The organism is Bartonella bacilliformis Ver097 (assembly GCF_000709795.1).
Taxonomy (GTDB): Bacteria; Pseudomonadota; Alphaproteobacteria; order Rhizobiales; family Rhizobiaceae; genus Bartonella; species Bartonella bacilliformis_A.
In genome coordinates this window covers 1-57,671 of sequence record NZ_KL503804.1, presented here as the reverse complement: position 1 = coordinate 57,671, position 57,671 = coordinate 1, and the positions used below count along the sequence as shown (strand labels likewise).

General features: G+C 38.0%; 57 protein-coding genes, 2 tRNA genes and 1 pseudogene. 12 read left to right on the top strand and 48 right to left on the bottom strand.

Annotation, left to right across the window (positions count from 1 at the left end):
- Window positions 1–780: 780 nt before the first annotated feature.
- From tgt to ssb, 6 genes are all read right to left on the bottom strand, one after another.
- Entirely contained in the window at window positions 781–1,914 is a 1,134-nt protein-coding gene (gene tgt / locus H710_RS04020; RefSeq protein ID WP_041849680.1) for a tRNA guanosine(34) transglycosylase Tgt, read from the bottom strand.
- A gap of 307 nt (window positions 1,915–2,221) precedes the next feature.
- The gene (locus H710_RS04015) at window positions 2,222–2,734 is read right to left on the bottom strand and encodes a peptidylprolyl isomerase (RefSeq protein WP_041849555.1); all 513 of its coding nucleotides are present in this window, start codon (window positions 2,732–2,734) and stop codon (window positions 2,222–2,224) included.
- Between the two features lie 15 nt (window positions 2,735–2,749).
- Complete coding sequence (locus tag H710_RS04010) at window positions 2,750–3,325, bottom strand: peptidylprolyl isomerase (RefSeq protein ID WP_041849554.1); 576 nt, start codon at window positions 3,323–3,325, stop codon at window positions 2,750–2,752.
- A gap of 14 nt (window positions 3,326–3,339) precedes the next feature.
- Entirely contained in the window at window positions 3,340–3,834 is a 495-nt protein-coding gene (gene coaD, locus H710_RS04005) for a pantetheine-phosphate adenylyltransferase (RefSeq protein WP_041849679.1), read from the bottom strand.
- Between the two features lie 17 nt (window positions 3,835–3,851).
- Entirely contained in the window at window positions 3,852–6,653 is a 2,802-nt protein-coding gene (gyrA, locus tag H710_RS04000) for a DNA gyrase subunit A (protein ID WP_041849553.1), read from the bottom strand.
- A gap of 445 nt (window positions 6,654–7,098) precedes the next feature.
- Window positions 7,099–7,623, bottom strand: a complete 525-nt coding sequence (ssb, locus tag H710_RS03995; protein WP_041849552.1) for a single-stranded DNA-binding protein — start codon at window positions 7,621–7,623, stop codon at window positions 7,099–7,101.
- 221 nt (window positions 7,624–7,844) lie between these two features.
- On the opposite strand from ssb, the gene uvrA reads away from it, so the two are divergent.
- The 4 genes and pseudogenes from uvrA (at window position 7,845) to H710_RS06365 (ending at window position 13,515) form a co-directional block, all read left to right on the top strand.
- The gene (gene uvrA / locus H710_RS03990; protein ID WP_041849551.1) at window positions 7,845–10,748 is read left to right on the top strand and encodes an excinuclease ABC subunit UvrA; all 2,904 of its coding nucleotides are present in this window, start codon (window positions 7,845–7,847) and stop codon (window positions 10,746–10,748) included.
- Window positions 10,749–11,022: 274 nt separating this feature from the next.
- Window positions 11,023–11,337 (top strand): P-II family nitrogen regulator, encoded by a 315-nt coding sequence (locus tag H710_RS03985; protein WP_414946252.1) that lies wholly within the window; start codon window positions 11,023–11,025, stop codon window positions 11,335–11,337.
- Between the two features lie 85 nt (window positions 11,338–11,422).
- Window positions 11,423–12,832 (top strand): type I glutamate--ammonia ligase, encoded by a 1,410-nt coding sequence (gene glnA / locus H710_RS03980; RefSeq protein WP_041849678.1) that lies wholly within the window; start codon window positions 11,423–11,425, stop codon window positions 12,830–12,832.
- Between the two features lie 174 nt (window positions 12,833–13,006).
- Window positions 13,007–13,515, top strand: a pseudogene (locus H710_RS06365) (hypothetical protein).
- 19 nt (window positions 13,516–13,534) lie between these two features.
- On the opposite strand, the gene H710_RS03970 reads toward H710_RS06365, so the two are convergent.
- Window positions 13,535–14,320 (bottom strand): ATP12 family chaperone protein, encoded by a 786-nt coding sequence (locus tag H710_RS03970; RefSeq protein ID WP_041849550.1) that lies wholly within the window; start codon window positions 14,318–14,320, stop codon window positions 13,535–13,537.
- A gap of 370 nt (window positions 14,321–14,690) precedes the next feature.
- On the bottom strand, window positions 14,691–15,674 hold the full coding sequence (locus tag H710_RS03965) for an RluA family pseudouridine synthase (RefSeq protein ID WP_041849549.1): 984 nt from the start codon (window positions 15,672–15,674) through the stop codon (window positions 14,691–14,693).
- 198 nt (window positions 15,675–15,872) lie between these two features.
- Between H710_RS03965 and H710_RS03960 the strand changes: the two genes are divergently transcribed.
- The gene (locus H710_RS03960) at window positions 15,873–17,660 is read left to right on the top strand and encodes a glucan ABC transporter ATP-binding protein/ permease (protein WP_041849548.1); all 1,788 of its coding nucleotides are present in this window, start codon (window positions 15,873–15,875) and stop codon (window positions 17,658–17,660) included.
- 97 nt (window positions 17,661–17,757) lie between these two features.
- Here H710_RS03960 and alaS read toward each other — a convergent pair whose 3' ends face one another.
- The 35 genes from alaS to rpsL form a co-directional block, all read right to left on the bottom strand.
- Window positions 17,758–20,421, bottom strand: coding sequence for an alanine--tRNA ligase (gene alaS, locus H710_RS03955; RefSeq protein WP_041849547.1), 2,664 nt, complete (start codon window positions 20,419–20,421; stop codon window positions 17,758–17,760).
- Between the two features lie 204 nt (window positions 20,422–20,625).
- Entirely contained in the window at window positions 20,626–21,669 is a 1,044-nt protein-coding gene (gene recA, locus H710_RS03950; RefSeq protein ID WP_005766971.1) for a recombinase RecA, read from the bottom strand.
- A 428-nt stretch (window positions 21,670–22,097) separates the two neighbouring features.
- Window positions 22,098–23,417: a replication-associated recombination protein A gene (locus H710_RS03945; RefSeq protein WP_041849546.1), complete on the bottom strand. Its 1,320-nt coding sequence runs from the start codon at window positions 23,415–23,417 to the stop codon at window positions 22,098–22,100.
- Between the two features lie 9 nt (window positions 23,418–23,426).
- A complete protein-coding gene (locus H710_RS03940; RefSeq protein WP_041849545.1) occupies window positions 23,427–24,821 on the bottom strand; it encodes a DegQ family serine endoprotease in 1,395 nt (464 codons plus the stop codon).
- Window positions 24,822–25,001: 180 nt separating this feature from the next.
- A complete protein-coding gene (gene rplQ, locus H710_RS03935; RefSeq protein WP_041849544.1) occupies window positions 25,002–25,427 on the bottom strand; it encodes a 50S ribosomal protein L17 in 426 nt (141 codons plus the stop codon).
- A 24-nt stretch (window positions 25,428–25,451) separates the two neighbouring features.
- Window positions 25,452–26,465, bottom strand: coding sequence for a DNA-directed RNA polymerase subunit alpha (locus tag H710_RS03930; protein ID WP_041849543.1), 1,014 nt, complete (start codon window positions 26,463–26,465; stop codon window positions 25,452–25,454).
- A 75-nt stretch (window positions 26,466–26,540) separates the two neighbouring features.
- Window positions 26,541–26,930: a 30S ribosomal protein S11 gene (rpsK, locus tag H710_RS03925; RefSeq protein WP_041849542.1), complete on the bottom strand. Its 390-nt coding sequence runs from the start codon at window positions 26,928–26,930 to the stop codon at window positions 26,541–26,543.
- Between the two features lie 122 nt (window positions 26,931–27,052).
- Entirely contained in the window at window positions 27,053–27,418 is a 366-nt protein-coding gene (gene rpsM, locus H710_RS03920; RefSeq protein WP_041849541.1) for a 30S ribosomal protein S13, read from the bottom strand.
- A 186-nt stretch (window positions 27,419–27,604) separates the two neighbouring features.
- Window positions 27,605–28,183: an adenylate kinase gene (locus H710_RS03915; RefSeq protein ID WP_041849540.1), complete on the bottom strand. Its 579-nt coding sequence runs from the start codon at window positions 28,181–28,183 to the stop codon at window positions 27,605–27,607.
- Window positions 28,180–29,526: a preprotein translocase subunit SecY gene (gene secY, locus H710_RS03910; RefSeq protein ID WP_041849539.1), complete on the bottom strand. Its 1,347-nt coding sequence runs from the start codon at window positions 29,524–29,526 to the stop codon at window positions 28,180–28,182. The genes H710_RS03915 and secY overlap by 4 nt, the downstream gene beginning before the upstream one ends.
- A 123-nt stretch (window positions 29,527–29,649) precedes the next feature.
- Window positions 29,650–30,117, bottom strand: a complete 468-nt coding sequence (rplO, locus tag H710_RS03905) for a 50S ribosomal protein L15 (protein ID WP_041849538.1) — start codon at window positions 30,115–30,117, stop codon at window positions 29,650–29,652.
- 20 nt (window positions 30,118–30,137) lie between these two features.
- Window positions 30,138–30,344 carry a 50S ribosomal protein L30 gene (rpmD, locus tag H710_RS03900; protein WP_041849537.1) on the bottom strand — a complete coding sequence of 69 codons (207 nt, stop codon included), beginning with the start codon at window positions 30,342–30,344 and terminating at the stop codon, window positions 30,138–30,140.
- A 32-nt stretch (window positions 30,345–30,376) separates the two neighbouring features.
- Window positions 30,377–30,946, bottom strand: coding sequence for a 30S ribosomal protein S5 (gene rpsE, locus H710_RS03895; RefSeq protein ID WP_041849536.1), 570 nt, complete (start codon window positions 30,944–30,946; stop codon window positions 30,377–30,379).
- Between the two features lie 107 nt (window positions 30,947–31,053).
- Window positions 31,054–31,416, bottom strand: a complete 363-nt coding sequence (gene rplR, locus H710_RS03890) for a 50S ribosomal protein L18 (RefSeq protein WP_041849535.1) — start codon at window positions 31,414–31,416, stop codon at window positions 31,054–31,056.
- Between the two features lie 12 nt (window positions 31,417–31,428).
- The gene (gene rplF, locus H710_RS03885; RefSeq protein WP_041849534.1) at window positions 31,429–31,962 is read right to left on the bottom strand and encodes a 50S ribosomal protein L6; all 534 of its coding nucleotides are present in this window, start codon (window positions 31,960–31,962) and stop codon (window positions 31,429–31,431) included.
- 39 nt (window positions 31,963–32,001) lie between these two features.
- Window positions 32,002–32,400, bottom strand: coding sequence for a 30S ribosomal protein S8 (gene rpsH / locus H710_RS03880; RefSeq protein ID WP_041849533.1), 399 nt, complete (start codon window positions 32,398–32,400; stop codon window positions 32,002–32,004).
- Window positions 32,401–32,414: 14 nt separating this feature from the next.
- Window positions 32,415–32,720 (bottom strand): 30S ribosomal protein S14, encoded by a 306-nt coding sequence (gene rpsN / locus H710_RS03875; protein WP_041849532.1) that lies wholly within the window; start codon window positions 32,718–32,720, stop codon window positions 32,415–32,417.
- A gap of 24 nt (window positions 32,721–32,744) precedes the next feature.
- A complete protein-coding gene (gene rplE / locus H710_RS03870; RefSeq protein ID WP_041849531.1) occupies window positions 32,745–33,302 on the bottom strand; it encodes a 50S ribosomal protein L5 in 558 nt (185 codons plus the stop codon).
- Complete coding sequence (rplX, locus tag H710_RS03865) at window positions 33,295–33,609, bottom strand: 50S ribosomal protein L24 (RefSeq protein ID WP_041849530.1); 315 nt, start codon at window positions 33,607–33,609, stop codon at window positions 33,295–33,297. The genes rplE and rplX overlap by 8 nt, the downstream gene beginning before the upstream one ends.
- 13 nt (window positions 33,610–33,622) lie before the next feature.
- Entirely contained in the window at window positions 33,623–33,991 is a 369-nt protein-coding gene (rplN, locus tag H710_RS03860; RefSeq protein WP_041849529.1) for a 50S ribosomal protein L14, read from the bottom strand.
- Window positions 33,992–34,131: 140 nt separating this feature from the next.
- The gene (rpsQ, locus tag H710_RS03855; protein ID WP_041849528.1) at window positions 34,132–34,374 is read right to left on the bottom strand and encodes a 30S ribosomal protein S17; all 243 of its coding nucleotides are present in this window, start codon (window positions 34,372–34,374) and stop codon (window positions 34,132–34,134) included.
- 11 nt (window positions 34,375–34,385) lie between these two features.
- Window positions 34,386–34,586 carry a 50S ribosomal protein L29 gene (gene rpmC, locus H710_RS03850; protein WP_041849527.1) on the bottom strand — a complete coding sequence of 67 codons (201 nt, stop codon included), beginning with the start codon at window positions 34,584–34,586 and terminating at the stop codon, window positions 34,386–34,388.
- 20 nt (window positions 34,587–34,606) lie between these two features.
- A complete protein-coding gene (rplP, locus tag H710_RS03845) occupies window positions 34,607–35,020 on the bottom strand; it encodes a 50S ribosomal protein L16 (RefSeq protein ID WP_041849526.1) in 414 nt (137 codons plus the stop codon).
- 36 nt (window positions 35,021–35,056) lie between these two features.
- Window positions 35,057–35,767: a 30S ribosomal protein S3 gene (rpsC, locus tag H710_RS03840; RefSeq protein WP_041849525.1), complete on the bottom strand. Its 711-nt coding sequence runs from the start codon at window positions 35,765–35,767 to the stop codon at window positions 35,057–35,059.
- Window positions 35,767–36,156 (bottom strand): 50S ribosomal protein L22, encoded by a 390-nt coding sequence (gene rplV, locus H710_RS03835; protein ID WP_041849524.1) that lies wholly within the window; start codon window positions 36,154–36,156, stop codon window positions 35,767–35,769. The genes rpsC and rplV overlap by 1 nt, the downstream gene beginning before the upstream one ends.
- 2 nt (window positions 36,157–36,158) lie before the next feature.
- Entirely contained in the window at window positions 36,159–36,437 is a 279-nt protein-coding gene (gene rpsS / locus H710_RS03830) for a 30S ribosomal protein S19 (protein ID WP_011180910.1), read from the bottom strand.
- A 15-nt stretch (window positions 36,438–36,452) separates the two neighbouring features.
- Complete coding sequence (rplB, locus tag H710_RS03825; RefSeq protein ID WP_041849523.1) at window positions 36,453–37,286, bottom strand: 50S ribosomal protein L2; 834 nt, start codon at window positions 37,284–37,286, stop codon at window positions 36,453–36,455.
- A gap of 14 nt (window positions 37,287–37,300) precedes the next feature.
- Window positions 37,301–37,594 (bottom strand): 50S ribosomal protein L23, encoded by a 294-nt coding sequence (locus H710_RS03820; protein WP_041849522.1) that lies wholly within the window; start codon window positions 37,592–37,594, stop codon window positions 37,301–37,303.
- Window positions 37,591–38,211, bottom strand: a complete 621-nt coding sequence (gene rplD, locus H710_RS03815) for a 50S ribosomal protein L4 (RefSeq protein ID WP_041849521.1) — start codon at window positions 38,209–38,211, stop codon at window positions 37,591–37,593. The genes H710_RS03820 and rplD overlap by 4 nt, the downstream gene beginning before the upstream one ends.
- Window positions 38,211–38,951, bottom strand: a complete 741-nt coding sequence (rplC, locus tag H710_RS03810; RefSeq protein ID WP_041849520.1) for a 50S ribosomal protein L3 — start codon at window positions 38,949–38,951, stop codon at window positions 38,211–38,213. Before rplC ends, rplD begins: the two co-directional genes overlap by 1 nt.
- Before the next feature lie 27 nt (window positions 38,952–38,978).
- Window positions 38,979–39,287: a 30S ribosomal protein S10 gene (rpsJ, locus tag H710_RS03805; RefSeq protein ID WP_015398171.1), complete on the bottom strand. Its 309-nt coding sequence runs from the start codon at window positions 39,285–39,287 to the stop codon at window positions 38,979–38,981.
- A gap of 68 nt (window positions 39,288–39,355) precedes the next feature.
- Window positions 39,356–40,531, bottom strand: coding sequence for an elongation factor Tu (gene tuf / locus H710_RS03800; RefSeq protein ID WP_041849419.1), 1,176 nt, complete (start codon window positions 40,529–40,531; stop codon window positions 39,356–39,358).
- Window positions 40,532–40,594: 63 nt separating this feature from the next.
- Entirely contained in the window at window positions 40,595–42,679 is a 2,085-nt protein-coding gene (gene fusA, locus H710_RS03795) for an elongation factor G (protein WP_041849519.1), read from the bottom strand.
- Window positions 42,680–42,708: 29 nt separating this feature from the next.
- On the bottom strand, window positions 42,709–43,179 hold the full coding sequence (gene rpsG / locus H710_RS03790) for a 30S ribosomal protein S7 (protein WP_041849518.1): 471 nt from the start codon (window positions 43,177–43,179) through the stop codon (window positions 42,709–42,711).
- A gap of 33 nt (window positions 43,180–43,212) precedes the next feature.
- Window positions 43,213–43,584 carry a 30S ribosomal protein S12 gene (rpsL, locus tag H710_RS03785; RefSeq protein ID WP_005766884.1) on the bottom strand — a complete coding sequence of 124 codons (372 nt, stop codon included), beginning with the start codon at window positions 43,582–43,584 and terminating at the stop codon, window positions 43,213–43,215.
- Window positions 43,585–44,065: 481 nt separating this feature from the next.
- On the opposite strand from rpsL, the gene xth reads away from it, so the two are divergent.
- From xth to H710_RS03760, 5 genes are all read left to right on the top strand, one after another.
- Window positions 44,066–44,857, top strand: a complete 792-nt coding sequence (xth, locus tag H710_RS03780; RefSeq protein WP_041849517.1) for an exodeoxyribonuclease III — start codon at window positions 44,066–44,068, stop codon at window positions 44,855–44,857.
- A gap of 116 nt (window positions 44,858–44,973) precedes the next feature.
- The gene (locus H710_RS03775) at window positions 44,974–45,882 is read left to right on the top strand and encodes a transporter substrate-binding domain-containing protein (RefSeq protein WP_041849516.1); all 909 of its coding nucleotides are present in this window, start codon (window positions 44,974–44,976) and stop codon (window positions 45,880–45,882) included.
- Between the two features lie 145 nt (window positions 45,883–46,027).
- A complete protein-coding gene (locus tag H710_RS03770; RefSeq protein ID WP_041849490.1) occupies window positions 46,028–46,780 on the top strand; it encodes an amino acid ABC transporter permease in 753 nt (250 codons plus the stop codon).
- Window position 46,781: 1 nt separating this feature from the next.
- The gene (locus H710_RS03765; protein ID WP_041849489.1) at window positions 46,782–47,498 is read left to right on the top strand and encodes an amino acid ABC transporter permease; all 717 of its coding nucleotides are present in this window, start codon (window positions 46,782–46,784) and stop codon (window positions 47,496–47,498) included.
- A gap of 11 nt (window positions 47,499–47,509) precedes the next feature.
- Complete coding sequence (locus H710_RS03760; protein WP_041849488.1) at window positions 47,510–48,256, top strand: amino acid ABC transporter ATP-binding protein; 747 nt, start codon at window positions 47,510–47,512, stop codon at window positions 48,254–48,256.
- Between the two features lie 554 nt (window positions 48,257–48,810).
- Here H710_RS03760 and H710_RS03755 read toward each other — a convergent pair.
- The 5 genes from H710_RS03755 to H710_RS03735 all read right to left on the bottom strand — a co-directional run bounded on the left by H710_RS03755 (window position 48,811) and on the right by H710_RS03735 (window position 54,765).
- Window positions 48,811–51,537, bottom strand: coding sequence for a valine--tRNA ligase (locus H710_RS03755; RefSeq protein WP_041849487.1), 2,727 nt, complete (start codon window positions 51,535–51,537; stop codon window positions 48,811–48,813).
- Between the two features lie 165 nt (window positions 51,538–51,702).
- Window positions 51,703–52,266 (bottom strand): DUF2497 domain-containing protein, encoded by a 564-nt coding sequence (locus H710_RS03750; RefSeq protein WP_041849486.1) that lies wholly within the window; start codon window positions 52,264–52,266, stop codon window positions 51,703–51,705.
- 182 nt (window positions 52,267–52,448) lie between these two features.
- Window positions 52,449–53,702: a TolC family outer membrane protein gene (locus H710_RS03745; protein ID WP_244875589.1), complete on the bottom strand. Its 1,254-nt coding sequence runs from the start codon at window positions 53,700–53,702 to the stop codon at window positions 52,449–52,451.
- A gap of 85 nt (window positions 53,703–53,787) precedes the next feature.
- The gene (locus H710_RS03740; RefSeq protein WP_041849484.1) at window positions 53,788–54,462 is read right to left on the bottom strand and encodes a protein-L-isoaspartate O-methyltransferase family protein; all 675 of its coding nucleotides are present in this window, start codon (window positions 54,460–54,462) and stop codon (window positions 53,788–53,790) included.
- Between the two features lie 229 nt (window positions 54,463–54,691).
- Window positions 54,692–54,765 (bottom strand) — tRNA-Cys (locus H710_RS03735).
- Window positions 54,766–54,954: 189 nt separating this feature from the next.
- On the opposite strand from H710_RS03735, the gene H710_RS03730 reads away from it, so the two are divergent.
- Both H710_RS03730 and H710_RS03725 read left to right on the top strand, forming a co-directional pair.
- A tRNA-Asn gene (locus H710_RS03730) sits at window positions 54,955–55,029 on the top strand.
- 715 nt (window positions 55,030–55,744) lie between these two features.
- Window positions 55,745–57,664, top strand: a complete 1,920-nt coding sequence (locus H710_RS03725; RefSeq protein WP_041849483.1) for a DUF1561 family protein — start codon at window positions 55,745–55,747, stop codon at window positions 57,662–57,664.
- Window positions 57,665–57,671 lie beyond the last annotated feature (7 nt).

Here is a 57,671-nt window from a genome sequence, read left to right as displayed (position 1 = left end):
CATCATCATTTCTATCAATACTCAAGAATAAAAGTCAATTCACTGAACGATAAAAATTACTCAGAATAACTTATGATATGTCTCCATCACTGTCTGGAGAAATTTAACAAGCTCCACCTTATAAGCTCTGCAGAATTTACCAATAAAAATTCAAGTGCATCAATAATTTAGATTTTTTAAACCAGCTAATTAGAAAAATCATAAAATTTTTTCTACTGATAATAATTTATATAAAACCAGAAACTCCTTATAAAGGAAATGCTACAATAATCATTACAAAATGAATAATAAAATATTCATTTTGTAATGATATCAAAACACGTTGCTATATTATGAAAACCTCTAGAATAATTTTTTACGTTTTACAAAGTTAAAATAGATATCATCATACTATATCGAGCTATTTTTTTTCTATGTATTACATACAGTTGGTATGGTCCTCTTATCTAAATTTCTATGATTAATTCTTACAAAATTTGATAAAAAATGCAATTTTTATACTTATTTAAGAAATCACTAACCTGTAATTAACATTATTGACCTAAATAGTTTTTTCCGGATCATGTATTGCGTACCGGAGAACAGTTGTCTCTGCTAGATATTCTATATATCACAGAGAAAACATTTATCAATAAAACTGCGCTATTCTAGAAATGGATGCGCAGTTTTATCTTTTTTAAGAGAAATACTCCAGCAGTTTATAGTGTTAAAAAAAACAAAAAAATCTTTTCTACAAAACAATGAATTCAATCATATGAGCAATACTCAAAAAATCAGACACTAATTTGTCAATATCTTATCACCTTGCATCCATGCAGAAGTTGTTTCAGCACAAAAGTCTGCATAACATCCTGCTTCAATAGCATCACGAATACCCTGCATAAGTTGTTGATAATAAGAAAGATTATTCCAAGTTAACAACATACCACCAAGAGATTCACCAGATTTTATTAAATGATGCAAATAAGCACAGCTATAATCACGTGCAGCAGGACATGGTGATTGTGGATCCAGAGGACGCAAATCTTCTGCATAACGAGCATTACGTAAATTGATCCTGCCAAAACGAGTAAAAGCTAAACCATGACGCCCTGCACGGGTTGGCATCACACAATCAAACATATCAATACCTCGAGCAACACTTTTTAAAATATCATCCGGCGTCCCGACCCCCATGAGATAACGTGGCTTATCCTCTGGCAAAAGCGGACAAGTAGCATCTAATACAGTTATCATAACATCCTGGGGTTCTCCAACTGCGAGCCCTCCAATAGCATAGCCTTTCAAATCCATTTCTTTCAATGCTAAAACAGAGCGTTCACGTAATTTCATATTATCCCCACCCTGAACAATACCAAACATAGCTTTCTCAGGTTGATGACCAAACGCTGTTTTACAACGCTGTGCCCAACGTAATGAAAGTTCCATAGCCGCTTCTATTTCTCTTTCCTTCGCAGGCAATGCAATACATTGATCAAGCTGCATTTGAATATCAGAATCAAGTAGCCCTTGGATTTCAATAGAACGCTCTGGACTCATCTCATATTGAGCTCCATTAAGATAAGAGCGAAAAATTACACCTTGCTCTGTAACTTTACAAATTCCTGCAAGCGACATAACCTGAAAACCACCTGAATCCGTTAAAATAGGCTCAGGCCAATGTGCAAATTCATGTAAGCCGCCCAAACGCGCAACACGTTCAGCTCCTGGACGCAACATCAAATGATACGTATTACCCAAAATGATATCCGTACCAAGATCACGTAGCTGATCCATATACATAGCCTTAACAGTTGCTGCTGTTCCAACTGGCATGAATGCAGGTGTACGAATACACCCTCGGCCTGTTATAATCTCGCCCCGGCGTGCACACCCATCTTGAGCAATTTTTTTATAGTTAAATGTCTTTATCATCATTCTTGCTTTTGCAATTTAATATATTCTATCGCCTGTATTTCTGTGAGCGATAACTCTTTCTAATTGAATGATCATAAAAGTTACAAACATTATAATGATTTTTAATCATCTCAACACTGAGACGACGTAAAAATACAATGAGATGAAGAAAATATAAATTGCTATAGCAAATAAACAACTTCAGTAAAGCTATTTACTGCAAATGAAAAAAGTTAAAAATTAATTGCATAGTAAAAAATAGCCCACTCAAAATCTAATAAAATTCACAATAAATCATAATAATAGCTATATGCAACGTTCTTGATCATTTTGCATTTTCAGAAATTGTAGCCTTGATAATAAAATCAGGATCCATAGCAGGCTCACCACGCTTAATCTTATCAACATTCTCTATACCTTCAATAACCTGTCCCCACACAGAATATTGACGATCAAGCCAAGGAGCATCTACAAAACAAATGAAAAACTGTGAATTACCAGAATTTGGATTCTGGCTGCGTGCCATAGAAACTGTACCACGTTTATGAGCAATATTTGAAAACTCCGCAGTTAAATTAGGCTTATTTGATCCTCCTATACCTGCACGTGATAAATCGAATGTTTCACTATCCTTTTTTCCAAACTGCACATCACCAGTTTGTGCCATAAAACCATCGATAACACGATGGAAAACAACATTATCATAGGCTCCTTCATTCACCAGCTCTTTGATACGTGCAACATGACTAGGTGCTAAATCGATGAATAATTCAATAATAACTTTTCCTTTTGTTGTTTCAAGAATTAAGATATTTTCCGGATCTTTAATATCAACCACGGGATCCCCTTTCACTTATTTACTAGCTTGCAAATGAACAGACTTAATGACATCAGGATCTGCTACAGATCCATTATTGGCTATAGTGCCTTTTTTAATTCTATCGACAACATCCATGCCTTCTATAACTTCTCCAACAATAGTATATTGGCCATTTAAAAAAGCAGCATCAGCAAAACAAATAAAAAATTGAGAATTTGCCGAATTAGGATCTTGTGAACGCGCCATACCAACGGTACCACGCTTAAATGGCTGCTTTGAAAACTCTGCCGGAAGATCAGGATAACTTGAACCACCCATTCCAACGCGTTTAAGATCAAAATCAGCACTACCCTTTTTCCCAAATTTTACATCGCCAGTTTGAGCCATAAAACCAGGAATAACGCGGTGAAACACGACATAATCATATGCCCCTTCTTTTGCTAACTTTTTGATTTGAATAACATGCTTTGGTGCCAGGTCAGAACGAAGGCGTATGATTACATCACCATTTTTCAGAGATAAAACAAGGATATTATGATCATCTGCTGCTACACTAAATGAAAAAAGGCAAAGAATGCACATCAAAATATAAAAAAATCTAGAATACACACTCTTTCTCCTTTTTAAAATTTAAACTTTAAGCGCAAAGCTTGTGCAACATTTTGAGGGACAAAATGTGTAACATCTCCTCCCATAGCAGCAACTTGACGGACCAATGTAGAAGTTATCACACGACCAGAAATACTCGCTGGCAAAAACACAGTCTGCAACTCAGGAGCCATCATCCCATTCATTCCTGCCATTTGCATTTCATAATCAAGATCTGTACCATCACGCAACCCACGAACAAGAAATGACGCACCAATTTCACGTGCTTTATCAATCAAAAGATTATCAAATGAAATAACCTGTAATCGATCAGGACCTATATTCAATAAATCCCTTCCCACTTGCGTGATTAAATCAACACGCTCTTCAAAACTAAAGAGAGACTGTTTTTGAGCCTGCACACCTATAGCTACAACAACTTTATTAGCCAGCAGTAAACTGCCTCGCAAAACATCAAGATGACCGTTTGTAATAGGATCAAAGGAGCCTGCATAAAAAGCAATTGTCATAGCTAATTCTGACATTTTCAGAGTTTTTTTTCTTCACTCATGCTAACTGCGCCAGAATGTTCCTCACTTTCAATATCTAATTGATCAACATCTAACTGATTAGTATCATTTTCAGATTCAGAAATACGCTCAACCGATACAACTTTTTCACCTTTTGCTGTATTAAAGATTGTGACTCCTTTAGTTGAACGACCCGCTATACGAATACAATTGACGGGAACACGAATAAGCTGTCCTCCATCCGAAACTAACATAATTTGATCTCGTTCTTCTACCGGAAAGGCTGCTACTAACTTACCAATTTCAGCCGCCTTTGATGGATCAGTTGCGCGTATTCCTTTTCCACCGCGTCCTGAAATACGGAAATCATAAGAAGAAGAACGTTTTCCATAACCAAATTCACTAACTGTTAAAAGCATTTGCTCATGAGCACTAAGTTCTGCATAACGTTCATCTGTTAATTCAACCTCAATTTCCTCTCCATCTTCATCAACAATTAAAATATCTTCATCATCTGAACCTGCAACACGACGCTCACTGATTGCACGTTTAATATAAGCAGAACGCTCGACTGATGTTGCTTCAACATGCTCTAAAATAGTCATTGAAATGACCTTATCACCCTCAAGCATATTGATACCACGTACCCCCATCGAATTACGACCAGAAAATACACGAATATCAGTAACTGGAAAACGAATACACTGCCCGTTTGCTGTAATAAGAACAACATCATCACGTTCTGTACAGGTCTCTACAGAAAGGATCTCATCTCTCTCTTCATCAAGTTTCATTGCTATTTTACCATTGCGATTAACTTGAATAAAGTCTGATAATTTATTACGGCGTACAGTCCCACGCGTTGTTGCAAACATAATATCTAGTTTACCCCAACTTTCTTCATCCTCTGGCAATGGCATAATTGTTGTAATGCGCTCACCTTGTTGCAAAGGCAACATATTAATTAAAGCTCTGCCACGTGATTGCGGCGTACCAACAGGTAAACGCCAAACCTTCTCTTTATAAACAATCCCACGTGATGAGAAGAAAAGAACCGGTGTATGTGTATTGGCCACGAATAAGCGAGTAACAAAATCCTCATCCTTTGTTGCCATACCAGAACGCCCCTTACCACCACGACGCTGTGCACGGTATGTATTTAGAGGCACACGTTTAATATAGCCACTATGGCTCACTGTCACCACCATATCTTCTGGCACGATTAGATCTTCGCAGTCCATCTCGGCACTACCAAAACCAAATACAGTACGCCGTGGTGTTGCAAATGTCTTATGCAAAGCGCTGAGTTCACTTTTAACAATGTTCATGATCCGTGAGCGTGATGCTAAAATACTAAGATAGTCAGCAATATCTTCTCCAATTGCGTTGAGTTCATCAGCAATTTCATTACGACCAAGTGCTGTTAATCTTTGCAAACGCAATTCTAAAATAGCACGTGCTTGTTCCTCAGACAAATTGTACGTATTATCCTCATGAATAATATGACGAGGATCATCTATAAGCTTAATCAAAGGTGCTACATCAGAAGCCAGCCAACACCGTTCCATTAACTGTGTACGCGCTGTCTGTGGATCATGAGCTTTGCGAATTAATTCTATAATCTCATCAATATTAGCAACAGCGATAGCAAGACCAACTAAAACATGCGCACGCTCACGTGCTTTACGCAAAAGATATTTTGTACGCCGGCTTACCACTTCTTCGCGGAAGGAAACAAATGCACGAAGCATATCAAGCAACGTCATTTGTTCAGGCTTTCCTCCATTCAATGCAACCATATTGCAACCAAAGGAGGCTTGTAACGGTGTATAACGATAAAGTTGATTCAAAACAACATCTGCAACAGCTTCTCTCTTCAATTCAATGACAACCCGATACCCATCACGATCAGATTCATCACGCAAATCAGAGATTCCTTCGATACGTTTATCACGCACCAATTCGGCTATCTTCTCAACCATTGTTGCTTTATTAACTTGATAAGGTATTTCGCTTACGATAATTGCCTGCCGCTGATTGCGAATTTCCTCGATCTCAACCTTAGCACGCATAATAATTGAACCACGCCCTGTTTCATAAGCGGAACGAACACCAAAATGGCCAAGAATAATACCACCTGTAGGAAAATCAGGCCCCGGGATAATTGCCAACATATCATCTATAGTTATGTTAGGATTATCGATCAAAGCGATACATCCATCAATAACCTCACCCAGATTATGTGGAGGAATATTGGTTGCCATACCTACAGCAATACCACCCGATCCATTTACTAACAGGTTAGGAAAACGTGCAGGTAAAACTATAGGTTCACGCTCACGCCCATCATAATTATCTTGAAAATCAACAGTATCTTTATCAATATCAGCTAAAAGTTCTTCTGCAACTTTTTCTAAACGACATTCCGTGTAACGCATCGCTGCAGGTGGATCACCATCAACAGAGCCAAAGTTTCCCTGTCCATCAATCAGAGGATTTCGTAAAGAAAAATCCTGTGCCATACGCACCAAAGCATCATAAATTGAAGCATCACCATGAGGATGAAACTTTCCCATCACTTCACCAACAACACCCGCTGACTTACGATAAGGCTTATTAAACAAAAGTCCCATTTCATTCATCGCATGAAGAATACGCCGATGGACAGGCTTAAGTCCATCACGGACATCAGGCAGTGCACGCGACACAATTACGCTCATCGCATAATCAAGATAAGAGCGCTGCATTTCTTCAATGATACTGACTGGTTCAATACCGGTCGACACATCATGTTCTGGTAGTCGAGTAAGATCGGTCACAGTTCCAATACTTTCAAAAAAGGAATCACCATTGATATTTTATATCGAAAAATACCTTAAAATACTAATTTTCCTCTCGACAATTAAGGAGGAATTTAACAAAAATTTGCAACATTGCATTCCTTTGTATCAAAATTATGTATGAAATAAACAATCGTAAAAGCGCACTAATTATCTTTTGCAGTGCTATTTAAGTAATAATCTGAATGAAAATTCATAAAGACTTTCAGGAAAATAATTTCTCCCTCTTTCTAAATAAGAAAAGTGTATCTCATACACCATACTTTAAGTATACTCGAGTCTTATTAAACCTTTATGTACACTTCACCTTATTGTTTAACTATGCAATTTTAAAATTACCTCTATTACTTTTAGTATCCAAACTAAAAACTCCACTTTTCTTTTCTAAGATGAAAGTAATCATTACAGAATCTGCTATAGATCATCAAAAAGGCACATCATCATCTAATTGGTGTGAAAAACTTTTTCCTAATTGATTATTATTATTTTGGCCAAAAATGCCTTGCTTATTTGAATTACTGTTATCGAAGGAATCGGCATTACTATAACCCTTACCTAACTGACTTGCATCTTGTATTTTCTCTCCACTATCTGCTCCACGACTGTCAAGCATTTGTAATTCACCACGATATTTCTGTAGAACGATCTCTGTTGTAAAACGGTCATTGCCATTTTGATCTTGCCATTTACGTGTTTGTAATTGACCTTCAATATAAATTTTGCTGCCTTTTTTTAAATATTGCTCCGCAACTTTGATAAGATTTTCATTAAAAATAACAACAATGTGCCACTCAGTACGCTCTTTACGCTCATTCGTATTCCGATCACGCCAATTTTCTGAGGTAGCAATACGTAAATTTGCTACTTGATCACCAGAATTCAAACGGCGAATCTCAGGATCTGCACCAAGATTACCAATCAAAATAACTTTATTAAGACTTCCAGCCATTGCATACACTCCGAAATTAAACTATCCCATTATAACAAAAAATAACAACAATTTGTAACTTACTAAGCTATATTAAAGTAAAAAGATTCTCTTTTTCCCCTCTTTTCGTAACACCTATCTCCTCTTTCCATGTTAGAGTGGCTGAATAGATTGTAATTTCAAAAAAATAACTTTATCCACACTTAATAAAAATTTTTGTCACATATGCGAAGGATAAATTCATGCCTCATCAAAAATATATTTCTATTCGCGGTGCATGTGAACACAACCTTAAAAACGTTGATCTTGACCTTCCCCGCGACAAATTGATCGTCATAACAGGACCTTCTGGCTCAGGTAAATCATCCTTAGCTTTTGATACAATTTATGCCGAAGGTCAACGCCGTTATGTCGAAAGCCTCTCTGCTTACGCACGTCAATTCCTGGAAATGATGCAAAAACCAAATGTGGATCGAATAGACGGCCTTTCTCCTGCTATCTCAATTGAGCAAAAAACTACCAGCCGCAATCCCCGTTCAACAGTTGGTACTATAACTGAAATTTATGATTATATGCGCCTCCTTTTTGCTCGTATCGGTATTCCCCACTCACCTGTTACAGGCCTTCCCATTGAAAGCCAGACAGTTAGCCAAATGGTTGATCAAATTATGGCCTTACCAGAAGGGACACGCATTTTTATTATGGCACCTTTAGTGCAAGGGAGAAAAGGTGAATACAAAAAAGAGCTAACAGAACTTCTAAAAAAGGGGTTTCAACGAGCCAAAATTGATGGTCAATTTTATGAAATCCATGATACTCCCCCTCTTAATAAAAAATATAAACATGACATAGATATCGTGGTAGATCGCATTGTTATACACAATGACATTGCCTCTCGCTTAACAGATAGTATAGAAACATGCCTACAGCTGGCCAATGGACTTGCGATTGCTGAAATAGCAGATCAACCTTTGACGACAAAAGAATCTGCCTATAAATCAAAAAATGAAACCCACAAACGACTTATTTTTTCAGAAAAGTTTGCTTGCCCTATATCCGGTTTCTCAATTCCTGAAATTGAACCACGCCTTTTTTCATTTAATAATCCTTTTGGTGCTTGTCCTACTTGCGATGGACTTGGAACTCAAAAAGCAATCGACCCCAAAAGAATTGTTCCCAATGAAAATCTTACTTTAAAAGCTGGAGCCATTGCCCCTTGGTCAAAATCCTCTTCACTTTATTATACCCAAATTTTAGAAGCATTAGGAAATGTCTATGAATTTAAACTCACCAATAAATGGTGCACACTTTCAGATGAAGCACGAGAAGCTATTTTATATGGTACAAAAACAAAAGAAATTTCCTTTACTGATAAGAATGGTGAGCGCTTTTATGACACCACTCAATGCTTTGAAGGTATCATCCCAAATATGGAACGGCAATGGAAACAAGCTGATTCAATTTGGTCACGTGAAGAAATTGAACGTTACATGTCCTCTTCTCTCTGCCCAACATGTCATGGTTATCGTTTAAAATCTGAAGCCCTTGCTGTCAAAATCCATGGAATGCATATTGGACAAATATCAGAATTTTCTATTTTAAAAGCAAATGATTGGTTCTCTAAGATTGACCAATATCTCAACGAAAAACAACGTAATATCGCAGCACGTATTTTAAAAGAAATTCGTAATCGCTTGACATTTTTAAATCACGTAGGACTTGAATATCTCACCTTATCTCGCAATTCAGGAACACTTTCAGGAGGAGAAAGTCAACGCATTCGATTAGCATCACAGATTGGTTCTGGCCTAACAGGAGTTCTTTATGTTTTAGATGAGCCCTCTATCGGCTTACATCAACGTGATAATGAACGCCTTCTAGAAATGTTGCACCATTTACGTGATCTCGGCAATACGGTTATTGTTGTTGAACACGATGAAGATGCTATCCTCACCGCAGATCATGTTGTTGATATTGGTCCTGCCGCAGGTATTCATGGTGGAAAAATCATAGCTCAAGGCACACCACAGGAAATTATGAGTAGCCCCTCTTCACTCACAGGACAGTATCTCTCAGGGACAATGGCAATTACCACTCCTCCCCAGCACCGTAAAATATCACAATCAAATATGCTGAAAGTGATTGGTGCTCAAGGAAATAATCTTAAAAATATTAATGTCGATATTCCTCTTGGAACCTTTGTTTGCATAACAGGTGTTTCAGGTGGAGGAAAATCAACATTCCTTATTGAAACCCTCTTTAAAGCTGCATCACGCCACATCATGAAAAGCCATCACAACCCAGCAAGCTATGATAAAATTGAAGGATTAGAGCTTATTGATAAGGTTATCAATATTAACCAATCACCCATTGGGCGCACTCCACGCTCCAATCCAGCAACCTATACTGGCGCTTTTACACCAATCCGCGATTGGTTTGCTGAACTTCCAGAATCAAAAGTCAGAGGGTACAAAGCAGGACGCTTTTCATTCAATGTGAAAGGAGGGCGTTGTGAAGCATGCCAAGGAGACGGTGTTATCAAAATTGAAATGCACTTTTTACCTGATGTCTATGTTACTTGCGATGTATGTCAAGGAAAGCGCTATAATCGAGAAACACTGGAAATAAAATTTAAAGGAAAATCCATTGCAGATATCCTTGATATGACTGTCGAAAAAGCAGAAGAATTTTTCCAAGCTGTTCCTGCAATCCACCATAAAATGGAAACCCTTGTACGAACAGGCCTTGGCTACATCAAAGTCGGACAGCAAGCCACAACGCTTTCTGGTGGAGAAGCTCAACGCGTAAAACTTGCTAAAGAACTTTCACGCAAAACAACAGGTCGCACGCTTTACATTTTAGATGAGCCAACAACTGGACTACATTTCCACGACATTTCTAAACTTCTTGAAGTTTTGCATGAACTCGTCGATCAAAACAACACAGTTGCGGTTATTGAACACAATCTTGAAGTCATTAAAACAGCCGATTGGATTATTGATTTAGGGCCAGAAGGCGGAGATGGTGGTGGTAAAATTGTTGCAGCTGGCCGCCCTGAAAACATTATTAATGTTCCTGCTTCCTATACTGGAAAATTTCTCAAAGAAATTTTACTGCGCCGTCCTTTGCACAGGAACGACTTTTAAAAAGCGAGAAAATAATTAAATCTACAATAAAAAAAATCGTGAAATCATTCTTATAATTTTTATTCTTATAAAATTTTATTGCCTTGTAACTCTATTAAGTAGCACTTAATTTTGTTTCATTATAGATTTTCTCTAAAAAATATAACATGTGCATTATATTTTGTATTACGCTTTGTGTTTTTCATGAAAAAAGTATTTGTCGACATATTTCATCGTTGTCCATATAATACGTAATAGACTGAAATAATAAAATGATGTTGGAGATGACTTCGATATGAAAACAATTGAAACCATTATAAAATCTTTCAAGCTTAATGAAATGAAAGAAATGCTTCAAAAAATTGTTTTATATAAAATCACTGTAACAAAAGAAAAAAATTTTAGTTGTCAAAAAAAGCATATGGAACTTTACCGCAGTGTCAGATGTATTGTTGATTTTTTGTTAAAAATAAAAATTAACGCTTTGGTTGCCGATAAAAATCTAAAGAAAACTATTGAGGTAATACTTAAAGCAGCTCCAATAAAATATATCCACGATGGAAAAGTATCTGTTTCATCCATTGATGATATTATCTATGTAAGGTACTAATGAATCTAGTATTGATGCTCTATTAACATTCAAAAAATTTCTCATCCTTTTTTCTATTCACCTCAGCCCAATAAGGAAATTGAATATGCCAACAGCATCAGATATTCTTAAACAGATTGCAGATGATAATATACGTTTCGTCGATTTACGCTTTACCGACCTACGAAGTAAATTACACCACGTCACAATGGATATTGCTGAAATCAAAGAAAATACATTCACTGATGGCATTATGTTTGATGGGTCTTCAATTGCCGGATGGAAAGCAATTAATGAATCCGACATGTTATTAATACCAGATCCAGAAACAGCTCATATTGATCCCTTTTTTGCTCAATCTACTTTGGTAATACTTTGTGATGTTCTTGATCCTATTTCTAGAGAAATGTACAATAGAGATCCGCGTTCTATCGCTAAAAAAGCTGAAGCTTATATGCAATCTTTAGGAATTGGCGATATAGTCAATATAGGTCCGGAAGCCGAATTTTTTATTTTTGATGATGTGCGCTATAAAACTGATCCTTACAATACAGGTTTTAAGCTTAATTCAAGTGAATTACCATCAAATGATGACACTGAGTATGAAATGGGTAATCTTGGTCACCGCCCACGTACGAAAGGTGGTTATTTTCCGGTTCCTCCTATAGATTCTTGCCAAGATATGCGCTCTGAGATGCTTGCTGCGTTAACAGATATGGGTGTACGCGTTGAAAAACACCATCATGAAGTTGCAGCAGCTCAGCATGAACTAGGTATTCGATTTGATACATTGGTTCGAGAAGCTGATAAAATGCAGATCTTTAAATATGTTGTGCATCAAACTGCTAACAGTTATGGAAAAACAGCAACTTTCATGCCTAAACCAGTTTTTGGTGATAATGGCTCAGGCATGCATGTTCATATATCAATTTGGAAAGATAACAAACCAATCTTCGCAGGAGATCAATATGCCGGCCTATCGGAAACTTGCTTATTTTTCATTGGTGGTATCATTAAACATGCAAAAGCAATTAATGCCTTCACAAATCCATCTACCAATTCCTATAAACGTTTAGTTCCTGGTTATGAAGCTCCTGTCCTGCTTGCTTATTCTGCACGAAACCGTTCTGCATCTTGTCGTATTCCTTTTGGCTCTTCACCTCATTCAAAACGTGTAGAAGTTCGTTTTCCAGATCTAACAGCAAACCCATACCTAGCATTCTCAGCAATTTTAATGGCAGGTCTTGATGGGATAAAAAACAAAATTCATCCTGGAGAAGCTATGGACAAAGATCTTTATAGCCTGTCTCAAAAAGAACTTAAAAAAATCCCTACAGTTTCAAGAAATTTACGTGAAGCACTTGAATCTCTTGATAAAGATCGTGGCTTCTTGAAAACCGGAGGTGTTTTTGATGATGACCAGATTAATTCTTTTATTGAATTAAAAATGCAAGAAGTTTTGCGCTATGAAATGACTCCACATCCTGTCGAATTTGATATGTATTATTCTGTTTAAGAAATAAATCATTTTATTCAAAATAAAAATGGAGATGAAAATCTCCATTTTTATATTTTATTCTTACATTTAAAAGTACACCTATATTTTTGGGTATGTTTTTCTTTTATAAATATAATTAATCTTGTTCAAATTAATTATTAAGGCTTTTAGTACTAAGAATTTTCTTATTTTTTGTTCTTTATCCTTATTATATCGACAATACCAGGATATACACTAACTAATGAAGCAACGATAAACCTAGCAACAGCTATCTCTCCCTACAGTAAAGCACTTCAAGAATTTGATGCAGATATTATTTAGTGCTATCCCTCCTCAAATTATCGACAGCTTAGCCACTACAAAAAATCTCAATAAACTGCAATTTCAAAGAATTATGAAAAGTCAAATAAAATATTTGGCCAGCAATTATAAAATTGAAAGCATTAATATTAATCAAACCAAGAAAGATGCAGGAAAACTTAACAATAACATTCCTTATTTTATCATCCCCATGAACTAAAACTAGTGAGGAAAAATTCTCTATCCAAACTGAGATTATTGCTCTCTTCGAAAATAATCAGTGGTACTCTATTTGTGGTAATGATAACGCAACCTTTAATATAATCAATAAAGCATTCCTTAGATTTGAAACAATAAAAATCAATCCAACAAAATTACAAAATACCATAGTCAATAGTTGAACACTTATGCATGAATAAATTAGCTATGTGCAGCGGTAATCATTGCGACTGCAGCATCAAATTCAACTTTTCTATAGGCTCGACGCATCATCGCCTCTTCATCAACCTTCCACTGTTCTATCGTCCAGTCTTCATCCAAATGTGCAATAGACCAAGCATGATCCAGATCGATTTTTTTCTCAGCGACAGCAAAAGCAATAAGAGCTGATCCCGTTAGTGTTGTCATTGTATGGAGTGCAGCCAGCACATAAGGGGATTCTATTTTGCGTAAATAATTGCTCACTGCTTGAATAGACACCCACGGTTGTTCAATATGCATCACTCCCTCAGCTATATTAAAACGTGCACCAATCTTCTCTTCTGCCCAATCAAGTAAAAAATCCCAATGCTCACATTGCCGTTTTGCTAACTCTTTCGGCGTTTGTGCACGATAAAAAATCATATCGCATGCAACAAACCGTAATAAATCTTCAAAAATAACCTGCATATCGTCAGCTATACCATCAATAACAGTATTAATAAGACGCATAATTGGCATTTTTGCTGGATCAATAACCTTTTCCTGGATTTTAAATTCTTGAGCCAATAATGCAGCAAGCGCTTCTGTTGGCACGAGGATATGACGTTTGGCAGGTGTTTGAATTGGACATCTATCCAATAATATAGAAACCCCTCCTTCTTCACTCACAATACTCACATCTTTATAAAATCGTTTTTTCAATAACTGATGTGAGGATTCTGAAACCTTAGCAGTAGGGTTATCTACATTTAATGATTGATCAAAATGATCTAAAATTTCACGCATATCATTCTATCTCTTATACTTTCAACAAATCTACCAAATTTTTTATAATAGAATCTACACTCACTTTTTGCATAATAAACATTATGACAGCCTTTAAGAAACTATCAATTGCCATCACATTAACTGATTACTCTGCTTATATATAACATATTAAATATTAATTATTTCAATAAGATAAAATATTCTTTTAAACTTTTATATTAATATTTTCATTATATTTAAACACCATATCAGAAGAAAATTTAGCCCTTGATCAAAGATAACTGAAAATTCTTTTTCTCTAAACAAAATTGATTGTTGAAATGTTTTTTCATGCCATAATGAAAGATTATTATTTTCACCATTAGATAAAATAATTACACAGATCCTATTATTCGGCGTCGCCATCGCTTTCATTAAAAGCTAAAAGATTAAAACTTTGTACCATGTGAGGCGGTAAAGGCGCAGTAATATCCAATATGCCTCCTGAAGGATGAGGAATACGAATACGACGTGCATGAAGATGAAGACGATTTTGAATTCCTCCTGGTAACTCCCAGTTATTATCAGAAAAAAAATATTTTGAATCGCCAATAATCGGATGTCCTATATGAGCAGCATGAACACGTAACTGGTGTGTCCTACCAGTATAGGGCTCCATTTCAAGCCAAGAAAGCGCACGTCCTCGTGTATCTAAAATACGATAATAGGAAACTGCATGATTAGAATCTGGTTCCCCATGTTCACAAATACCCATTTTATCGCCCTGTGCCGTTGTTTCTTTTGCCATCCATGTCGAAATTTTTTCCTGCTTTTTTCTGGGAACCCCTCTTACTAATGCCCAATAAATCTTCTTCATTTTTCGTGTTCTAAAAGCAGCAGTTAAAGCCTGCGCAGCACTTCTTGACCGAGCAACAACAAGTAAACCTGATGTTTCACGATCAAGACGATGAACCAGCCGCGGTTTTTCACCTTTTTTATTGCACCATGCCTCAAGCATACCGTCAACATGGCGCATTAAACCAGAACCACCTTGTACAGCTAAGCCAGCAGGTTTGTTGAAAACAAAAATTTTTGGATCTTCATAGAGAAGCATTTTTTTTAAAAGATCCCCATCATCTTGCTGACTAATAACCTTACTCGTTATAGGAACATTCCTCTTACTCTCAATAAACAAAGATGGTACACGAATAGATTGCCCAGTTACAAGACGCATATTAACTTTAACACGCCCACCATTAACCCGTACCTGACCAGAACGCAGAATCTTTTGTAGATATCCGAACCCAAGGCCTGGATAATGGACCTTAAACCAGCGATCTAAACGCATACCGTTTTCATCTTCTTCAACATTTTTTATTTCTATGTTCACCATAACGGTTATCGTATTACCAAAATCATTTATCTAACAGTTTCGTCTTATCGTCTTTAATAAATACAAACTACATTTCTTTAAATAAACATTATCACGTCACATTACAGTCAGTATTTAAAATTGCATTCCCTTATTGCATAAATTCCATTAGCTCAAATACATAATTCTACCTTTGTGCAATTTGGAGACTATTACCCCGTGTCGTTATTTAGAACTTATGTTCGCGTTCTTTCCTATCTGAATCAAGAAAAAAATGCATTTCTTCTCATTTGCACTGCTAATATTACATTAGCAATTATTACAATTGTAGAACCTATTTTGTTTGGACGCGTTATTGATACCATCGCAGATAAATCAGATATTCTTCTGACTCTCTCAGTCTGGATGTGTTTTGGTATTTTTAACATTATTGCTTACGTCCTTGTAGCTCGCGGTGCTGATCGCTTAGCACACAGATGCCGTTTAACTGTTTTAGAAAAGTCTTTTGCACGCATTATCAGTATGCCCCTTATTTGGCATCAACAACGTGGTACATCTCATGCCCTTCACACACTACTGCGCGCTACAGATTCTATGTCCTCTATATGGCTTGAATTTATGCGTCAACACCTCTCAACTTTCGTCGCACTCTTCGTTCTCGTTCCAGTAACCTTTAAAATGAACTGGCGTCTTTCAATCGTTTTAATGGTTCTTGCCATCCTCTATATCTTAATTGCACGTTTGGTAATGCAAAAAACAAAAAACGGACAAGCCGCTGTCGAACACTATCACCACAGCCTTTTTAAACATATTACTGATTCAATCTCTAACGTTTCCATTGTACAAAGTTATAACCGAATAACCGAAGAAACTTCAGCACTTCATCAGCATACCAACAACCTTCTTAGAGCACAAAACCCTGTCTTAAACTGGTGGGCACTTGCAAGTGGTTTAAACCGAATGGCTTCAACTATTTCAATAGTTTGTGTACTTCTTCTTGGTGCTTTTTTCGTGATAAAAGGCCAATTAAGTGTGGGAGAAGTTGTTACTTTTGTTGGATTTTCTCAATTAATGATTGGTCGTCTTGATCAAATTAGTGGCTTTATCAATTTAGCTGTATCTTCGCAAGCAAAACTACAAGAATTCTTTGATATGGAGGATTCAACTTTTCAAACCAATGAAACTGCAAATCTTGCTTCTCTTCTAAACGTTAAAGGCGCGATCCAATTTCATCATGTTACCTATGAATTTCCAAATTCTTCCCAAGGTGTCTTTGATATTTCATTTGAGGTTAAAGTAGGACAAACTGTTGCTATTGTAGGACCAACAGGTGCTGGAAAAACAACATTAATTAATTTATTACAACGTATATATGACCCGACTGTTGGATATATCAGCATTGATGGAATAAATATAAATTCTATCAATCGGGAATCGTTACGCAAAGCTTTAGCAACAGTATTTCAAGATGCAGGTCTTTTTGACCGTACTATTCGAGATAATATTTCTATAGGAAAAACAGGAGCAACAGATGAAGAACTTTATGAAGCTGCAAAAATGGCTTCTGCCCATGACTTTATTCTAAAAAAAAGCAAGAATTATGATACATTAGTTGGTGAGCGAGGTTCGCAATTATCAGGTGGAGAAAGGCAACGATTAGCAATTGCACGCGCTATTTTGAAAAATGCTCCTATTCTCATCTTGGATGAAGCAACCAGTGCTCTTGATGTCGAAACAGAAATTCGTGTTAAAAATGCGATCGATTGTATAAGTGAGAATCGTACCACATTTATTATAGCTCATCGCCTTTCAACAATCCGTAATGCCGATCTTGTACTTTTTTTAGATCAGGGTTGCTTAATTGAAAAAGGTAGCTTTCAAGAATTAATCAATAAAGATGGCCACTTCTATAAATTGCTGAAAGCTGGCGGTTTAACAATCAATCAACCCGCGACAAAAGAAAAAGATGACAATATAATTCCATTGCGCAAAGCAATAGCACCATAAATCAATTTTGCTTGCATATTGAAATAAAAACTAAAACTGAATTACAGTTTTTTCCTTGATAAACTGAAACGCAACAGTATAGATCAAACAGTTGCAATTATCTTTCAAGAGAGGCTTTTAATGCTACAAGAGCTTCATTAGCCTTGCTCCCCTCAGAACCACCAGCCTGCGCCATATCACGACGCCCACCACCACCTTTTCCCCCAAGAATGGCTGAAATAATTCGCACTAAATCAACAGCATTCAGCGTATCAGTCAAATCATCAGTAACACCAACAACAGCACTTCCTTTTCCATCCTCAGAAACACTGATGAAAGCAACAACACCAGATCCAATCTTCTTCTTTCCAGAATCTACTAATGCCTTAAGATCCTTGGGTAGAATATTACTAACAACACACCCCATAAAAGAAATACCATTGATCGTTTGAATATCTCCCTGGCTATTCTCAACAAATTCACCATTAAGAGCAATTTTCTTGCGTGAATCCTTCAACTCTTTTTCAAGCCTGCGACGCTCATCAAGCAAAGCCTGAACACGTTCTTGTACATCAGCAGGAGAAGTCTTTAAAAGACCAGCAATTTCATAAACCCGTCTATCTTGACTATGAAGATGAAGGCGCGCAGCTGTAGCTGTTAATACTTCAATACGGCGAACACCAGCAGCTACAGAAGTTTCGGAAATGATATGGATCAACCCAATATCGCCTGTTCTTTGAACATGTGTGCCTCCACAAAGTTCAATAGACCACCATTTTTTTGATCCTGTCTGTTCAAGATTATTCCCCATAGAAATAACACGAACCTCATCACCATATTTTTCACCAAACAGTGCCATAGCCCCTTCAGCAATTGCATCATCTATTGCCATAAGACGTATTGTTACTTTGCTATTTTGCAGAACTATATCATTCGCCAAATCTTCTATTTTCTTTAGTTCTGCTGATGAAATCGATTTTGGATGAGAAAAATCGAACCGCAACCGATCAGGTGATACAAAAGAACCTTTCTGAACAACATGAGATCCCAATACTTGACGCAAAGCTTCATGTAATAAATGAGTAGCAGAATGGTTTGCACAAATTTTGCGACGACGAGCAGAATCAACAATTAATTCTACACAATCATGTTTTTTTGCCTGACCAGATTTAATTTCACCAATATGAATAAAAACATTATCGCCTTTTTTTTGCGTATCATGCACTTCAAAAATAAAATTTTCACCAGAAATTATACCACTATCCCCAACCTGCCCTCCAGATTCGCCATAAAAAGGTGTTTGATTAACTACAATCATAGCCTTTTGGCCTAAATCAATATGGTCAACAACCTCACCATCACGTATAAGCGCTGTAATAATACCTTCAGCTTTTTCTGTTTCATAACCCAAAAATTCTGTAGCCCCAACTTGATCACGAATAGAAAACCAGACTGTTTCTGTTACACAATCACCAGAACCCGACCAATTGGCACGCGCTTCTGCTTTTTGACGTTCCATAGCTTTATCAAAAGCATCAACGTCAACAAATATTCCACGATGCCGAAGAGCATCTTGCGTCAAATCAAGTGGAAATCCATATGTGTCATAAAGTTTAAAAGCAACTTCACCATTAAAACAATCACCTTCTTCAAGATGAGTGCTTGCCTCATTCAACAAACCAAGGCCTCGTTCAAGAGTTTTACGAAAACGAGTTTCCTCCAATTTTAAAATTTCTGAAATCAAAGATTCAGCACGCACTAATTCAGGATAAGCTTGTCCCATTTCGCTTATCAAAGCAGGCACAAGACGCCACATCAACAAATCTTTTGAACCTAATAAATGAGCGTGACGCATAGCACGACGCATAATACGGCGTAAAACATATCCACGGCCTTCATTAGAAGGCATAACACCATCAGTAATTAAAAATGCAGATGAACGCAAATGATCAGCAATAACACGATGACTAGCCAAAAAATCACCGGTCGCCTTAACCCCTATAATCTCTTGTGAAACATGAATTAATGCACGAAAAAGATCAATATCATAATTATCATGAACACCTTGTAAAACAGCAGCAATACGCTCTAATCCCATCCCCGTATCAATGGAAGGTTGAGGCAATTCAATCCGCTTCTCTTTACTTAACTGCTCATATTGCATAAAGACAAGGTTCCAAATTTCAATGAAACGATCACCATCTTCATCAGCACTTCCAGGAGGACCACCCCAAATTTTATCGCCATGATCATAAAAAATCTCTGAACAAGGACCACAAGGTCCTGTGTCACCCATCATCCAAAAATTATCATTTGTTGCAATGCGGATAATTTTCTCTTCTGAAAGACCTGAAATCTTACGCCATAACCTCGCTGCTACATCATCATCATGATAAACTGTAACTAATAATTTATCTTTAGAAAGACAAAATTCCTTTGTTAAAAGGTTCCATGCATAAAAAATTGCTTCTTCTTTGAAATAATCACTAAAAGAAAAATTACCAAGCATTTCAAAAAAAGTATGATGACGTGCCGTATAACCGACATTATCAAGATCATTATGCTTTCCACCTGCACGAACACATTTTTGTGCAGTTGTGGCTCGATTATAAGAATGTTTCTCAAGTCCAGTAAAAACATTTTTAAACTGTACCATTCCTGCGTTTGTAAACATCAATGTGGGATCATTGCGAGGCACAAGTGAACTAGAAGAAAGAACTTTATGCCCATTACGATGAAAATAATCCAGAAAAGTAGATCGGATATTATTAACGCTATTCATATTGACACCTGCAAAGAACAGTACAAAATCGAAAAGATAAGATCTACTTTTATGAAATAGTCTCTTTACTAATTTAAAAATAAATCATTAAAATAGAAATATTTTCTCAGAAAAAATTACAATAAAAGATTTTATATTTAAAAATTCTGATAAATAAAAAAGAAACAACTGTGATGAAAAAACTATATTGAAATTAATATTTCATTAAATTTCTTCATCATTTTCTATATTGTCTGCCCCTACATTCTCCAACAATTCAATTGCGAGCAAACCAGCATTTTGGCGCAAAGCCGTTTCAATTTCTGCTGCTATTTCTGCATGTTCACGCAAAAACTGCTTTGCATTTTCGCGCCCCTGCCCTAAACGCTGAGAATTATAAGAGAACCATGCACCAGATTTCTCAACAATGCCAACTTTGACCCCCAGATCAATTAACTCCCCTAACTTGGAAATTCCCTCACCATAAATAATATCAAACTCAACCTGTTTAAATGGAGGCGCCAATTTATTTTTAACTACTTTAACACGAGTCTGATTACCAACCACCAGCTCCTTATCCTTAATAGATCCAATGCGACGAATATCTAAACGAACAGAGGCATAAAACTTTAATGCATTCCCACCCGTTGTCGTTTCAGGAGAACCAAACATCACTCCAATTTTCATACGAATTTGATTGATAAAGATAACCATACAGTTAGAGCGAAAAATTGATGCTGTTAATTTCCGCAATGCTTTACTCATCAACCGAGCCTGTAATCCAGGCAGAGAATCGCTCATTTCACCATCAATTTCCGCACGTGGTGTTAAAGCTGCTACTGAATCAACCACAAGAACATCAACTGCACCAGAACGAACAAGTGTTTCTGTAATCTCTAAAGCTTGTTCACCAGTATCTGGTTGAGAAACAAATAAATTTTCTAAATCAACGCCAAGTTTACGTGCATAAATAGGATCAAGAGCATGCTCTGCATCAACAAAAGCGCAAACACCACCATTTTTCTGCGCTTCAGCAATAGCATGGAGAGCTAATGTCGTTTTACCTGAGCTTTCCGGCCCATAAATCTCAATAATACGCCCTTTTGGTAACCCACCAACACCTAAGGCAATATCCAAAGATAATGATCCGGTTGAGATTGTTTCAATTTCAACAACCCCCTCCTTCTGCCCGAGACGCATAATTGAGCCTTTACCGAAAGAACGTTCAATTTGTGATAGAGCAGCATCTAGAGCTTTTTTTTTATCCACAATCGTATCCTTAACAAATCATAGAAATTACTATGTAATATACACTGTCCTATTACCTGAATTAAAGTCCCGAGTCTAGATTTTCACAGTCTATTTCCTCTTTACTCCCGTATTGTATGAATAATGTTTAATTTAAAAAATCATATTATTCTCATCAACACAAAACATATCGCAAAATAGCTTACACGCTGAATATTTATATTGTTGATATACCTTCTTCAAAAAGAAGAAAGCTAAATTTCAACACTGTGTTTGTGCATATCTTTTCTGAATTGATACAATTAAGAATAATGCCCAGTCTCTCACAAAACTCCCCAACATCATTTCAGAACAAGATCTTATGTATAAGTGCTATGTACAATTTAAGCTATCAATTCACACTTGCAAACTACATTAACAAAATTCTCAAAATTCCGTTTGAAAAAATCTTATTTACTGTGGTTTCGCTTTTGTCGTAATTTTTTCCACCACTCAAGGCGCTTTGCAATCTCACGTTCAAAACCACGTTCTTGTGGCTGATAATAGATCTGACGCCCAAGTTTTTCAGGAAAATATTCCTGTCCTGAAAAAGCATCTGGTTCATTATGGTCATAACGATAACCATCCTCATAGCCCTCTTCTTTCATGAATTTTGTAGGCGCATTAAGGATATGTTTAGGAGGAGGTAAAGAACCATTTTTACGTGCACAATGCATCGCTGTCTTATAAGCAAGATAAGTTGCATTCGACTTTGGCGCAGTTGCAAGATAAAGACATGCTTGAGCCAAAGCCAACTCTCCTTCAGGAGATCCTAAATAAGCATAAGCGTCTTTTGCTGCATTACAAATAACAAGAGCTTGCGGATCCGCTAAACCAATATCTTCAACGGCGATACGTACCAATCTTCTCCCTATATACAGAGGATCTTCACCCGCATCAAACATACGTGCAAGATAATAAAGAGCCGCATCAGGATCAGATCCACGAACTGATTTATGCAATGCTGAAATGAGATTATAGTGGCCATCTCGCCCTTTATCATAAATCGGTGCTCGACGCTGAACAACTTCTTGTAAAGCTTCAGCATTCAATATCTCGCCTGATCGCGTAATACACCAGATTTCCTCAACCAACGTTAACATGGCTCGTGCATCACCATCAGATATTCTTATTAAAACGTCTTTAGCATGATCATCCAAAGGAAGAGTTTTTCTTTCTAACTCCTCAGCGCGTTTTAACAGCATACGCAAACTTTCGTTATCATGTGTATGAAATGTCAAAACACGTGCACGCGAAAGAAGAGCAGCATTAAGTGCAAATGAAGGGTTTTCCGTTGTTGCACCTACAAGAACAACCGTACCATCTTCCATAAAAGGAAGAAAAATATCTTGCTGAGTGCGATTAAATCGATGAATTTCATCAACAAACAAAAGTGTTTTAGCTCCAGACATAAAACGAGTCCGAGCCACTTCAAAAACCTTTTTTAGCTCTGTAATGCCAGTAAAAATAGCAGAAACTTGTTCAAAAGCGAAATTCGTCTCAAGCGCTAATAGACGTGCAACTGTTGTTTTTCCTGTCCCTGGAGCTCCCCAGAAAATCATCGAACCTAATGAACCAGCTGCTACCATGCGGGAAAGAAAACCTTTTGCTCCAATCAAATGACTTTGTCCTACTACTTCACTAAGAGAGCAAGGACGCATCTTTTCTGCAAGAGGACGACTTTGATTAACACAAAGATCAAAAGGTATTGTAAAAAAATCTTTATTCAAAAAAAACCTTTAGTGGACAAATTGGCGAATACGTATACCATTACGCTCATATTCTAGCTGCCAAATACGCGGATGAACTTGCATAAGAATCTTTTTTAACTGATCTACAGTTTCAATTTTATGACCATTAACAGAGTGCAAAATATCTCCTGAATGAAAAATCCCTGCAGCATTACTCATTTTATCAACATTGGTAATAATAACACCCTTTGCAGTCATAGGAAGATGAAAAGATCGACTATTTTGTGGTGTTAAATCTAATACTTCAGCACCAGAAAGAGGACTTTCATCAATAATTTTTTCAGATTGTACAAATGTAGAAACAGGTGTTGATGATATAGTTATTTCTGTTTCAAAAATTTTTCCATCCCGTAAATATTTTAAAATGAGTTTTTGCCCAATATCCGCTGTCATCAAACGATACCCAAGACTATCTGGGTTATCAATTTGTACATCTTGTAAACTTAAAATAACATCCCCTACCTTCAAACCAGCTTTTGCAGTGGGACTACCTTCAATAACTTCAACAATAAAAGCTCCATAAGGGCGCTTTAAACCCAAACTACCTGCAACATCAGGCGTAACACTTTGAAAGGATGCTCCAATATAAGGTGGTATAAAAAAATTCTCGCCACGTTTAACTGCATCAAGCATTACTTTAACAAGATTTGCTGGAATTGCAAAACCAATGCCTACAGAACCACCTGAACGCGAATAAATAGCCGTATTAATTCCAATTAACTGGCCTTTCATATTAATCAAAGCCCCGCCAGAATTTCCTGGATTGATAGCCGCATCTGTTTGAATAAAAAAATCAAAATCAGAAATACCAACACGCGTACGTGCTTGAGCTGAAATAATACCACTTGTAACGGTCTGACCAACACCAAAAGGATTACCAATTGCAAGAACAAGATCACCAACTTCAACCGCATCAGAATCCCCAAAAGAAAGAACAGGAAATTGAGCTCCTTTTGAATCAATTTCAAGCACCGCAATATCAGTTGCTTCATCCTTTAAAACGACTTTACTTTCAAACTCCTGTCCATCAGAAAGAGAAATTTTAATTTCATTAGCATCCTTAATGACATGGTAATTGGTAACGACTAAACCACGTTCATCAACAATAACTCCAGATCCTAATGATGACTGAGTACGTAAAGGCTGATTACCTCTATAACGACTAAAAAATTGCTCAAAAAACGGATCACCCTCAAAAGGTGAACGCACTCTAACTTGTCGGGCTGCATAAATATTCACAACAGATGGAATCGTCTTTTTAACTAAAGGAGAAAATGACACTATAATTTCTGATTGTGTCTGAGGAACCTGAGCATTTACAGAATGCAATGATGTCATTACCAGCATCACAAAAAAAAGCCCTATAAAAATAGAACGCTTCATGCTCATTCCTTCATAAAATAAAAATCAACTTACCTGCACAATAAGTAATACATAAACTCAATAATTTGTATACTGCTATTCCTTTTCATTTTGTTATTGAACGATAACTTATTCCAAAATATCAACAAAAAAACCGCCTTTAAAAGACGGTTTTCTTCAATTCAATAAAAAATTTTTCTATCAAGAATCTTCTTTTTCGATTATCTTGGTTACTTTGCGTTCATGATCAGCAGCACCCTTCGCATTAACATCACGATCAACAAATTCCACAACAGCCATAGGTGCATTGTCTCCAGTACGAAAACCTGCTTTCATAATACGTAAATAACCACCATGGCGCGATTCATAACGCGGCGCAAGTGCACTAAATAACTTTGCAACCTTTTCAGTATCACGAATAGCCGCTATTGCTTGCCGACGTGCATGCAAATCTCCACGTTTACCAAGTGTAACTAACTTTTCAACAATAGGGCGAATCTCTTTAGCTTTTGGAAGCGTTGTTACGATCTGTTCATGCTCAATAAGCGAAGCTGCCATATTAGCAAACATTGCTTTACGATGACTAGCAGTTCGGTTCAGCTTACGGCCTGATTTACCATGGCGCATGAGCTCTCTCCTTAAATCTTAATTTCAATATTGATCTTCATAATGCTTAGCAAGATCATCAATGTTTTCAGGTGGCCATGCAGAAATTTCCATACCAAGATGGAGTCCCATACATGCGAGAACTTCTTTAATCTCATTTAATGACTTTCGTCCAAAATTCGGTGTCCGAAGCATTTCAGATTCCGTTTTTTGAATTAGATCACCAATATAGACAATATTATCATTTTTCAGACAATTTGCTGAACGCACTGAAAGTTCTAACTCATCCACTTTTTTAAGCAGTGCAGGATTAAAAGAAAGCTCAGAAGTTTTTTCTTCAACAAGCTCTTTTTGTGGTTCTTTGAAATTAACAAATACTGACAGCTGATCCTGAAGAATACGCGCCGCAAAAGCGACTGCATCCTCACCATTAACAGCACCATTCGTTTCAATTGTTAAAGTCAACTTATCATAATCAAGAACTTGCCCTTCACGTGTATTTTCCACTTTGTAAGATACTTTATGAATTGGCGAATAAAGGCTATCGATTGGAATCAAACCAATTGGAGCATCGTCAAAACAGTTACGATCTGATGGAACATAACCCTTCCCTGTATTAACAATAAACTCCATACGGATTTCAGCGCCTTCATCAAGTGTACAAATAACATGTTCTGGATTAAGGATTTCCATATCTCCGACAGTGCGTATATCTCCAGCTTTTACGATACCAGAACCCTCTTTACATACAACGATACGCTTAGGGCCCTCTTCTTCCATACGGATCGCAATTTCTTTGATATTTAAAATAATATCTGCAACATCCTCACGAACGCCTGGAATAGACGAAAATTCATGTAACACCCCTTCAATTTGTACTGCAGTAATTGCAGCACCACGAAGTGACGATAATAGTATACGACGAAGTGCATTGCCTAATGTTAAGCCAAAACCACGCTCAAGCGGCTCGGCAACTACACTCAAAACATTCGAATTACTATGCGCATGAAATTCAACTTTATTGGGTTTAATTAATTCCTGCCAGTTTTTCTGGATCATATTTTTATTCCTGCTCTTTAGTTCCGCTACCATTCAACCGCAACGGCCAATGTGAACATAGAAGCCCCCTCCGCATCAAACACGCCGCCTTTTCCGTGGACGACATCCATTATGAGGAATCGGTGTTACATCACGAATAGAAGTTATTATAAATCCTGCAGACTGTAATGCACGCAAAGCAGATTCACGACCCGACCCAGGACCACACACTTCGACCTCCAATGAGCGCACACCATGCTCTTCTGCCTTTTTAGCACAATCCGCTGCTGCAACCTGTGCAGCAAAAGGTGTAGACTTACGAGAGCCCTTAAATCCCTGAGCCCCAGCAGATGACCATGCTATCGTATCTCCTTGAGAATCAGTAATAGTAATCATTGTATTATTAAATGTCGAATTGATATGCACAACACTCGACGAAATATTTTTACGTTCGCTACGACGAACACGCTTGGCTTCTTTGGTCATAATTTTCCTTTCAACGACCTCTTTACTGCCATAGTAGTAGCAGCTCCACCTTATTTGCCTTTATTAATCATTTTAATAAAAAACAGAGTGTTAAAATAAAATCTTTAAAACAAAAGATATTATTATTTCTTACCGGCAATTGCTCTAGCTGGACCTTTACGTGTTCGCGCATTTGTATGTGTACGCTGCCCACGAACAGGTAAAGAGCGGCGATGACGCAACCCACGATAACAACCGAGATCCATCAAACGCTTAATACTCATAGCAACTTCACGACGAAGATCCCCTTCAACTTGATAATCTCGATCTATCGTCTCACGAATCCGCAAAATCTCCGCATCTGAAAGCTCATGAACACGACGCTCTGCTGGAATTCCAACTTTTTCGATAATTTTGTTAGCAAAATTCTCCCCAATCCCGTGTATATATTGAAGCGCTATAACTAAGCGCTTATTTGTTGGGATATTGACGCCAGCAATACGAGCCACGCCTACTCTCCTTTATTAGGTTTTAACAACAAAACATAAAGTGCTTAAAGCACCTTATACAAACAAAAAAGAAAATCGGGTCTAAATGCACCCCGAATCCTATTATTTCTTCAAAGAAAATAAAAGAAATTTTTGATAGATTTTACTGCAAAAGTCAACTCTTTTCATTTATTTCTAAAAAATTCCTTATTCAAGGATAACATTAATCGCACGCGATACATCAGCAATGTTAGCCATCCCATCAACTGTCTTTAATAACCCTATATTTGAATAAAATTTTGATAAAGGAACTGTTTTTTCACGATATTCTACCAATCGTTTTGCAAAAGAATCAGGATTATCATCTGAACGAATTTTCCTACCAACAGCTACTGTTTCTTTAACACGTTTTTTCATTCGCTCAATCAGCGCATCTTCATCAACAATCAACTCAATGACAGCATTAAGTTGCATATTTCTCGATTGTAAAATGCGTTGTAATGCTTCTGCTTGACTTACAGTGCGCGGATACCCATCCAATATAAAACCGCTCACACAATCACTCTTACCAATACGATCTGATACGATTTGATTAACAACGGAATCAGGTACCAAAGCACCTGACTCTATAAAAATCTTAGCTTGTTTACCAATTTCTGTCTCTTTTTCGATAGCCTCACGAAGCATATCCCCTGTTGAAAATTGAGAAATATTATACCTCTCCATCAATATTCTCGCCTGTGTTCCCTTACCAGCTCCAGGAGGTCCTAAAAGAATAATTTTCATCGATTCATTCTACCTCCACGGAGTTTTGATTTTTTAATTAATCCCTCATATTGATAAGCAACGAGATGCCCTTGAATTTGAGAAACTGTATCAAGTGTAACATTAACAACAATGAGTAAAGATGTACCACCAAGATAAAAAGGAACATGCAGCGCTGATATCATAAACTCAGGCAACAAACAAACCAAAATAATATAGATCGCTCCAATAACAGTAATACGTGTTAAAACATAATCAATATATTCAGCTGTACGTTTACCTGGGCGAATCCCGGGAATAAAGCCAGAATGCTTTTTCAACTGATCCGCTGTGTCATTCGGATTAAAAACAATGGCTGTATAAAAAAAGCAAAAAAATGCCATTAAAGCCGCATAAATAATCATATAAAGTGGTTGCCCATGACTAAGAGAAAAAGAAACAGACTGAATCCATTCTGGCATTTGATCAGAAAAGTTATTAATAGTTGCAGGCAACAATAACAAAGATGAAGCGAAAATGGGTGGAATAACACCAGCAGTATTCAACTTTAAAGGAAGATGCGACACATCGCCTTGAAACATTTGATTACCAACTTGACGTTTTGGATATTGAATAAGAATTCGTCTCTGTGCACGCTCTACAAAAACAATAATGCCAACAACAGAAACGGAAATAATAATAATTCCTATTAATAAAAAAGTTGATAAATCAGCTTGACTATGAGCTGTCAAAAGCTGAGCAAAAGTAAAAGGAAAATTAGCTATAATACCTGTAAAAATAATGAGAGAAACCCCATTACCAACACCACGCGATGTAATCTGTTCACCAAGCCACATCAAAAACATTGTTCCACCAACAAGCGTAATAACAGCAGAAAAACGAAACATAAGACCTGGCTCTACAACAATTTGAAGCCCTGTTCCTATACCAGTTTCAAGCGCAACCGCAACACCAAAAGCTTGTACAAGCGCTAATACTACTGTGACATAACGTGTATACTGATTGATGATCTTACGACCTAATTCACCTTCTTTTTTAAGAGATTCCAATGAGGGAACAATCGAAGTTAACAACTGCACAATAATCGACGCTGATATATATGGCATAATACCCAGAGCAAAAACTGCCATACGACCAACAGCTCCTCCAGAAAACATATTGACTAACCCAAGCACACCAGACGCATGATGTTCAAATGTTTGCCGTAAAGCATCAATATTAATACCAGGAAGAGAAATATAAGTACCAAAACGATAGACAAGAAGCACAGCTAGAGTAAACCAAATGCGTTTCTTTAATTCAGTCGCACGTGAAAAAGTACTAAAATTTATGTTGGAAGCAAGTTGCTCTGCAGCTGATGCCATAGAATTTCTCCAGTTTATACCCCATCCCTACCTATATGAGCACAATCCTAAAATCCGCACTGTCATAAACGAGCCAATGCAAAACACACCCTTTAGACTAAAATCTTTAATGGCATTTTAAAATTACCGAACAGATTCAGGAACATTAATCTGACCACCTACCTTTTCAACCTTAGTACGAGCAACCTTAGAAGCACCAGAAACATTAAATACAACTTTGGATTTTAACTCACCATCAGAGAGAAGACGAACACCATTTTTAAAATGGCGAATAATGCCTGCATCTTTCAGCACAGCAACATCAACTGATTTTTCAATATTCAATTTTCCTGCATCAATCGCCAACTGAATACGACCTAATGAAACTTCATTATAAACCTTAGCAAATAAATTATTAAATCCACGCTTTGGCAAACGACGATAAATAGGCATTTGCCCACCTTCAAATCCATTCAGAGATACACCTGAACGTGATTTTTGCCCTTTAACACCACAACCGCCAGTTTTACCAGTACCTGAACCAATGCCACGTCCAATACGCTTACGATTTTTCGTTGCCCCTTCATGATCACGTAGTTCATTGAGCTTCATATCCTACACTCCCGCAATCTTTAATTTTCATTTACAATGCAAACAAGATGCCTAACTTTAGCAATCATACCCCGTACACAAAGCGTATCCTCTAAAACACGACGATGATGCATTTTATTCAACCCAAGACCCTTCAGCGCTAAACGTTGAATCTTTGGCTTCCGAATTGGACTTCCAATCTGTTCTACTGTTATAGTTTTGCTAACCTGAGATTTTTTTTGAACCATTTTTCAATTCCTCTTCTAATCAACCTCAGAAATTATTCTTCCATACCAACGATATGCTGACGGCGCGCTTGCAAAGTAGAATATTTAATACCACGCTGTGCGGCAATATCCCTAGGATGCATCTGACGCTTCAATGCGTCAAAAGTTGCACGTACCATATTATAAGGATTAGATGATCTTAATGATTTTGCAACAACATCTTGCATACCAAGAGTTTCAAAAATAGCACGCATTGAACCACCTGCAATAATACCCGTACCTGCAGAGGCCGAACGCAATAAAACACGACCAGCTCCATGACGACCTTCAACATCATGATGCAATGTACGCCCAGACCGAAGCGGAACATAAATCATTTCACACTTTGCAGATTCCGTAGCTTTACGAATTGCCTCAGGAACTTCACGAGCCTTACCATGGCCAAAGCCAACATGCCCTTTTTGGTCTCCAACAACAACAAGAGCAGCAAAACCAAAACGTCGACCACCTTTCACAACCTTGGCAACACGATTAATGTGAACAAGCTTATCAACAAATTCACCGCCGCTCTCATTTCGACGTTCATCGCTATCATTGTGATCACTGCGTTCTTTCTGTGCCATTCCTCATTCCTTTTTTTTCAGAAGCACGCCAACAAAGTTCCAATAAAAACTAGAGGAACTCACATGAAATACCCCAGATATCTCCTACCAAAAGCTTTAAGAATACCCTAAAAACTCAAACCACCTTCACGAGCAGCTTCCGCCAAAGCTTTCACCCTACCATGGTAAACATAAGCCCCACGGTCGAAAACAACCTCATTAATGCCAGATTTTTTTGCACGCTCAGCAATTAATTTACCAACAGCGAAAGCAGCCTTTTTGGCAGAACCACTTTTAAAAGATTTTTTCAACCCCTCTTCAAGAGTACATGCAGAAGCAAGTGTACATCCACGCACATCGTCAATAATTTGAGCATAAATATTCTGATTCGAACGGTAAACACTAAGCCGCGGACGACCATTAGCAACAGCTTTTATTTGACGACGAACACGCTGCGCACGACGTTGAATAATCTCTTTAGATAAAACCATGATACGAAATCCCTATTTCTTTTTACCTTCTTTACGGACTACACGCTCATCCACATACTTAATACCTTTTCCTTTATAAGGCTCAGGCCCACGATATCCACGAATCTCTGCTGCAACTTGCCCAACTTTCTGCTTATCAATTCCAGAAATAACAATTTCTGTTGGTTTAGGAACTGTCACAGACACATCAGACGGTACTTTATAAACAACATCGTGAGAGAAACCCAGAGACAACTGAATATTCTTACCCTGCAAAACAGCGCGATAACCAACACCGCTTATTTCAAGCTTCTTTTCAAATCCATCTTTCACACCACAAAAAATATTTCTAATCATTGAGTGTGACATACCCCATTTAGAACGAGCATCTTTTGATTGATCACGTGGTGCGACCAATACAATATTATCCTCAAATTTAACCAAAACTTCATCATTCACGATGTAACTCAGTTCACCTTTTGGACCTTTTGCCTTAATGAGCTGCCCCTCAATAGAAGCAGTAACCCCAAAAGGAACCGGAATGGGTTTTTTTCCAATACGAGACATTGTTCTAACCTGCTTTTCTTCCGTTTTTTTTACAATCGATCAGAAAATACGACAGAGAAGCTCTCCACCAACATTCTGTTCACGCGCCTCATGATCCGTCATCACTCCTTTAGGAGTCGACAAAATCGAAATACCAAGACCATTTGCTACTTGAGGAATAGACTTAGCAGAAACATATACACGACGACCAGGCTTTGAAACACGTGAAATTGTACGAACAACAGAAGAGCCTTCAAAATATTTTAACTCAATTTCAAATTCAAATTTCCCGTTAGCAGAATCAATATGATTATACCCGCGGATATAACCCTCTAACTTAAGAACATCAAGAACCCGAGCACGAAGCTTAGAAGCAGGAGTAACCACCTTGCTCTTTTTTCGACTAATGGCATTACGAATGCGTGTTAACATATCACCAAGAGGATCTGACATAGACATTTTGTAACCTCCTCTTACCAACTAGATTTAATAACACCGGGAATATGCCCCAGAGAACCAAATTCACGCAATGCGATACGCGACATTTGTAATTTACGATAATAAGCCCGTGGACGACCCGTAACCCCACAACGATTACGAACACGAACCTTTGCAGAATTACGTGGCAATTCCGCCAACTGAATAGAAGCTTTAAACCGCTCTTCAAGCAAAACTTTCTGATCCATCACAATCGCTTTCAAACGTGCACGACGCGCAGCATAACGTTTCGCCATCATTTCGCGACGCTTATTTTTCTCAACGGCACTTACTTTGGCCATAACTTTACCTCACTACATTTGCCGTTACGAACGAAACGGAAAATTAAATGCACGCAATAATTCACGCGCCTCATCATCCGTCTTTGCCGTCGTACAAACGATAATATCCATGCCCCAAATTTGATCAACTTTATCATAGTTAATCTCTGGAAACACAATGTGCTCTTTAATACCCATAGCAAAATTGCCACGACCATCAAAGCTTTTTGGATTTAGACCACGAAAATCACGAACTCGTGGAAGCGCAATCGTAATAAGACGATCCAAAAACTCAAACATACGATCCTTACGTAATGTAACTTTAGCTCCAAGTGGCATTCCTTCACGAACTTTAAAACCTGCAATAGAGTTACGTGCATAAGTTACAACAGCTTTTTGACCTGTTATTAAGGATAAATCCTCAGCTGCAATAGATGGTTTTTTTGAATCGGAAGTCGCCTCACCAATTCCCATGTTGATCACAATTTTATCAACGCGCGGAATCTGCATTTCATTTTTATAATGAAACCTCTCCTGAAGTACTTTACGAATGACTTCAACATAATGCGTCTTCATACGCGACTTTTGTTTTTCTTCAGTCATCAATCAATTCTCCTGAACGCTTGGCAAAACGAATCTTACCACCATCTGCATTCATACGAAAGCCCACACGTGTAGGCTTACCATCTTTAGGATCAGCAATCGCTAAATTAGACAAATGAATAGGAGCTTCTTTAGAAATAATCCCAGCCTCTTGCTTTTGTGTTTGACGCTGATGACGTTTAACCATATTGATTCCGCGAACAAGAGCTCTACTCTCTCTTGGATTCACTTTTATAACCTCACCACTACATCCTTTATCATTACCAGATAAAATAACGACTCTGTCACCTTTTCGAATCTTCTTCATAATATTCGCCCCCTTATAACACTTCAGGAGCGAGCGAAACGATCTTCATATGGTTTTTAACGCGAAGTTCGCGAGGAACTGGTCCAAAGATACGTGTACCGATCGGCTCTTTTTTGTTATCAACTAGAACAGCAGCATTCCTATCAAAATGAATCACACTACCATCTGCGCGACGAATATCTTTAGCGGTACGAACCACTACAGCCTTCATCACGTCACCTTTTTTTACGCGGCCACGAGGAATAACATTCTTGACCGAAACGACAATAATGTCGCCAACCGAAGCATATTTCCGCTTTGAACCGCCTAGCACCTTGATGCACATGACACGACGAGCACCAGAATTATCTGCAACGTCGAGGTTTGTTTGCATCTGAATCATGACTGGCCACCTTTTCTTAATATCCATATCCGGTGCTGTTAACACACCCAGATTTGCCTACCAAATGACGACGTAGCTATTGCTAGAAAAATTTACCAATAGAAAAAAATCAATGATAAATTTTAAACCAATTAGCTTACTTAACACGCTACACTGTCTTTAACAACAATCCAACGCTTATCTTTCGAAATTGGCCTAGATTCCTGAATAGAAACCTGATCTCCAATTTTGAACTGATTGTTCTCGTCATGCGCCTTGTACTTCTTAGACTGCCGAACTGTTTTCTGAAAGAGCGGATGAGAATAACGACGCTCCACTTTAACAATAACAGTCTTATCACTTTTGTCGCTAACGACAACGCCTTGCAAAATGCGTTTAGGCATCTCTTATTTCCTTAAGCTCTGCTTTCATTCATCTTTTGACGAAAAAAAGTTTTAATACGTGCAATGTTACGGCGAACTTGCTTAACACGTGCAGTTTTTTCTAATTGCCCTGTCGCCTTTTGAAATCGCAGATTAAACTGCTCTTTCTTTAAGTTGGCCAATCCATCCTTCATTTGATCGAGCGTTTGTGCTCGTAATTCTTTGGCTTTCATCGCTTAACCTCCTTACTTCTTTACTCAGCAATACGCTGAATGAAACGAGTCTTAATAGATAGCTTTGCGGCACCCAATCTAAGAGCTTCACGCGCAACATCTTCAGGAACACCATCAAGCTCAAACATAATACGCCCAGGTGCAACACGTGCTGCCCAATAGTCAACACTTCCCTTACCTTTCCCCATACGAACTTCAGTTGGTTTAGATGTAACGGGAAGGTCTGGGAAAATACGTATCCATACACGACCGGAACGCTTCATATAACGTGTAATTGCACGACGAGCTGATTCAATTTGACGCGCAGTAACACGCTCTGGCTCGACAGCCTTCAGGCCGTAAGAACCGAAATTCAAATCCGTACCACCCTTCGAAGCACCGTGAATACGACCCTTGAATTGCTTACGGAACTTTGTGCGCTTTGGCTGCAACATTGTTCTTTACTCCAAATCCTTTTTCAACCACAAAAATTAAATACTTTCACGGCGGCGGTTCGATGAAGAACCTGAATGATCATTCCCTGTAGCACGACGCTCTGAAGCCATTGGATCATGTTCAAGGATTTCACCCTTAAAGACCCAAACTTTAACACCACAAATACCATAAGCAGTCTTAGCCTCTTCTGTACCGTAATCAACATCAGCACGCAAAGTATGAAGCGGCACACGACCCTCACGGTACCATTCCATACGAGCAATTTCAGCACCACCAAGACGACCAGAACAGTTAATACGAATTCCTTCAGCTCCAAGACGCATAGCCGATTGAACAGCACGCTTCATAGCACGCCGAAAAGCAACGCGACGTTCAAGCTGCTGAGCAATTGATTGCGCAATGATTGTCGCATCAACTTCTGGCTTACGGATCTCAATGATATTAAGCGAAGTTTCAGCATTTATCATTTCTGAAAGCTGGCGACGAAGCTTCTCAATATCAGCACCCTTTTTACCAATAATAAGACCAGGACGCGCAGAATGAATAGTTACACGACATTTTTTATGAGGACGTTCAATAATAACCTTAGAAATAGCTGCCTGTTTCAATTCCTTCATTACATATGAACGAATTTTCAAATCCTCATGCAAGAGACGCCCATACTCACCACTATCAGCATACCAGCGTGAATTCCAAGTCTGATTAACTCCAAGACGAAGCCCTATTGGATTAATTTTTTGACCCATTATGCAGCCTCCCCTTTTTCAGTAACTTCACGAACAATAATAGTAAAATGCGAGAATGGACATTCAATTCGACTAGCACGCCCACGACCACGAACATGAAAACGCTTCATCACAATCGATTTACCAACATGTGCTTCTGAAACAATCAACGAATCAATATCGAGATCATGGTTATTTTCTGCATTTGCAATTGCTGACTCAAGAGTTTTTTTGACTGTTTGTGCAATACGCTTACGCGAAAACATTAAATCAGCTAATGCTACATCAACTTTCTTACCACGAATCATCGCAGCAACCAAATTGAGCTTTTGCGGACTAACACGAATCATCCGAGTAACAGCTTTCGCTTCATTATCTCTAAGCTGACGCAGAACCTTAGCTTTACCCATTATTACTTCCTTTTCGCTTTTTTATCTGCACCATGTCCATAATAGGTCCGAGTGGGAGCAAACTCACCAAATTTATGCCCAACCATTTCTTCAGAAACAGAAACAGGAATATGCTTATTGCCGTTGTGGACACCAAAAGTCAAACCAACAAATTGCGGCAAAATCGTAGAACGACGACTCCAAATTTTAATAACTTCATTACGCCCACTTGCACGGACCTTCTCTGCTTTTCCAAGAAGATAGCCATCGACAAACGGACCTTTCCAAACTGAGCGAACCACTTTAGACTACCTCTCTTATTTTTTGCGCTGATGACGTGAACGCATAATAAACTTATCAGTGGTCTTATTGGAGCGCGTACGCTTACCTTTCGTAGGCTTACCCCAAAGAGACACTGGATGACGACCACCCGATGTACGACCCTCACCACCACCATGTGGATGATCAACCGGATTCATAGCAACACCACGAACATGTGGGCACTTTCCACGCCAACGTGATCGACCAGCCTTGCCATCATTAATATTTCCATGATCAGGATTTGAAACTGCACCAACAGTCGCGAAACAATTACTAGAAACTAAACGCTGTTCTCCAGAATTAAGCCGAAGAATAGCCATTCCCTGATCCCGTCCAACTAATTGTGCATAAGCTCCTGCTGAGCGCGCAATCTGACCACCTTTTCCAGGCTTCATTTCAACATTGTGAACTATTGCACCCACTGGCATATTACCAAGAGGCATTGCATTACCAGGCTTAACATCAACACTCAAACCAGCAATAACAGTATCACCAACATCAAGACGTTGCGGCGCAAGAATATAATTTAATTGCCCATCTTCATAACGAATTAATGCAATGAACGCTGTACGATTTGGATCATATTCCAAACGTTCAACTTTCGCAGATACATCACGTTTGAGACGCTTAAAATCAACAAATCGATAACTACGCTTATGTCTTCCTCCCTGAAAACGAGCAGTAATTTTACCAGAATTATTACGCCCACCTTTTGACAATAAACCCTCTGTCAATCTCTTTACAGGTTTACCCTTATAGAGACCAGAGCGATCAACAATTACAAGTTGTCGTTGCCCGGACGTAGTTGGATTAAAATGCTTAAGTGCCATATTTCCGAGTCTCCCTAAAGACCTGTAGAAAGATCGATTAATTGACCTTTAACTAGCGTCACAATCGCCTTTTTTATATTATTTTGCCGACCAACAATGCCTTTAAAACGCTTCATTTTACCTTTACGAGTTATCGTATTAACCGCTTTGACTTTAACACCAAAAAGCGCTTCAATAGCAGCCTTAATCTGTGGTTTTGTCGCTTTTAATGCAACATTAAAGACAACTTGATCATATTCAGAAATCATAGTTGACTTTTCACTGATAACTGGACTGACAATTACATCATAATGGCAAAGATTCGTCATTTGAAACGCTCCTCAAGGGCTTCAACAGCTTCTTTTGATAAAACAAGCTTGCTGCGACGTAGAATATCATAAACATTAATTCCTTGAATAGGCAAAACATCAATATTAGGAATATTAGACGCTGCGCGAAAGAAATTTACATCAATCTCTTTGCCACCAATCAACAGAGCATTACTGAAACCAAGTTTAAAAAAATTCGTAGCAAGTACCTTTGTTTTAGGATCTTGGAGATTAAACTTATCAACTATAATTAAGTCATTTGCCTTAAACTTTGCTGACAGAGCTAAACGTAACCCAAGTGCACGACTTTTTTTAGGAAGACTATGAGCATAACTACGTATTACTGAACCATGCGCCTTACCACCACCTCGAAACTGTGGAGCACGAGCAGATGAATGCCGAGCACGCCCTGTTCCTTTTTGTTTATACATTTTTGCCCCAGTTCGGGATATATCAGAACGCCCCTGCACCTTATGCGTTCCCTGTTGACGACGCGCAAGCTGCCAACGAACAACACGCTGCAAAATATCTTCTCGCGGAACAAGACCAAAAACATGCTCAGAAACACTTAGCTCACCAGCTTCTTTACCGTCAAGAGTTTTAATTATAAGATCCATTATTTGACTCCCTCAGCTACAGAGGCTTCTGCTACTGGAGTCGTCGGTTCCACTTTTACATTGGCAGGACTTCGAATACCAGCAGGTCTTGGAGCATTATCAGGAAGACGCTTTTTTATGGCATCTCGAACTAAAATCCAAGTCCCTTTAGAACCAGAAACAGCACCACGCACCAAAATTAAACCGCGATCAATATCTGTAGAAACAACTTCAATATTTTGTGTTGTTACACGTACCTGCCCCATATGGCCAGCCATTTTTTTACCTTTAAACACCTTACCTGGATCCTGACACTGACCTGTCGAACCATGAGCACGATGTGTAATTGAGTTACCGTGTGAAGCACGATGCCCACCAAAATTATGCCGTTTCATAACACCGGCAAAACCTTTACCTATACTTGTTCCTGTTACATCGACTCTTTGTCCAGGAACAAAATGTTCTACCGTAATCTCAGTACCGATATCGAGAAGATTATCAGGACTAACACGAAATTCTACTATTTTAACCTTAGGTTCAACTAAAGCCTTAGCAAAATGCCCACGAAGAGCTTTCGAGGTTTTTTCAAATTTTGCAAGCCCCACACCTAATTGAACAGCGGTATAACCATTCTTTTCAACTGTACGCTGAGCAATAACCTGACAATTCTCTAAACGAAGTACTGTTACGGGCACTCTTTCACCAGCGTCATTATAAATACTGGTCATGCCCAACTTCTGTGCTATTACACCTGAACGCATCGGGTTTGTTCCTTCTGTTCTCAAACCTCAGAGCTTGATTTCAACATCTACACCAGCAGAAAGATCGAGCTTCATCAGTGCATCTACCGTTTGCGGCGTTGGATCAACGATATCAAGAAGACGCTTATGCGTGCGCATCTCAAATTGCTCACGGCTCTTCTTATCAATGTGTGGCCCACGATTGACCGTAAATTTCTCAATCCGCGTTGGAAGCGGAATAGGACCACGGACATTGGCGCCAGTACGTTTGGCGGTCGACACAATTTCCCGTGTCGACACGTCAAGAATCCGATGATCAAACGCTTTTAAACGAATGCGGATATTCTGACCATTCATGCTCTTCATTTCCCTGTTATGCGAAACGCCTTTTAAAAACCAAAGACGCTCCTAAACAATTATTTTAATTACTCGATGATTTTAGAAACGATACCAGCCCCAACAGTACGACCCCCTTCACGGATCGCAAAACGAAGCTTCTCTTCCATGGCAATAGGAACAATCAAAGATACATCCATCGCAACATTATCACCAGGCATAACCATTTCTGTCCCCTCAGGAAGCGTAACAATCCCTGTCACGTCTGTCGTACGAAAATAAAATTGAGGACGATAATTCGTAAAAAACGGCGTATGACGTCCACCTTCATCTTTCGTCAAAATATAAGCTTCTGCTTTAAATCTGGTATGCGGAGTCACTGAACCAGGTTTCGCCAAAACCTGACCACGCTCAATTCCCTCACGGTCAATACCACGAAGCAACGCACCAATATTATCACCCGCTTGACCTTGATCTAAAAGCTTGCGAAACATCTCAACACCAGTAACCGTCGTCTTAGACGTTGGACGTATCCCTACAATCTCAATTTCTTCACCAACTTTAATAACTCCACGCTCAACACGACCGGTCACAACCGTTCCACGCCCTGAAATCGAAAATACATCCTCAATCGGCATCAAAAATGGTTGATCAATTGGACGCTCAGGAGTCGGTATATATCTATCAACCTCACTCATCAAAAAACGAACAGCATCCTCTCCTATGCTTTTATCTGAATCCTCAAGAGCAGCTAATGCTGACCCCTTAACAATCGGTATATCATCTCCTGGAAAATCATATTTTGAAAGAAGCTCTCGAACCTCAAGCTCAACAAGCTCCAAAAGCTCAGCATCATCAACCTGATCAACTTTATTCAAAAAAACAACAATCGCAGGAACACCAACCTGACGCGCCAACAAAATATGCTCACGAGTTTGAGGCATCGGACCATCTGCTGCAGAAACCACCAGAATAGCACCATCCATTTGCGCTGCCCCTGTGATCATATTCTTCACATAATCTGCGTGCCCAGGACAATCAACATGCGCATAGTGACGCTGATCTGTTTCATATTCAACATGTGCAGTAGAAATGGTAATCCCACGCGCCCGCTCTTCAGGGGCCGCATCAATTTGATCATAGGCCTTAAATTCACCAAAATACTTCGTAATCGCTGCTGTCAACGACGTCTTACCATGATCAACATGACCAATTGTGCCAATATTAACATGCGGCTTCGTACGTTCAAATTTGCTCTTTGCCATTTGAGCTCTCCATATTTTTTCCCAACCAAGAATTAAGTTTAAAGTTAATGCGCAACCCAAAAATTACGCGTATTTCTTTTGAATCTCCTGAGCTACAACCGAAGGAACAGGTTCATAATGACTAAACTGCATTGTATATTGAGCACGCCCCTGGCTCATTGAGCGAAGCGTATTTACATAACCAAACATATTCGCCAAAGGAACCATTGCATTCACTACTGTAGCAATACCACGAGCTTCAGTACCAGAAATCTGTCCTCGACGAGAATTCAAATCACCAATCACATCACCAACATAATCTTCAGGCGTTACAACCTCTACTTTCATAATTGGCTCAAGAAGCTGTGCACCAGCTTTTTTTGCTCCTTCCCGAAATGCCGCACGTGCAGCAATTTCAAAAGCCAAAACAGAAGAATCAACATCATGATAGCCACCATCAATAAGAGTAGCTTTTACACCAAGCATAGGGAAGCCTGCAAGAGGGCCTGATCCCATAACGCTTTCAATTCCCTTTTGAACACCTGGAATATACTCTTTAGGAACAGCACCACCAACAATCTTTGACTCAAACATAAAATCATCACCATCATGAGGCTCAAAAACAATCTTCACACGAGCAAACTGCCCAGAACCACCAGATTGCTTTTTGTGAGTATAGTCAATTTCAGCAACTTTCGTAATCGATTCGCGATAAGCAACTTGAGGCTGACCTACATTAGCTTCAACTTTAAACTCACGTCGCATACGATCGACAATAATATCAAGATGAAGCTCACCCATTCCAGCAATGATTGTCTGACCAGATTCTTCATCTGATTTAACACGAAATGAAGGATCTTCTGCTGCCAACCGATTAAGTGCAATACCCATTTTCTCTTGATCTGCTTTTGTTTTAGGCTCAATTGCAATTTCTATAACAGGCTCAGGAAACTCCATTCGCTCTAAAATAACAGGCTTCAACGGATCACAAAGAGTATCACCTGTCGTTGTTTCCTTAAGCCCAGCAAGAGCAACAATATCACCTGCAAATGCTTCTTCAATATCCTCACGAGAATTTGAATGCATTTGAAGCATACGCCCCAAACGCTCTCTTTTTCCCTTTACAGTATTTTCAAGAGAAATACCTTTTTGAACTTTACCAGAGTAAATGCGACAAAAAGTCAACGAGCCAACAAATGGATCATTCATAATTTTAAAAGCAAGCATAGAAAGTGGAGCATCATCCGAAGATTCACGCACTGTCTCAGCTTCAGTCTTAACATCAATACCACTAATAGCTGGAATATCAACAGGTGAAGGAAGATAAGAAACAACAGCATCTAAAAGTGGCTGAACCCCTTTATTTTTAAAAGCTGTACCACAAAGAACTGGATGAAATTGAACTTCTATTGTCCCCTTACGAATAAGAGCCACAAGCTGCTCATTGGTTGGCATAACCCCCTCTAAATAAGCCTCTGTTGCAGCCTCATCAACTTCAACCGCCATCTCAATTAGTTTTTCACGATATTCTTCTGCTTTTTCTTTTAATTCAGATGGAATCTCAGATACTGTTGCTGATGCTCCAATGGAACCATCCCAGGTTAAAGCCTTCATCTCAACAAGATCTATAACGCCCTCAAAATCATTTTCAGAACCAATTGGCAACTGCACAATAAGCGCCTTCGCACCTAATCGTGAATTAACCATTTCTACACTACGATAGAAATCAGCTCCAATCTTATCCATTTTATTAACAAAAACCATGCGCGGCACATGATACCTTTCAGCTTGCCGCCAAACAGTTTCCGTCTGAGGTTCTACACCAGCATTAGCATCCAACAACGCTATTGCACCATCAAGAACCCGCAAAGAACGTTCAACCTCTATCGTAAAATCAACGTGTCCAGGCGTATCAATAATATTAAAACGCCGCTTTCGACCATCACGCCCTTTCCAAAAAGTTGTTGTTGCAGCGGATGTAATTGTAATACCACGCTCCTGCTCTTGCTGCATCCAATCCATCGTAGAAGCACCATCATGTGTTTCGCCGATTTTATGATTTTTACCTGTATAGAACAAAATGCGCTCAGTCATGGTGGTCTTACCAGCATCAATATGCGCCATAATACCAAAATTACGGTAGTCTTCGATTTTATATTCGCGAGCCATTCTATCTGCCTTAGATCTTTAAAACACACCTACCAACGATAATGCGAAAATGCACGATTAGCCTCAGCCATACGGTGGACATCTTCACGCTTCTTCACTGCAGTACCACGATTATTAGCCGCATCCACTAGCTCACCAGAAAGACGATCAATCATTGCCGTCTCATTGCGCCCACGCGCTGCTGTAATCAACCAACGAATAGCAAGTGCCTGACGACGATCAGGACGAACATCTACCGGAACCTGATAAGTAGCACCACCAACACGACGTGAACGAACCTCAATATGAGGAGCAACATTTTCTAACGCTTGATGAAACAAAGCTACTGGATCCGTTTTCACTTTCTCTTTTACCACATCAAGTGCACCGTAAACAATACGTTCAGCAACAGACTTTTTACCATCAAACATAATGGCATTCATAAATTTTGTAATAACCAAATCACCAAATTTAGGATCCGGATTAATTTCACGCTTTTCTGCTCTATGACGACGGGACATTGATTCTATCTCTCAGGCTTTATCTCTCAAGATTTATTTCGGACGTTTTGCGCCATACTTCGAACGGCGCTGTTTACGATTTTTAACACCTTGCGTATCAAGCAAACCACGAATGATGTGATAACGAACCCCTGGCAAATCCTTCACACGACCACCACGAATCACCACAACAGAATGCTCCTGAAGGTTATGCCCTTCACCAGGAATATAACCAATCACCTCAAATCCATTTGTTAAACGAACTTTAGCAACTTTACGAAGAGCAGAATTCGGCTTCTTCGGTGTTGTCGTATATACACGGGTACAAACACCACGTTTCTGTGGATTCGCCTGAAGGGCAGGAACCTTATTACGCTTAACCGGAACTACACGCGGTTTACGAATTAACTGGTTTACGGTAGGCATATAACCTTCCTCTTTACAATCTTCATTTTTTCGCCCAGCTCGGGCCTCTTCACGTCCAACTTACCCCAGCACAACTGGAATAAAGCTTAACTGATGCAAAAAATCGGGTAGGACTGATTAACAGCTCACCCGATCACAGGCAGAGGAGGAAAAAGCCTCTTGCACTAGCATTTTTTCTAAACTTTCATAAACCTCATCTGAAGTGAATCTAAAATTAATGCTTAAACATTAGTGACTCTCACATCGGTTATGACGGTTTCTAATAGCGAGAACATATACATTCGTCAAGTGCCAAACAGTAGAAAGTTTATTAAAATAAAAATTACGGTGATATCGCAACATATGTAAATTTAGCTTTTAAGCAGCTACTATCAGCTACAATAATTCTGTATACGAAGAACAGATACAATACGTTGGGAGTGATTGTATTACTTTTACATAATACTTGCTAATTGCACACATGACGCTTAAAGCTAATATTATGAGAATTGCAACATGGAATATTGCTGGAATAAAAGCACGACATGAAACACTTTGTAAGTGGTTACAGCGAAGTCAACCCGATATAGTCTGCTTACAAGAAACTAAAACGATTGATGAAAATTTTCCACGCGATATAATTGAAAGCCTTGGTTATCACATAGAAACACACGGCCAAAAAAAATTTAATGGCGTCGCAATTCTTTCTAAAAAAAGACCCTATAAAATTATCACTGGTTTACCAGGCAATAATAATGATGAGCAAGCGCGTTATATTGAAGCTGTTTACTCAACAAACAAAGGAGCTATCCGTATTGCTTCTATTTATCTTCCAAATGGAAACCCCATCAATAGTGAAAAATACCTTTATAAAATGGAATGGATGGCAAGACTATATGCACATGCAAAATCATTGCTTACATACGAAGAGCCTCTCATTTTAGCAGGTGATTATAATGTTATTCCAACTTTATCAGACGCAAAAAATCCTCAAGAATGGAAACATGATGCTTTATTTCTTCTTCAAACAAGACAGGCATTTCAACGCATCATTTACTTAGGTTTTTATGATGCTCTGCGCAGCGTTACAGAGGATCCCTCTTTCAGTTTCTGGGATTTCCAAGCTGGTGCATGGTTTAAAAATAATGGCATTCGCATTGATCATTTCTTATTATCATCAGAAGCTATTGATCAGCTTATCTGCGCTTACAGCCAAACAGAGGTAAGAGGCTATAAAAACCCCTCAGATCATACGCCTGTTTGGATCGAACTCGATTATAACTTACAAATGTAATGTTTGTTTCACGGGAATTAAGTAAAAAAAATCCCACCTCAAATAAAAACATGCTACATAGCGTGCGGAAGAATGTCATCAAAGACAATAAAAAAATAAAATGAACGGAGGAAGTAATGAGGAAATCACTATCAGTATTGATTACAACAGCCATCATTGGGCTCATAGTGAGTGTTGCGCACGCTCAAAATGATACACTTGAGAGAATTAAACAAACAGGAAGAATCACTTTAGGTGTTCGCGAATCTTCAGGTTTAGCTTATGCACTTGGTAATGGTAAATATACAGGATTCCATACAGAAATGGCAGAAAACATTATTAATGACATTTCAAAAAAAATTGGAAAACCAATCAGAATTCGTTATCTTCCTATCACATCACAAAATCGAATTCCTCTGTTGCAAAATAGCACTTATGATTTTGAGTGTGGTTCTACAACAAACGATATCGCCCGTAGGAGATCTGTAGCATTTGCTTATACAACTTATGTTGAAGAAGTTCGAATTGCTGTTAAAAAAGACTCTGGCATTAAATCTATCCAAGATTTAAATGGAAAAACAATCGCTACGACCACTGGAACAACAGCTGTTCAGCTTATTCGTCAAAATGGACGTGCAAAAAACATTAACTTCAGAGTCATTAACGGCAGGGATCATGCAGATAGTTTTTTGTTATTAGAATCCGGTCGTGCTGACGCGTTTATTATGGACTCTTCAATTCTTGCTGGAAGTATCTCTAAATCAAGAAATCCATCTGATTACATGATTCTTGATTCTGTACTTTCAGTTGAACCTATTGCTTGTATGCTCCGATTAGAGGATGAAAATTTTGAACAGGCAATCAACGATAGTATCGTAAGCCAAATCAAAGATGGTTCACTTGAAAAGTTATACAATAAATGGTTTATGGAACCAATCCCTCCTACAAATACTGTTATAGGTCTTCCTTTATCAGAATCAACAAGACATGCTTGGGAAAAGCCTAATAATAAACCTAAAGAAGATTATACAGAAAACAGCCTATAAAATTTAAAAGAACAACCACACTTATTTTCAAATTATAAGTGTGGTTGTTTCTGCGTTAATTTTTCAACACGTTTAGCATATGTAAAATATGACTAATTTTTTCATCCTAACTCAAGGGATGACTAACTTTAGGAAATATAGATTAATGGACTTTTCTTTCCTTTGCTTAGATGATCTTACTCAAATGCCAGTAGCTGGATGTCTTGGGACCTCTGGTATAAATCAGACCTATTTAGATACGCTGCTTGATGGCTTTAAAAATACAGCTGTATTATCTATTTCTTCATTAATATTAGCTGTATTTATCGGTGTTATCATAGGAACAGTGCGGACTCTGCCCAATACTTCCGTGATCAATAACACATTTCGCGCTATAGGCGGAATCTGGATAGAAATCATGCGTAACATTCCTTTGCTGGTACAAGTATTTTTATGGTATTTTGTCGTCCCTAAAATTTATCCACCAGCAATGAATTTTTCACCAATTATATTAATAACCTGTGCTTTAGGTTTTTTTACATCCGCACGTATCGCAGAACAGGTTCGCTCAGGAATTGAATCTATCCCTTCTGGACAACGTTATGCAACCATGGCAATGGGATTTACTACTTATCAAAGTTATCGCTATATTATGATACCCCGTGCTATTCGTACTATCTTGCCACCCCTTACCTCAGAAGCAATGGGTATAGTAAAAAATTCATCTATAGCATTCGCCGTTTCTATTCATGAACTAATGCAATTTCAATATCAAACGATTGAAGAAGTAAGTCACGTTTATGAAAATTACATGTTAGTTACAATTCTCTATATTATCATATCATTGTTCATATTTGTTATGATGGCAATAATGGAGAAAATGCTTAAAATTCCTAATTTAAAGACACAGGAGCGTTGATATGATAGATTTCATGAGCTCTGATTTTTGGTCTTATTTTCCTTTTGAGTTTTCAAGTTTCGATTTTTCATTTTTTACTTTTGAGATATTCCATTCTTATATTCTTTCAGGTCTTCTTTTTAGTGTTTTTTTAACATTTGTAGCAACAGTATTTGGACTTATCTTCGGCGTATTATTGGCAATGATGCGACTTTCTTCTATTAAACCTCTCTTCTGGTTTGCTACAATTTACATAACTGCCATGCGTTCAATACCTCTTGTTATGGTTATTTTATGGTTTTTTGTGCTTTTACCTTTCTTGATCGGCACATCAATCGGTGCCAACAATTCAGCAATCATTACCTTTACTGCATTTGAAGCTGCTTATTTTGCAGAAATTATGCGCGCCGGCATACACTCAATTTCGCAAGGGCAAAAACAAGCAGGACAAGCACTTGGAATGACATATTGGCAAAATATGTACATTGTGATTCTTCCCCAAGCTTTTAGAAACATGCTGCCAGTCTTTTTAACACAGGTTATCATCCTTTTTCAGGATACAACTCTTGTCTATGCAATCAGTGGTAATAGTCTCTTGAATGGCTTTGATCTTGTTTCTAACAATTTTGGTGTGAAACCAGAAGCCTATATTTTAGCAGCCGTTTTTTACTTCGGCATTTGCTTTACATTATCGCAGATAGTTTTGTATCTACAGAAAAAAATATCCATTATTCGCTAACAGGAAAAAAAATGTCTACTCATATGATCCAAATTAAAAATGTTTCCAATTGGTACGGCGAAGTTAATATTCTTAAAAACTGCACCACCAATATCGATAAGGGAGAGGTTGTTGTTGTTTGCGGACCATCGGGATCAGGTAAATCAACCTTTATTAAAACTATTAACGCTCTGGTGCCTTTTCAAAAAGGTGAAATCTGGATTAATGGAACACCAGTTCACTCAAAAGAAACAAATTTACCTAAACTACGTAGTCATGTAGGGATGGTGTTTCAACATTTTGAGCTTTTTCCACATTTATCTGTCACAGAAAATTTAACAATTGCACAAATTAAGGTTTTAAAGCGTAGCAAAAAAGAAGCCCTTGAACGTGGCTTATTATACCTTGAACGTGTTGGGCTTATTGAACATAAAGATAAATACCCTGGTCAACTCTCTGGAGGTCAACAACAGCGTGTTGCTATTGCTCGTGCTTTAACTATGGATCCACTTGTTATGCTTTTTGATGAGCCAACTTCTGCTTTAGATCCTGAAATGGTAAGTGAAGTATTAGACGTCATGACGAGCTTAGCAGAAGAAGGCATGACAATGATTTGTGTAACTCATGAAATGAGTTTTGCACAAAAAGTATCGAAGCGCATAATTTTTATGGATCAAGGGGCAATTCTCGAAGATTGTTCATCTGAAGAATTTTTCTCTAATCCACAGAATAGAACTCCACGTGCGCAAGAGTTTTTATCAAAAATCCTCAGTCATTAAATTGTGATGCTGTGTTTGGGCTATCTCTATTACAGACCATATAATAAAAGGCTAAATTTCTACGCCCAAATCATAACTAACAAGCTGCTTTCTATAATCAGCTATCTAACAATTCTGCCACGCATTCTATTTTAAATAACAAAAATTTACCTTTTCATAAAATGACGCTAATTTTTAGCTCCTGTACTGACTTTATTGTAAATTGCAATTAATAGTGCTGAACAACGAGCTACTTTTCTTTTTTGCAGTACCATATTTCCAGGTATAGTCTGAGCAAGAAAATTTCCTTTCTTGGTTGCAGGCGAATATCACTGCATTACCTGCTACAAATTTTTTTCATCCCCTATCTTTAAAATATTTTTTTAGAAAAACCTTCACAGCCATTGTCCACTTGTGGCATCCATTATTTTTTATCAAAATCACCTGATTTCATCTTACTGTCACATGCTAATCATGAATTTTTGCATACACATTTGAAATGTTTTCCCACGATAAAATAAAGCATTAAAAATCCCAAATTTATTATAATAATATAATAATGAACCAGAAAATAACTAAGCCAGCCGCTCTAAAGCAACAGAAGCCTTCTCTCTTGCAGCGTACAATTCTAGGATTCTTTTACGTTCACTTTCAACAATTTCTAGTTTTGCATTTTCTATAAATTTTGGATTGTTTAATTTAATTGATATTTTTTCAATATCTTGTTCGATTTTACTAATATCTTTCATCAAGCGTGTACGTTCAGAATCTAAATCAATCAACTGCCCCAACAATAAATAAAAAGTTTCCTTTCCTAAAATCATTTGGGCTGATCTTTCTGGAATTTTGTTAGAAAAACAAATTGTCCCAACACGTGCTAACCTCTTAAGAATAGCCTCATAACGTTGTACACGTTCCTGTATTTCTTCTCCACCTTCCGTGATGATAACAAGAGGTGCAAGTGCAGCTGCTGGAATATTCATCTCAGAGCGAATAGAACGAATACCACTAATAATATCAATAAGCCAATTAACATCAGCTGCAGCTTCTTCATCTGCAAATATTATCTGTGGCCACTGTGTCAATGCCAACATCTCTTCACGCTTTGTACCTGGCATTGCTGTAAGCGACCACAACTCCTCTGTTATATAGGGCATAAAAGGATGGAGAAGCTTATAAACCTCATCTAGTACCCAAGCAGTACATGCTTGTGCTTCTTTCTTAGAATCTTCATCTCCTCCCTGAAATATAGGTTTAAGAAATTCAAGATACCAATCACATAATGCATTCCAAATAAATCGGTAAAGTGCGCTAGCAGCTTCATTAAATTTATAATTTTCAATATTAGAAGTCACTATCGAAACCGTCTTAGATAATTCTGTTAAAATCCAACGGTTAAATGCAAGTTTTGTTTGTTCTGGCTTAAACGCTAAATCATGCTTAACGTTATTAATTTCTGCAAACCGAGCCGCATTCCACAATTTTGTAGCAAAATTGCGGTAACCTGCAATACGAGAAGGATCAAGTTTTACATCACGACCTTGTGCTGCCATAATCGCTAAGGTAAAACGCAACGCATCTGCACTATATTGATCAATGAGCTCTAATGGATCAACAATGTTTCCTTTAGACTTGGACATTTTCGCGCCATGTGAATCCCGTACAAGAGCGTGAACATAAACGATTGGAAAAGGTGCCTCACCCATAAAGTGAATACCCATCATCATCATACGAGCAACCCAGAAAAAAATAATATCAAATCCGGTAACCGATAAAGATGTTGGATAAAATGTCGTTAATTCAGTAGTTTTATGAGGCCAACCTAAAGTCGAAAAAGGCCAAAGAGCTGATGAGAACCAAGTATCCAAAACATCCTTATCACGAATTAGTTTAACTTCTTTGCTATAATAAGATAAAGCTGAAGCTAACGCCTCTTTTTCATTTTTTTCAACAAAAACCTTACCATCAGGACCATACCAAGCAGGAATCTGATGTCCCCACCACAATTGGCGAGAGATACACCACGGTTGAATATTTTCCATCCAATTAAAATAGGTTTTTTTCCAATTATCCGGAACAAATTGCACCTTTCCCTGATGAACAACCTCTATCGCTGGCTTTGCTAATTTTTCAGCATTGACATACCATTGATCTGTTAAAAGCGGTTCAATGGGAACCCCACTTCGATCACCATGAGGAACAGTATGCAAATGATCATCAACTGTTACTAAATATCCCCCTTCTTCCATAAGAGAAACAATTCGATCCCGCGCAACAAAACGATCAGATTGATCTAGATCCTTTACCAACGCTTTTAATTGATCCGATACAACCAAACCATCAAAGAATGCTTCATTATCACGCAAAAATATTTTAGCTCTCTGCGTAAAAATATTGATCAAAGGCAAATTATTCTTTTGCCCAATTTCAAAATCATTAAAATCATGTGCCGGCGTGATTTTTACAGCACCGCTTCCTTCTTCAGGGTCAGCATAATCATCACCAACAATCAATAACTTACGCCCCACAAATGGTAAAATAGCATTTTTACCTATGAGATCTTTATAGCGATGATCTCTAGGATTAACTGCAATTCCTGTATCACCAAGCATTGTTTCAGGACGTGTTGTCGCAATTATTATAAAAGTTGTAGGATCATCTTGATCAAAAATTTTACCTTCAAGCGGATACCTAAAATGCCATAAATGACCTTGAATTTCTTTTGACTCAACTTCAAGATCCGAGATAGCTGTTAATAATTTTGGATCCCAATTAACTAGACGCTTGTCCTTATATATTAACCCCTGCTTATAAAGCCTAACAAAAACCTCACGAACAGCCTCTGATAAACCTTCATCCATTGTAAAGCGCTCACGCGACCAATCACATGAAACACCAAGACGCCGCAGTTGACTAGAAATGATGCCACCAGCTTCATGGCGCCATTTCCAAACACGCTCAATAAATTTTTCTCGCCCCATTTCTTGGCGAGTTGGTTCCTGACGCTCTGCAAGTTGACGTTCAACCACCATTTGCGTTGCAATCCCTGCATGATCCATGCCAGGCTGCCATAGCACATTTTTACCATGCATCCGCTGAAAACGCACCATAATATCTTGAATTGTTGCATTTAATGCATGCCCCATATGCAATGAACCAGTTACATTTGGTGGCGGAAGCATAACACAGAAAGCTTCTGTGCACGGTTTTGAACCTGCTCCTGCTTTAAAAGCACCACGTGTTTCCCACTGCTTCGCAATACGTGGCTCTACGGCAGCAGCGTCATAGGTTTTTTCTAGCATTTTTCTACCCACTTGTTACCAGCGTTCCCCAAAAACACAACTTATGATTGAATACCTAATCACATGGTCTATAAGCTACTTACTTAAAACAGCTTGCAAAACTGAAAAATCGCTTTTTATGGTAAATAAAATACCCGACCGCTAAAAATAATGACTGCCTAGAATTTAAGGTAATTTTTTAATTGTTTTAACGATCTCTTCACGCAAAATTTTCTCAAGAACAACAGGCAATTCACGCTGCAACCATTCTGCTATAGCTGGACGTAATATATCTTCTGCAATCTTCTCCGCAGAAGAAACAAAACATGCAGACGATCCTACACAATCAGAAATCGTGTTCCCTTGCTGAGATACATGGGTATCAGCTTGTCCTGTTTTATGAACAGACATCTGTTCTTCAGAGAAAAATTTCATCTTTTGCATATCCAAACCAACTGTATTATTTTCTACTTCCGCATTGTTTTTCATATGCACAAAAGATAAATCTTCATCATCAGAGGGAATACCAATACGATCCGCTAAAGCTTTTATTGCATCATCAACAGATAAAGCTGATTCATCAAGGCTTTCTAGCGGTACTGTTGAGTTCTTTTCAGAAGAAGAATTAGTCATAACGACTTTATTTGAAACCTGATCAGCCTGAATTGCATTTTCTTCGATTATTTCACGAATAGATGTTAAAATTTCATCCATACTTGGCTCACGCAATGCACTCGAACTTTGTACCATACCTAAACACCTCTCAAAAATGCAAAAACAAAAACCATTCTATCAGTTTAACAAAATAATTACACGATTAACACATCTCTTCATACTGAATATAATAACACACACAACTTTTCTTCACTTTAGTAACAGAAAATAACATTCCAAAATTACTTAAACACAAAAAACGCATCTTTCTTATGTTTTTAGTGAATATCTTGAGTAGCCTTCAATCCTAAATGACTTGCCGTTAGTTTACCAATAGCAGATTGAACAGTATAACTCGCAATAATAGCATTTCGTTCTGCAGTTACTAGTGAAATCTGAGCATTAATCAACTCAGTGCGGGACCTTAAAACATCCAACGTTGTTGCCTGCCCTAAACGGTTTTCTTGCATACGACCTTTAAGAGCAATTTCTGCAGCACGTACACTCTCGCTATAAGCTACAACAGATGCGCGCGTGCCCTCCAATTGAAACCACGCAGAAGCGAGTGCCTGCTTTACATCATTTTGAGCCAAATCAAACTGAAGACGAGCCTGCTCAAATTGTTCTTTCGATTGGCGAACCTGTGCAGAAGTGCGCCCACCTTCAAAAATCGGAACGCTTAATGAAAGCCCTATTGATTGAGAAACACCATCTCCCTCAGGAATACCATAAATTCGATTGTAGGACGCCGATGCAGAAAGATCAAGCTTAGGAAACATTGCTCCCTCTTTTGCTTTTACATTGTATGAACTAGCATCAACCAAATATTTTGCGTAAAGAATTGCTGGATGCGTAACAACAGCAATTTGATAACCAATATCAAGACTCTCCGGTAATTCTTTTGCCCCTGAAGGAGACTCCAACTTTGCGGGATAATCTCCCACAACTTGCTGATAAATTGCTTCCGCTGATTTTGCTTCAGAACGCGCAAGACTATACTCAGAGACAGCGAAAGAGCGCGCTGCTTGTGCCTGAGCAAAATCAACTTGGGCCACCTCCCCTATATCAAGCTTTGCTTTATTTGAACGAACTAACTCTTCAAGAGCCGCTAAATTTTCTTGACGAAGCTCAGCAATACGACGTGTTTGATATACGTTAGCATACGCTTTTATAACATCTAGAAACAAATTTTGTTCAGCATTACGAAAAGATTCACGCTGTGCTTGCATTTTAACTTGAGCTGATAAAAACATATTTTGTGTAATAAAATCAAACAATCTTTGATTTATTCTTAGTTCCATGGATCCAGAATTTTTATAAGAACCTGTAGCATTATTTCGATTATAGGTCCCAATCCCATCAATTTGCGGTAAAAAACCAGCACGTGCAATTGTTATATCATCATTTGCTATACGCATAGCTGCGCGCTCGTAGTTTAATTTAGCATTATATATACAAGCTTTAGCTAAAGCATTTTCTAATGTATCAGCGTAAGCTGATCCTGAAACAAAAGTTCCCAATGTAAGTAACAAACATACCTGAAATTTCTTGCTTATTTTAAACACGATATAAACCCCAAATTAATCATCTATTTTCTATTCATGGGTGCTGCAAATACTAAAACACAAAATCAGGTATTCTTAAAAATTCGGAAAGCGGCTTTACAGAAAGGTTAAAACCACGACGAGCTGAAATGCTCCCTTCTTCCTTTATATAGATTTGCGCAACACCAGCATTACCATGTCCTTCAACCACAAGAAGGCGCCCTCCTTCTTTCATTTGATCAAAGATACCATCAGGAATAAAATCAACAGCACCTTCAATAAAAATTAAATCATAGGGTCCCTTAACAGCATACCCCTTCTCCAATAATCCATGCACAACAACCACATTATCACACTGATAACGTTCTAAAAGCTCAGCAGCTTGTTTTGAAAGAGTCTTATTACTTTCCAACGCAATAACAGATTTAGCAAGCTTTGAAAACAAGGCTGCACAATAACCACTATTTGCGCCAATATCTAATATACTATCCGATGGTTTTACGGCTGCAAGCTGTAACAGCTTTGCTAAAGATGCAGGCCTCATCAAATAACTCGCAGGGATATCGCCTTGTAGTGGAAAAATAAGAATATCAGTATCAAGGTAACTTAAATCTTTAACATCCTCTGGTACAAAATCTTCACGTGGCACCGTTAAAAATGCCTCAAGAACCGACAAATTCGTTACATCCACAGTACGAATCTGATTATCAACCATTTTACGGCGAAGCTCTGTAAAATCTGCAACCATAACTAGCTCTTCTCTCCCACCTACGACAAACACCACAACAAAGTGGAATAGCTAGGACACAAATTATCTCTTACTTTTGAATGTGACAAAAAAGCATGCTCCAGTCAATATAAGACTCCAATTGCAACAAAATTCCGGTCAAGTCTATATTCATAGAAAATCGTTCTTAATTAAAAAGGAAAAGAAAACCATTTATTTTAGAGCACTAATTAAATAGATCAAAATAAATTGGAGGCCTCGCCCGGAATCGAACCGGGATACAAGGATTTGCAGTCCTCTGCGTAACCATTCCGCCACAAGGCCTCATCAATATAATGTGAAAATTGTCAATAAGGGAAGAGAACATATTCGTCAAGTGACAGACAACTTCTTCAACCTTTTTTCCTCTTTCTATGGAATTTCTGATATTTTTTAAAAAAAAGAAATTTTTTTCTTTGCAAATCAATACTGCTTTGCTATAGCCTTGTTCATTAATTAAAGACTGGATATTCTTCCTCGGTAGCTCAGCGGTAGAGCAACCGGCTGTTAACCGGTTGGTCGCTGGTTCGAATCCGGCCCGGGGAGCCATTTTTTTTATTTTTATGTAACATTTCGCTTTAGTTTATCTATTTTAAGAATAAGAAACAACATAGCAAGATGACAGAATAGAATTTTCAGCTTTTCTCACAGGTTTCCTTTTTGTTTTTATAATTTTCTAAAATAATTTCTTCAAATATATGCAGATAATATTGTGTGTTATTTTAAAAACACTCAAAATAAAAAATTAACAAGCTTTATTCCACTGCGTTAAGCAAGACATCAGTTTACCTCATAGTAGAGATTTACTATACTTTTACACAAGTTTTTCTCCGCTTTTTCTTCTAACCTTAATCAATATTCCCCTTCAATTAACTTGAACAAAATTTTCAACTTTAGATATCTTTATTAATCAAATTTTATAAAATATATTTTTATTAATTTCGAGAACAAGGCATATCCAATTATATAAATCAGCTAAGGTTTAACATGTTTGACGCACTAGGTAGTTCTTTAATCCTAATTGTAACTCTTAGTGGAAATAGGATTACTAACATAAGAAAATGTGTTAACCATTACATAATCAGTGCTCTGTAGATAATCTATTGATATTTAAGTATGTTTATCATGAAAGCAAACAATATAAATCACCATAAAAATCTGATGAGTACACTATAAACTGTTCTTGAGGAAGGTCTAAAGTATAAACTTTCTAATTAACTTACCAACATCATAGTGGGAGGGATGTTTTAAAGGAAACAAAAAAATGAAAATGAAACTGTTTTTATTTTTCTTTAGCCTATTACTGAATATTCATACCTCTTCTGCAGCTCCTGTGCCAGAGCAAAAGAACCCGGATACGCCTCATGACAAGGCTATTCACGTTAAGGTCCACACTGGAGGGGAATATTGCTATGCCCCAGCATTTGTGAATGGTGAAAGTTACGTTTACATTGATAATTGCTCTTCTCCTAGCGTTAAATTCGCTCGATATGATCTCTTTCAAAGAATAGCTTGGAATGTAAAGGGCATTTGGCTATGCATGACTGCTCCTAGCTCCGTTACAGGAATTAACGGAAATTCCAATGCTAACTGGGATTATCTCCTCTTAAGACCCTGTGTTATCAACGATGAAAATCAACGCTGGATCATTGAAGGAAATGCATTTTATACAGCTGATAAAAAATTTCGTGTTAAAGACTATAAATGGTACACTTTTATTTCAAAAAACTCAGGTGATTACTACAATCATACCTTAAGCATGATGGATTCATGGGCAAAGATTATTGCTGCTCCAGTCAATATTAATATCAAAACTTTCGTGGGATGGAAATTCATCAGTGGCCCGAGCTTCTCTACTTATTATATTACGGACGATGGATCTAAATCAAATCTTTTTGATCTCTATTATAACCCAGACAATGGCCATATTTTCAGATATTTTCCTTCCACAGGAGCATTATCTTGTATGGCTTCCCAACAATCTACTTCAGATAATTGGAATTGGGTAAGATGGAAGTTTTGTGATGATACTGTTTCTGAAACCAAAGACATTGGTTACTGGGATATTTCTCAATTATACGGACGCGAAGGGCCACTTCTAGATCATCAAGGTAATTTTTTACGAGTTACGCAATATGGTACTAGTTGGGGTTTTCCTTACACAGTTAAACCTGATTACTTGAAAGCAGATACTCAAAATTCTCCTAAATCTGAATTTCTTTTTGCTTATGATTTTGATCGTTGGAGTCGCTATGTCAATGGAAATTTAGGGGATACACTAGCTTATTGCCCAGCTCCGGGAAAAAAGGAAAATATTGTACAGACTTTTACTTCAAAGACACGAAGTAAGCGGTCTTTACCTCCTGATTTTACTCTCACCAATGAATGGATACGAAGACTATATAACATAGCTAGAAGTTCTACTTTTGCAGGTCAAGAACATATTGCCTTTTGTGGCCCCTGTATGCTGCATACTCTGCAAATGCTCGCTGAATTGCAGGAAGATAATATAGGTAGACCTCGTCATAGTGGAGGTTATTTCTTTGATACACATGAAGGAGTGGATCCATTTATCTCATTTCGTACTAGATTTCCTGAACTTGCAACAAGACTTGAATCCACAATGTCTTACGTTAATCTACCTTTTCACACAGGAGAGAATACTTATACGCGAACAAGTAGAGTAACGCGCGCAACAGCATTGATGCTATTACCTCAATATAATTGGAGACCTTCAACTATGGCAAGAACAGAGGAAGAAATGAGAAGTAGACTTCAAGGCCTGTTAACTGCTCCTCCTGGAACAGCTTGGTATGTTTCAATTGTCAGGTCAAATAGAGATGGTACAAACGTTATTGGTCATGCCCAACCTATTTTAAGGACAAACCAAGGCTTAGTACTTATCCCTACAAACATACACATTTTGACTTTGGACCAATTCAGACATGTTCTTACCCCAACAACAAATATAGACGCATTAATACATTATCTTTCAGTTGGGAGAACTCAAATACTTCATTCACTCATAACCTATCAAATGGCCCAACTTGATGAAATTCCTTTAAGTCTTTATGTCTCTCAAAGAGATTGCACCGGAGAAGGAGATCATAGAAGAGGCAATAGACAATTACCAAGAGCTTCTTTGCTTAATCAGTGTGGCAGTGGCAGATGTGCGATTCAATAAAAATTAA

Coding starts and splice junctions, on each gene's coding strand:
- rplP (WP_041849526.1), bottom strand. CDS start 35,020: ATGTTGCAGCCAAAGCGCACAAAGTTCCGTAAGCAATTCAAGGGTCGT.
- rpsC (WP_041849525.1), bottom strand. CDS start 35,767: ATGGGTCAAAAAATTAATCCAATAGGGCTTCGTCTTGGAGTTAATCAG.
- H710_RS03985 (WP_414946252.1), top strand. CDS start 11,023: ATGAAAACAATTGAAACCATTATAAAATCTTTCAAGCTTAATGAAATG.
- secY (WP_041849539.1), bottom strand. CDS start 29,526: ATGGCATCAGCTGCAGAGCAACTTGCTTCCAACATAAATTTTAGTACT.
- H710_RS03915 (WP_041849540.1), bottom strand. CDS start 28,183: ATGAAAATTATTCTTTTAGGACCTCCTGGAGCTGGTAAGGGAACACAG.
- rplF (WP_041849534.1), bottom strand. CDS start 31,962: ATGTCTCGTATTGGAAAAAAACCCATTCCGGTTCCTTTTGGGGTTACT.
- rplR (WP_041849535.1), bottom strand. CDS start 31,416: ATGGTTTTATCTAAAGAGATTATTCAACGTCGTGCGCAGCGTGTTCGT.
- H710_RS03740 (WP_041849484.1), bottom strand. CDS start 54,462: ATGGTTGCAGATTTTACAGAGCTTCGCCGTAAAATGGTTGATAATCAG.
- rplO (WP_041849538.1), bottom strand. CDS start 30,117: ATGAAGCTCAATGAACTACGTGATCATGAAGGGGCAACGAAAAATCGT.
- H710_RS03970 (WP_041849550.1), bottom strand. CDS start 14,320: ATGCGTGAAATTTTAGATCATTTTGATCAATCATTAAATGTAGATAAC.
- rpsE (WP_041849536.1), bottom strand. CDS start 30,946: ATGGCACAGAAAGAACGCAGTGATCACAATGATAGCGATGAACGTCGA.
- H710_RS03820 (WP_041849522.1), bottom strand. CDS start 37,594: ATGACGAATCTTTGCCATTATGATGTAATTGTCAGTCCAGTTATCAGT.
- H710_RS03930 (WP_041849543.1), bottom strand. CDS start 26,465: ATGATCCAGAAAAACTGGCAGGAATTAATTAAACCCAATAAAGTTGAA.
- H710_RS03725 (WP_041849483.1), top strand. CDS start 55,745: ATGAAAATGAAACTGTTTTTATTTTTCTTTAGCCTATTACTGAATATT.
- rpsG (WP_041849518.1), bottom strand. CDS start 43,179: ATGTCCCGTCGTCATAGAGCAGAAAAGCGTGAAATTAATCCGGATCCT.
- H710_RS03755 (WP_041849487.1), bottom strand. CDS start 51,537: ATGCTAGAAAAAACCTATGACGCTGCTGCCGTAGAGCCACGTATTGCG.
- tuf (WP_041849419.1), bottom strand. CDS start 40,531: ATGGCAAAGAGCAAATTTGAACGTACGAAGCCGCATGTTAATATTGGC.
- tgt (WP_041849680.1), bottom strand. CDS start 1,914: ATGATAAAGACATTTAACTATAAAAAAATTGCTCAAGATGGGTGTGCA.
- H710_RS03760 (WP_041849488.1), top strand. CDS start 47,510: ATGTCTACTCATATGATCCAAATTAAAAATGTTTCCAATTGGTACGGC.
- rpsJ (WP_015398171.1), bottom strand. CDS start 39,287: ATGAATGGTCAGAATATCCGCATTCGTTTAAAAGCGTTTGATCATCGG.
- rpsN (WP_041849532.1), bottom strand. CDS start 32,720: ATGGCCAAAGTAAGTGCCGTTGAGAAAAATAAGCGTCGCGAAATGATG.
- H710_RS03940 (WP_041849545.1), bottom strand. CDS start 24,821: ATGAAGCGTTCTATTTTTATAGGGCTTTTTTTTGTGATGCTGGTAATG.
- rplX (WP_041849530.1), bottom strand. CDS start 33,609: ATGAAGAAGATTCGAAAAGGTGACAGAGTCGTTATTTTATCTGGTAAT.
- rplB (WP_041849523.1), bottom strand. CDS start 37,286: ATGGCACTTAAGCATTTTAATCCAACTACGTCCGGGCAACGACAACTT.
- rplQ (WP_041849544.1), bottom strand. CDS start 25,427: ATGCGCCATGGTAAATCAGGCCGTAAGCTGAACCGAACTGCTAGTCAT.
- coaD (WP_041849679.1), bottom strand. CDS start 3,834: ATGACAATTGCTTTTTATGCAGGCTCCTTTGATCCTATTACAAACGGT.
- rpsQ (WP_041849528.1), bottom strand. CDS start 34,374: ATGCCTAAACGCATTTTGCAAGGCGTTGTCGTTAGCGACAAAAGTGAT.
- ssb (WP_041849552.1), bottom strand. CDS start 7,623: ATGGCTGGAAGTCTTAATAAAGTTATTTTGATTGGTAATCTTGGTGCA.
- H710_RS03775 (WP_041849516.1), top strand. CDS start 44,974: ATGAGGAAATCACTATCAGTATTGATTACAACAGCCATCATTGGGCTC.
- rpsH (WP_041849533.1), bottom strand. CDS start 32,400: ATGTCTATGTCAGATCCTCTTGGTGATATGTTAACACGCATTCGTAAT.
- rplD (WP_041849521.1), bottom strand. CDS start 38,211: ATGGATCTTATAATTAAAACTCTTGACGGTAAAGAAGCTGGTGAGCTA.
- glnA (WP_041849678.1), top strand. CDS start 11,423: ATGCCAACAGCATCAGATATTCTTAAACAGATTGCAGATGATAATATA.
- rpsK (WP_041849542.1), bottom strand. CDS start 26,930: ATGACCAAAGAAGCCAAGCGTGTTCGTCGTAGCGAACGTAAAAATATT.
- rpmC (WP_041849527.1), bottom strand. CDS start 34,586: ATGAAAGCCAAAGAATTACGAGCACAAACGCTCGATCAAATGAAGGAT.
- H710_RS03770 (WP_041849490.1), top strand. CDS start 46,028: ATGGACTTTTCTTTCCTTTGCTTAGATGATCTTACTCAAATGCCAGTA.
- H710_RS03765 (WP_041849489.1), top strand. CDS start 46,782: ATGATAGATTTCATGAGCTCTGATTTTTGGTCTTATTTTCCTTTTGAG.
- rplE (WP_041849531.1), bottom strand. CDS start 33,302: ATGACTGAAGAAAAACAAAAGTCGCGTATGAAGACGCATTATGTTGAA.
- uvrA (WP_041849551.1), top strand. CDS start 7,845: ATGCCTCATCAAAAATATATTTCTATTCGCGGTGCATGTGAACACAAC.
- rpmD (WP_041849537.1), bottom strand. CDS start 30,344: ATGGTTCAAAAAAAATCTCAGGTTAGCAAAACTATAACAGTAGAACAG.
- H710_RS03965 (WP_041849549.1), bottom strand. CDS start 15,674: ATGGTGAACATAGAAATAAAAAATGTTGAAGAAGATGAAAACGGTATG.
- xth (WP_041849517.1), top strand. CDS start 44,066: ATGAGAATTGCAACATGGAATATTGCTGGAATAAAAGCACGACATGAA.
- rplV (WP_041849524.1), bottom strand. CDS start 36,156: ATGGGTAAAGCTAAGGTTCTGCGTCAGCTTAGAGATAATGAAGCGAAA.
- rplN (WP_041849529.1), bottom strand. CDS start 33,991: ATGATTCAGATGCAAACAAACCTCGACGTTGCAGATAATTCTGGTGCT.
- rpsL (WP_005766884.1), bottom strand. CDS start 43,584: ATGCCTACCGTAAACCAGTTAATTCGTAAACCGCGTGTAGTTCCGGTT.
- rplC (WP_041849520.1), bottom strand. CDS start 38,951: ATGCGTTCAGGTGTAATAGCACAGAAGTTGGGCATGACCAGTATTTAT.
- alaS (WP_041849547.1), bottom strand. CDS start 20,421: ATGAATAGCGTTAATAATATCCGATCTACTTTTCTGGATTATTTTCAT.
- fusA (WP_041849519.1), bottom strand. CDS start 42,679: ATGGCTCGCGAATATAAAATCGAAGACTACCGTAATTTTGGTATTATG.
- H710_RS03750 (WP_041849486.1), bottom strand. CDS start 52,266: ATGGTACAAAGTTCGAGTGCATTGCGTGAGCCAAGTATGGATGAAATT.